The 57,671-nt window shown below is 75.9% G+C and carries 4 protein-coding genes (1 of these 4 running past the window's edge); all 4 read left to right on the top strand.

Features of this window, described 5'->3' with window-relative positions; genetic code table 11:
- On the top strand, positions 1–23,106 hold the 3' portion of the coding sequence (locus KV557_RS23785; protein WP_218203521.1) for a type I polyketide synthase. The gene continues 5,019 nt to the left of window position 1, outside the view; the window shows 23,106 of its 28,125 coding nt (coding positions 5,020–28,125); the start codon falls outside the window, past its left edge; it ends in the stop codon at positions 23,104–23,106.
- Positions 23,107–23,116: 10 nt separating this feature from the next.
- Positions 23,117–33,370 carry a type I polyketide synthase gene (locus tag KV557_RS23780; protein ID WP_218203488.1) on the top strand — a complete coding sequence of 3,418 codons (10,254 nt, stop codon included), beginning with the start codon at positions 23,117–23,119 and terminating at the stop codon, positions 33,368–33,370.
- A 36-nt stretch (positions 33,371–33,406) separates the two neighbouring features.
- On the top strand, positions 33,407–49,714 hold the full coding sequence (locus tag KV557_RS23775) for a type I polyketide synthase (RefSeq protein WP_218203487.1): 16,308 nt from the start codon (positions 33,407–33,409) through the stop codon (positions 49,712–49,714).
- A gap of 236 nt (positions 49,715–49,950) precedes the next feature.
- Positions 49,951–57,671 (top strand): type I polyketide synthase (locus KV557_RS23770; protein WP_218203486.1); only part of this gene is annotated, 7,721 nt, incomplete at its 3' end.

Raw genomic sequence — 57,671 nt, 5'->3', positions numbered from 1 at the left:
GACCCGTACCGCCCGTTCCAGGACCTCGGCTTCGACTCGCTCACCGCGGTCGAGCTGCGCAACCGGCTGAGCGCCGCCACCGGCCTGCGCACCTCGGCCACCGTCGTCTTCGACTACCCGACCGTGACGGCCCTGGCCGGGCACGTCCTGGACGGCCTGACGGGTGCCCAGGCGCCCGCCGCCGCGGCCCCCGCGCGTGCCGCGAGCGGCGACGACCCGATCGTCATTGTCGGCATGAGCTGCCGCTACCCCGGTGGGGTCGCCTCGCCCGAGGACCTGTGGCAGCTGCTGCGCGAGGGCACCGACGCCATCTCCGGCCTGCCCACCGACCGCGGCTGGGACGTCGACGCGCTCTACCACCCGGACCCGGACCACCTCGGCACCAGCTACACCCGCTTCGGCGGCTTCCTGCACGAGGCCGCCGCGTTCGACCCGGCGTTCTTCGGCATGAGCCCGCGCGAGGCGCTGGCCACCGACGCCCAGCAGCGCCTGCTCCTGGAGGCGTGCTGGGAGGCGGTCGAGCGGGCCGGGATCGACCCGGTGTCGCTGCGCGGCAGCCGGACTGGTGTGTTCGCCGGCGTGATGTACAACGACTACTCCGCGCTGCTCGCGGGCGGCCGCTTCGAGGGCCACCAGGGCAGCGGCACCTCGCCGAGCATCGCCTCCGGCCGGGTCTCCTACACCCTGGGACTGGAGGGCCCCGCGGTCACCGTCGACACCGCCTGCTCCTCCTCGCTGGTGGCCATGCACTGGGCGATGCAGGCCCTGCGGGCGGGCGAGTGCACGCTGGCGCTGGCCGGCGGTGTCACGGTGATGTCCACCCCGACCTCGCTGATCGAGTTCGCCCGGCAGCGCGGCCTCGCCCCGGACGGGCGCTGCAAGGCGTTCTCCGACCGGGCCGACGGTGTCGGCTGGTCCGAGGGCGTCGGCGTGCTCGTGCTGGAGCGGCTCTCCGACGCGCGGCGCCACGGGCACCAGGTGCTGGCCGTCGTGCGCGGTTCCGCCGTCAACCAGGACGGCGCCTCCAACGGACTGACGGCGCCCAACGGCCCGTCCCAGCAGCGGGTGATCCGCCAGGCGCTGGCGAGTGCCGGGCTCTCGACCACCGATGTCGACGTGGTCGAGGCGCACGGCACCGGCACCGCCCTCGGCGACCCGATCGAGGCCCAGGCGCTCCTCGCCACGTACGGGCAGGAGCGCGAACTCCCGCTGCTGCTCGGCTCGGTGAAGTCGAACATCGGCCACACTCAGGCCGCCGCCGGCGTGGCCGGTGTGATCAAGGCGGTGCTCGCCATGCGGCACGGCATCGTGCCCCGCACCCTGCACGCCGCCGAGCCGTCCTCCCACGTCGACTGGGAGGAGGGCGCGGTGGAGCTGCTCACCGAGGAGACGGCCTGGCCGCGGACCGGCCGGCCGCGCCGGGCCGGTGTGTCCTCGTTCGGCTTCAGCGGCACCAACGCCCACGTCATCCTCGAACAGGCCCCCGGGACCGCGGCCGAGGCGCCCGCCCCGACCGTCCCGGCGCCCGTCCTGCTCTGGCCGCTGTCCGGCCGCAGCCCGGCGGCACTGCGCGACCAGGCCGCCCGGCTGGGCGCCTTCGTGGCGGCCCGCCCGGAGCTGGACCCGGCCGACGTCGGCCTCTCGCTCGCCACCACCCGCTCCGGCTTCGACCACCGCGCGGTGGCCGTCGGCGGCGACCGCACGGCCCTGCTGGCCGCCCTGACGGCGCTGGCCGCGGGCGAGCCGGCCGCCGGGCTGGCCGAGGGCGAGACCGGCGGCGCCGGGAAGCTGGCCGTGCTGTTCGCCGGGCAGGGTGCCCAGCGCCTCGGCATGGGCCGTGAACTCGCCGACCGCTTCCCGGTGTTCGCCGAGGCCCTGGACGAGGTGCTGCGGGAGTTCGGCCCCCGGCTCGACCGTCCGCTGCGCGAGGTGCTGCACGGCGACGACGAGGAGCTGCTGAACCGGACCGGCTGGGCCCAGCCCGCGATCTTCGCGGTCGAGGTCGCGCTGTTCCGGCTGGTCACCTCGCTCGGGGTGCGCGCCGAGCTGCTGCTCGGCCACTCGGTCGGCGAGATCGCCGCCGCGCACTGCGCCGGGGTGCTCTCGCTCGCGGACGCGTGCACGCTGGTCGCCGCGAGGGCCCGGCTGATGGAGGCCCTGCCGGCCGGCGGCGCCATGGTGTCCGTCCAGGCCGCCGAGGAGGAGGTGCTGCCCCGCCTGGTGCCCGGCGTCTCCGTCGCGGCCGTCAACGGCCCCCGGGCCGTGGTGATCTCCGGCCTGGAGGACGAAGTCCTGCGGATCGCCGGGGAGTTCGCGGCCGAGGGGCGCAAGACCCGGCGGCTGCGGGTGAGCCATGCCTTCCACTCGCCGCTGATGGACCCGATGCTGGACGAGTTCCGGCGGACCGTCGCCGGCCTGGAGTTCCGGGCCCCGGCCGTCCCGCTCGTCTCCGACACCACCGGTGAGCTCGCCACCGAGGCCGAGCTGTGCTCCCCGGAGTACTGGGTCGAGCACGTCCGCCGCGCCGTCCGCTTCGCCGACGGCGTCCGCGCAGCCCGCGCCGCGGGCGCCGCCACCTTCCTCGAACTCGGCCCCGACGGCGTGCTGTCCGCGCTCACCGAGGACGTCCTCGCCGACGACACCGCCGTGCAGGTCGTCCCGCTGCTGCGCGCCGGACGGCCGGAGGAGCAGGCCGCCGCCGCGGCGCTCGCCGCGCTGCACGTGCGCGGCTTCGCCCTGGACTGGGCCGCGCTCCACGCCGGCACCGGCGCCCGCCGCACCGACCTGCCCACCTACGCCTTCCAGCACGAGCGGTACTGGCCCGTGGCCGAGACCGCCGCCGCCCCCGCCGCCGACCCGGCCGACGCCGCCCTGTGGGGCGCCGTCGAGCGCGGCAACGCGGCCGAACTCGCCGGGCTGCTCGGCCTGCGCGACGAACAGCACGCCGGCCTCTACGCCCTGCTGCCCGCCCTCGCCGACTGGCGCCGCACCCGGCACGAGAAGGCCCTCCTGGACGCGGCCCGCTACCGCGTCCAGTGGCGGCCCGTCCGTCCCGGCGCCGCACCCGTGCTCGACGGCACCTGGCTGGTCGCCACCACGGAAGGCGTCGACGACGCCGACCTCCTCGCCGCCCTGCGCGGCCACGGCGCCCGCTTCGAACGGCTGGTGCTCGACGAGGCCTGCCGGGACCGCGCCGAACTCGCCCGCAGGATCACCGAGTCCGGCGAACCGGCCGGCATTCTGTCGCTGCTCCCGCTGGGCGACCGGCCCACCCCCGGGCCCGGGCTGCCGGCCGGGCTCGCGCTGGGCGTCGCGCTCGCCCAGGCCCTGACCGATCTCGAACTGCCCGTCCCGCTCTGGACGGTGACCCGGGGCGCGGTCTCCACCGGTCCTGCCGACCCGCTCACCAACCCCGTCCAGGCCGCCGCCTGGGGCCTCGGCCGGGTGGCCGCACTGGAACGCCCGCAGGCCCGGGGCGGGCTGGTCGACCTGCCGTCGGTGCTGGACGCGCCGACCGTGCAGGGCCTGGTCGGCGCCCTCGCGGGCGGCGGCCGGGGCAGCGAGGACCAGATCGCGCTGCGCGGCACCACCGCCCTCGGCCGCCGCCTGGTCCGGTACGCCGTCGACGAGCTGCCCGGGGCCGAGGAGTTCACCCCCGCCGGCACCGTGCTGGTCACCGGCGGCACCGGCGCGCTCGGCGCCGAGGTGGCCCGCTGGCTGGCCCGCAGCGGCGCTCGGCACCTGGTGCTCACCGGCCGGCGCGGCCCGGACGCGCCCGGCGCCGCCGAACTCGTCGCCGAGCTGGCCGAGTCCGGCGCCACCGCCACCGTCGTCGCCTGCGACGTCGCCGACCGCGACGCGCTCGCCGCGGTGCTCGCCGCCGTCCCGGCCGAGCACCCGCTGACCGGTGTGGTGCACGCCGCCGGGGTCGGCCAGGCCGCCCCGCTGGCCGGGACCTCGGTGGACGAGGTGGCCGCCCTGGCCGCCGCCAAGCTGCACGGGGCCGCCCACCTGGACGCCCTGCTCGCCGACCGCGACCTGGACTTCTTCGTCCTGTTCTCCTCGGTCGCCGGGGTCTGGGGCAGCGCGGGCCAGAGCGCCTACGGCGCCGCCAACGCCTACCTGGACGCCCTCGCCGAGAACCGCCGCGCCCGCGGCCTGACCGCCACCTCGATCGCCTGGGGCCCATGGGCCGGCGCCGGGATGGCCGCCCACGAGGCCGTCGCCGACGGCCTGCGCCGCCAGGGCCTGCGCTTCCTCGCCCCGGAGACCGCGCTCACCGAACTGCGCCGCGCGATCGTCCACGAGGACGTCACCGTTACCGTCGCGGACGTCGACTGGGCGCAGTACGCCCCCGTCTTCACCGCCGCCCGGCCCAGCGTGCTCTTCGACGAGCTGCCCGAGGTCCGCGCCCTCGCCCGGACCGCCGCGGCCGACGCCGGCGCCGCCTCCGGCCTCGTCCGCCGGCTGCGCGGACTCGCCGAGGCCGAGCAGGACCGGCTGCTGGTCGACCTGGTGCGCCGCGAGGCCGCCGTCGTCCTCGGCCACGGCTCCGCCGACGGCGTGCCCGAGAAGCGCGCCTTCCGCGACGCCGGCTTCGACTCGCTCACCGCCGTCGAACTGCGAAAGCGGCTGGCCGCCCTGACCGGCCTGCCGCTGCCCAGCACCATGGCCTTCGACTACCCGACGCCGCTGGCCCTGGCCGCCTTCCTGCGTGGTGAACTCCTTGGTGGCGCTGACGAAGTGACGATCCAGCATGTAGCGGTCGACCAGGACGAGCCGATCGCGATCGTCGGCATGGGCTGCCGCTTCCCCGGCGGCGCGGCCACGCCCGAGCAGCTCTGGCAGCTGGTCGCGCAGGGCGCCGACGCCGTCTCCGACTTCCCGGACAACCGCGGCTGGGACACCGGCCTCTACGACCCGGACCCCGACACGCCCGGCCGCACCTACTCCACCCAGGGCGGCTTCCTGCACGAGGCCGGCGAGTTCGACGCCGCGTTCTTCGGCATCTCCCCGCGCGAGGCCCTGGCCATGGACCCGCAGCAGCGGCTGCTGCTGGAGACCACCTGGGAGGCCTTCGAGAACGCGGGCATCGACCCGGCCTCCGTGCACGGCAGCGCCACCGGCACCTTCATCGGGTCCACCTACCAGGAGTACGGGCTCGGCATGGACGACGGCTCGGCCGGACACGCCGTCACCGGCACCAGCCCGAGCGTGCTCTCCGGTCGCCTCGCCTACCTACTCGGCCTGGAGGGCCCGGCCGTCACCGTCGACACCGCCTGCTCCTCCTCGCTGGTCGCCCTGCACCTGGCCTGCCAGTCGCTGCGCGGCGGCGAGAGCACCCTCGCGCTGGCCGGCGGCGCCACCGTGATGACCAACCCGAACGCCTTCATCGCCTTCAGCCGCCAGCGCGCCCTGGCCGCCGACGGCCGCTGCAAGGCCTTCTCCGAGGCCGCCGACGGCATGACCCTCGCCGAGGGCGTCGGCGTCCTGGTGCTGGAGCGGCTCTCCGACGCCGAGCGCCACGGCCACCCGGTGCTCGCCGTGATCCGCGGCTCCGCGATCAACCAGGACGGCGCCTCCAACGGCCTCACCGCGCCCAACGGCCCCTCCCAGCAGCGGGTCATCCGCCAGGCCCTCGGCAACGCCGGCCTCGCCGCCGACGACGTCGACGCGGTCGAGGCCCACGGCACCGGCACCGCCCTCGGCGACCCGATCGAGGCCCAGGCCCTCCAGGCCGCCTACGGCCGCGGCCGCGACCCGCAGCGCCCGCTGCTGCTCGGCTCGGTCAAGTCCAACATCGGCCACACCCAGTCGGCGGCCGGCGTCGCCGGGGTGATCAAGATGGTCCAGGCGCTGCGCCACGGCATGCTGCCGCGCACCCTGTACGCCGACCTGCCGTCCTCGCACATCGACTGGACCCCGGGCACCGTCACGCTGCTCCAGGAACCCGTCCCGTGGCCGGCCGGCGAGCGGACCCGCCGCTGCGCGGTGTCCTCGTTCGGCATCAGCGGCACCAACGCCCACGTCGTCCTGGAGGAGGCGCCCGCTTTGGCGAGCACCCCGGCCGCGGACGAGCCGGACGGCGCCGTCCCCTGGGTGCTGTCCGCCCGCACCCCCGCGGCCCTGCAGGCCCAGGCCGCCCGACTCGCCGACCATCTGGACGCCGACCCGGACCTGCGCCCGCGCGACGTCGGGCACGCGCTCGTGACCAGCCGCACCCTGTTCGAGCACCGCGCCGTCGTACTCGGCGCCGACCCCGCCGAACTGCGCGAGGGGCTGGCGGCGCTCGCGGTCGGCACCTCCGCGCCGAACGCCGTGCACGGCCTCGCCGAGAGCGGCGGCCGGACGGTCTTCGTGTTCCCCGGCCAGGGCTCGCAGTGGGCCGGCATGGGCGCCCGCCTGCTCGACGAGTCACCGGTGTTCGCCGAGCGGCTGGCCGAGTGCGCGGCCGCGCTGTCGGCGCACGTCGACTGGTCGCTGCTCGACGTGCTGCGGCAGGCCGACGGCGCGCCCCCGCTGGAACGCGTCGACGTCGTACAGCCCGCCACCTTCGCCGTGATGGTGGCCCTGGCCGAGCTGTGGCGCGCCCACGGGGTCCGTCCGGACGCCGTGGTGGGCCACTCCCAGGGCGAGATCGCCGCGGCCGTGGTCGCCGGCGCGCTCTCCCTGGAGGACGGCGCCCGCGTGGTCGCGCTGCGCAGCCGGCTGATCGGCCGGGTCCTGGCCGGCTCCGGCGGGATGCTCTCCGTGCCGCTGCCGGCCGCCGAGGCCGAGGAACGGCTGCGGGCGCGCGGCGGGGACCTGGGCATCGCCGCCGTGAACGGGCCGCGGACCGTCGTGGTCGCCGGACCGGCCTCGCAACTCGACTCCCTGATGGCCGAGTTCGAGGCCGATGACCTGCGCGCCCGGCGGATCAGCGTCGACTACGCCTCGCACTCGGCCCAGGTCGAGCTGCTGAAGGACGACCTGCTGACGGCCCTCGCCCCCATCCGCCCGCGCGCCGCCGACGTGCCGTTCTTCTCCACCGTCACCGGCGACTGGCTGGACACCACCGCCATGGACGCCGGCTACTGGTACCGCAACCTGCGGCAGCCGGTGCGCTTCGACCCGGCGGTCCGGGAGCTGATCGCCCAGGGCCACGGCCTGTTCGTCGAGGTCAGCCCGCACACCGTGCTGACCATGGCGATCGAGGCCACCGCCGAGGACTGCGGCGGCCCGGCCGGTGCCGTCGGCACGCTGCGCCGCGACAAGGGCGGCACCGACCGCTTCCTCACGTCGCTCGCCGAGGCCTTCGTCCGGGGCGGGCAGGCCGACTGGTCCGCCCTGGTGGCCGGCGCCCGCCGGGTCCCGCTGCCCACCTACGCCTTCCAGCACGAACACCTGTGGGCCGTCGCGCCGCGCCCCGGCGGAGAGCCGGAGGACGGCGAGTTCTGGAGCGCCGTCGAGGAGGCCGACGTCGACGCGCTGGCCGCCCGGCTGCGCATCGACAGCGGCACGCTCGCCCCGGTGCTGCCCGCCCTGTCCGACTGGCACCGCCGCCGCCGGGACCGCTCCACCGTCGACTCCTGGCGCTACCGGGCGACCTGGAAGCCGCTCGGCGCCCTGGCCGCCGCCCGGCTGGACGGCACCTGGCTGCTCGTCACCGCCGAAGCGGCTGAGGGCGAGGACGTCGCCGAGGCGCTGGCCGCCCACGGTGCCCGGGTCGAGCGCCTCGTCCTGGACGACACCTGCGCCGACCGGCAGCGGCTCGCCGACCGGCTCACCGCTCTCGACGGTGTCGAGCTCGCCGGGATCGTCTCCCTGCTGGCCACCGCCGAGCAGCCCGGCGAGCGCCACCCGGCGCTGCCCGTGGGCCTCGCCCTCACTCTCGCGCTGATCCAGGCCCTCGGCGACACCGGGACCGACGCCCCGCTGTGGTGCCTCACCCGCGGCGCGGTGGCCGCCGGGCGCAGCGACCGCCTGGCCAACCCGGTGCAGGCGCAGGTCCACGGCCTCGGCTGGACCGCCGCCCTGGAGCACCCGCAGCGCTGGGGCGGTGTGGTCGACCTGCCCGAACGGCTCGACCGGCGCGGCGGCGAGCGGCTGGCCGCCGTCCTGGCCGGCTGCGGCGAGGACCAGGTGGCGATCCGCCCCTCCGGCGGGTACGCCCGGCGCATCGTCCGCGCCGAGGCCGCCACCGCCCGCTCCGGCGGCCGCCGGCCTCTGCGCGGCACCGTCCTGATCACCGGCGGCACCGGCACCCTGGCCCCGCACCTGGCCCGCCGGCTCGCCGCCGAGGGCGCCGAGCGGATCGTGCTCACCAGCCGCCGCGGCCCGGTCGCCCCGGGCGCCGACGGGCTGCTCGCCGAGCTCGCCGGACTCGGCTGCGAGGCCGCCATGGTGGCCTGCGACCTCACCGACCGGGAAGCCGTCGCCCGGATGCTCGACGGGCTGGCCGCCGACGGCCACACCGTGCGCACCGTGGTGCACACCGCCGCCGTCATCGAGCTGCTGTCCATCGAGGAGACCACCCCCGAGGCCTTCGCCAAGGTCGTGCACGCCAAGGCCGCCGGCGCCCGGCACCTCGACGAACTCCTCCCCGACGACCAGCTCGACGCCTTCGTGCTCTACTCCTCCACGGCCGGTATGTGGGGCAGCGGCCGCCACGCCGCGTACGTCGCCGCCAACGCCTACCTCAACGCGCTCGCCGAGCACCGCCGCGCCCGCGGCGGCCGGGCGACCGCGATCTCCTGGGGCATCTGGGCCGACGACCTGAAGCTCGGCCGGGTCGACCCCGGCCAGATCCGCCGCAGCGGCCTGGTGTTCATGGACCCGGCGCTCGCCCTGGACGGGCTGCGCCAGGCCCTCGACGCCGACGAGCAGGTGCTCTCGATCGCCGACGTCGACTGGGAGCGCTACCACCCGGTCTTCACCTCCGGCCGCCCCACCGCGCTGTTCGAGGACGTCCCGGAGGTGCGACGGCTCGCCGAGGCTGCCGAACGCCCCTCGGGCGACGGCGAGTTCGCCGCCCGGCTGCGCGCCCTGCCGGCCGCCGAGCAGGAGCGCCGGCTGCTGGACCTGGTCCGCGGCGAGGCGGCCACCACGCTCGGCCACGCCTCGCCCGAGGTGCTGTCCGAGCAGCGGGCGTTCCGCGACGTCGGCTTCGACTCGCTGACCGCCGTCGACCTGCGCAACCGGCTGGCCGCCGCCACCGGGCTGACCCTGCCCAGCACCCTCGTCTTCGACCACCCCAACCCGCGGGCCCTGGTCCGCTTCCTGCGCGAGCGGATCGCCGGCGCGGGCGCCGACGCGTCCGTGGCCGAGGCCGCGCCCGTGGCGCTCGACGAGCCGATCGCGATCATCGCCATGAGCTGCCGCTACCCCGGCGGGATCGCCTCGCCCGAGGACCTGTGGCGGCTGGTCACCGGCGGCGGCGACGCCATCACCGAGTTCCCGCCGGACCGCGGCTGGGACACCGAGGGCCTGTACGACCCGGACCCGGACGCGCCCGGCCGCACCTACTCGGTGCGCGGCGGATTCCTGCGGGACGTCGCCGACTTCGACGCGGCCTTCTTCGGCATCTCCCCGCGTGAGGCCCTCGCGATGGACCCGCAGCAGCGCTTGCTGCTGGAGACCGCCTGGGAGGCCATGGAGCGGGCCGGCCTCGACCCGGCCGTGCTGCGGGGCAGCCGGACCGGCACCTTCATCGGCGCCAGCTACCAGGACTACACCCCCGGCTCGTCCGCCCAGGACGGTGCCGAGGGGCACCTGGTCACCGGCACCATCCCCAGCGTGCTGTCCGGACGCCTCTCCTACACCTTCGGCTTCGAGGGCCCGGCCGTCACCCTGGACACCGCCTGCTCCTCCTCGCTGGTCGCCCTGCACCTGGCCTGCCAGTCGCTGCGCAACGGGGAGAGCACCCTCGCCCTGGCCGGCGGCGTCAGCGTGATGGCCACCCCCAACGCCTTCGTCGGCTTCAGCCGCCAGCGCGCCATGGCCGCCGACGGCCGCTGCAAGGCCTACGCCGAGGCCGCCGACGGCATGAGCCTCGCCGAGGGCGTCGGCCTCGTCCTGGTCGAGCGGCTCTCCGACGCCGAGCGCCTCGGCCACCCGGTGCTCGCCGTGCTGCGCGGCTCCGCCGTCAACCAGGACGGCGCCTCCAACGGCCTGACCGCCCCCAACGGACCCGCCCAGCAGCGCGTCATCCGCGCCGCGCTCGCCACCGCGCGGCTGACCCCGGCCGAGGTCGACGCCGTGGAGGGCCACGGCACCGGCACCGCCCTCGGCGACCCGATCGAGGCCCAGGCCCTGCTCGCCACCTACGGGCAGGAGCGCGAACTCCCGCTGCTGCTCGGCTCGGTGAAGTCCAACCTCGGCCACACCCAGATGGCCTCCGGCGTCGCCGGGGTGATCAAGACGGTGCTCGCGCTGCGGCACGGCGTGCTGCCGGCCAGCCTGCACATCGACCGGCCGTCCAGCCACGTCGACTGGACCGAGGGCGCCATCGAGCTGCTCACCGAGGCCCGCGACTGGCCCGCGACCGGACGGCCCCGCCGGGCCGGCGTGTCCTCGTTCGGGCTCAGCGGCACCAATGCCCACGTGATCCTCGAACAGGCCCCGGACGTGGTGGCGGCCCCCGTGCCGCAGGACGAGCCGTCGGTCGTGCCCGTCGTGCCCGTCGTGCCCGTCGTCCTGTCGGCCCGGACCGAGGACGCGCTGCGCGCCCAGGCCGGCCGGCTGCTCACCGCCCTCGACGAGCACCCCGAACTGCCGCTCACCGACCTGGCGTTCTCCCTCGCCACCACCCGCGCCGCGCTCGACCGTCGCGCCGCCGTGACCACCGGCGACCGCGACGGGCTGCGCCGCGCCCTCACCGCCCTGCGCGATGGGCTGCCCGACGCCGCCCTGGTCACCGGCCGCCCCGCCCGCGGCGGCCTGGCCTTCCTGTTCACCGGCCAGGGCAGCCAGCATCCGGCGATGGGCCGCGAGCTGTACGACCGGTACCCGGTCTACGCCGAGGCGCTGGACGCGGTGCTCGCCCGCTTCGACCTCGGCTACGAACGCCCCGTCCGGGACGTGCTGTTCGCGGAGGCGGGTTCGGCGGAGGCCGAGCTGCTGGACGACACGGGGTACGCGCAGCCGGCGTTGTTCGCGTTGGAGGTGGCGCTGTTCCGGCTGGTGGAGTCGTGGGGTCTGCGGCCGGACTACGTGGTGGGGCATTCGATCGGGGAGATCGCCGCCGCGCACGTGGCCGGGGTGTTCTCACTGGAGGACGCCTGCACGCTGGTGGCGGCGCGGGCCCGGCTGATGGCCGAGCTGCCGGGCGGGGGAGCGATGATCTCCGTCCAGGCCGCCGAGGACGAGGTGCTGCCGCTGCTGACGTCCGGCGTGTCGATCGCCGCCGTCAACGGGCCCGCCGCGCTGGTCCTCGCGGGCGACGAGGACGCCGTCCTCGAACTCGCCGCCCGCTTCGAGGCCGAGGGGCGGCGAGCCAAGCTGCTGCGCGTCTCGCACGCCTTCCACTCGCCGCTCATGGAGCCGATGCTCGACGCCTATGCCCGGGTCGCGGCCACGCTCACCTACGACGCCCCGCAGGTTCCGCTGATCTCGACCGTGACCGGCGAGTCCGCCGGCGCCGAGGAACTCGGCACGCCCGAGTACTGGGTCCGGCAGGTGCGCGGCACCGTCCGGTTCGCCGACGCCGTCCGCGCCCTCGCCGGCCACGGCGCCGCCGCCTTCCTCGAACTCGGACCGGACGGCGTCCTGACCGCCGCCGCCCGCGAGACCCTCGGGGACGACACCGGCCTCACCGGCGTCCCCGCGCTGCGCCGCGGCCGGGCGGACGTCCCGGCGCTCACCGCTGCGCTCGCCGGGCTGTTCGTCCACGGCGCGCGCCCGGACTGGGCGGCGGTGTTCGCCGGCACCGGCGCCCGCCGCACCGACCTGCCCACCTACCCGTTCCAACGGCAGCGCTACTGGCCGCAGGCCGGGCCCGCCGCGCTGTCCGGCACCGACCCGGTGGACGCCGAGTTCTGGGCGGCCGTCGACCGCGGTGACCTCACCGCGCTCGGCACCGGCCTGGATCTCGACCGGGACACCGTGGCCGCGCTGTCCACCTGGCGCCGCGGCCGTCGCGAGCGCTCCACCGTCGACGCCTGGCGCTACCGGGCCGCCTGGACCCCGCTCGACGGGACCGCCGCCGCCCGGCCGTCCGGTACCTGGCTGCTGCTCGCGCCGGACGGCACGGCGTGGGCCGACGGGCTGGTCGACGGGCTGGTCGACGGACTCGTCGACGGCGAGACCGTCCGGATCGCGCCCGACGGCGCCGAGCGGGCCGCACTCGCCGCAACGCTGCGTGAACTCGCGACGGAGGGCAAGGAGTTCACCGGCGTCCTGTCCCTGCTCGCCCTCGGCCCGGACCCGCTCGCGGCCACCGCCGCCGCCGTCCAGGCCCTCGGCGACGCGGGCATCGCGGCACCGCTGTGGTGCCTCACCCGCGGCGCCGTCTCCACCGGCCGCTCGGACCGGCTCGCCGACCCGTGGCAGGCCGCCGTCTGGGGCCTCGGCCGCTCCGCCGCCCTCGAACAGCCCACCCGCTGGGGCGGGTTGATCGACCTGCCCGCGAACCTGGACGACCCGGCGCACCTGGCCGGCCCGGAGCGCCTGGACGACACCACGCTGCGCCGCCTGGCCGCCGCGCTCGCCCGCACCGACGGCGAGGACCAGCTCGCCGTCCGCGCCACCGGCACGTTCGCCCGCCGCCTGGTCCACCATCCGCTCGGCGACCGCCCGGCCGCGCGGCCGTACACGCCCACCGGCACCGTCCTGGTCACCGGCGGCACCGGCGGCCTCGGCGGTCAGCTCGCCCGCCGCCTCGCCGAACAGGGCGCCGACCACCTGCTGCTGCTGAGCCGGCGCGGCGCCGACGCTCCCGGCGCCGAGCAGCTGCGCGCGGACCTCGCCGCCCTCGGGGCCGATGTCACGCTGGCCGCCTGCGACGCCGCCGACCGGGACGCCCTCGCCGCCGTCCTCGCCGCGATACCGGCCGACCGGCCGCTGACCGCCGTGTTCCACACCGCCGGCGTGGTCGCCGACGGCACCCTCGACACCCTGACCGCCGACCGGTTCACCGAGGTGATCCGCCCGAAGATCGACGCCACGCTCCACCTCGACGAGCTCACCCGCGACGCCGACCTCGCCGCCTTCGTCCTCTTCACCTCCACCGCCGGCACCATCGGCGCCGCCGGACAGGCCAACTACGCCGCCGCCAACGCCTTCCTCGACGCCCTCGCCGAGCACCGGCGCACCGAGGGCCGCCCGGCCACCGCGATCGCCTGGGGCCCCTGGGCGGGCAGCGGCATGGCCGGTGACGGCACGGGCGTGGAACAGCGGGTCCGCCGTGGCGGCTACACGCCGATGGCGCCGCAGCGCGCCCTGGCCGCCCTCGGGCACGCCCTCGACCACGACGACACCGCGCTCACCGTCGCGGACGTGGACTGGGCACGGTTCGCCGCAGTGTTCACCGCGCTGCGCCCGACCCCGCTGATCGCGGGTCTGGCCGGACCGGCCGGCCGCCGCACCGCCCCCGCCCCGGAATCCGGCCTGCGGCAGCGCCTCGCCGAACTGTCCGAGCAGGCCCGGGCACGGTTCCTGCTCGACTTCGTGCGCACCCGCGTCGCGGCCGTCCTCGGCCACGCCGGCAGCGACGGCATCGGCGCCGACCAGGCCTTCACCGACCTCGGCCTGGACTCCCTCACCACCGTCGAACTGCGCAACACCCTCACCGCCGCCACCGGCCTCACCCTGCCTGCCACCCTGGTCTACGACCACCCGACCCCCGCCGACCTCGCCGGCCACCTGCTCGCCGAACTGCTCGGCACCCTGCCCGAGCCCGGCCGGCCGGCCCCGGCCGGCCGCGCCTCGGACACCGGGGACGACCCGGTCGTGATCGTCGGCATGGCCTGCCGCTTCCCGGGCGGCGTCGAGACCCCCGAGGACCTGTGGCGGCTGCTGAGCGACGGCGAGGACGCCGTCCGCCCGTTCCCCACCGACCGCGGCTGGGACCTCGACGCCCTCGGGCAGGGCGGCTCCGCCACCCTGCACGGCGGCTTCCTCGACGACGTCGGCCGCTTCGATGCCCGCTTCTTCGGCATCTCGCCGCGCGAGGCCCTCGCCATGGACCCGCAGCAGCGCCTGCTGCTGGAGACCTCCTGGGAGGCCCTGGAGCGGTCCGGCATCGCGCCCGACCGGCTGCGCGGCAGCGACACCGGCGTCTTCGTCGGCACCAACGGCCAGGACTACCTGACCGTCCTGCGCCGCGGGACCGCCGACGTGCGGGGCCACGCCGCCACCGGCAACACCGCGAGCGTGCTGTCCGGCCGCCTCTCCTACACCCTCGGGCTGGAGGGGCCCGCCGTCACCGTCGACACCGCCTGCTCCTCCGCGCTGGTGGCGCTCCACCTGGCCGCCCGTGCGCTGCGCGCCGGGGAGTGCACGCTGGCCCTGGCCGGCGGCGCCTCGGTGATGTCGAGCCCGGACGCCTTCGTCGAGTTCACCGCCCAGGGCGGGCTGGCCGCCGACGGCCGGTGCAAGGCCTTCGCCGACGCCGCCGACGGCACCGCCTGGTCCGAGGGCGCCGGGGTCCTCGTCCTGGAGCGCCTGTCCGACGCCCGCCGCCACGGGCACCCGGTGCTGGCCGTGCTGCGCGGCAGCGCCGTCAACCAGGACGGCGCCAGCAACGGGCTCACCGCCCCAAACGGGCGCGCCCAGCAGCGGGTGATCCGTGCCGCCCTCGCCGACGCGGGCGTGACGGCAGGTGAGGTCGACGCCGTCGAGGCGCACGGCACCGGTACCGCGCTCGGCGACCCGATCGAGGCGCACGCCCTGATGGCCGCGTACGGGCAGGACCGGGAACTCCCACTGCTGCTCGGCTCGGTGAAGTCCAACCTCGGCCACACCCAGGCGGCCGCCGGCGCGGCCGGGGTGATCAAGACGGTGCTGGCGCTGCGGCACGGCACCCTGCCCAGGACCCTGCACGTGGACGCGCCCTCCGGGCACGTCGACTGGACGGCCGGCGCCGTCGAGCTGCTCACCGAGGCTCGGGACTGGCCCGCGACCGGCCGCCCCCGTCGGGCGGGCGTCTCCGCCTTCGGCGTCAGCGGCACCAACGCGCACATCCTGCTGGAGCAGGCCCCGGCCCCCGAACCGGCGGCCCGGCCCGAGCTGACCGCCGGTGCCACCCCGTGGGTGGTCTCCGCCAAGTCCGGGGCCGCGCTGGACGCCTCGCTCGCCCGCCTGGCCGCCCTCGACGGGCTGCCCGCGCTCGACGTCGCCCACTCGCTGGCCGCCGGGCGGGCCGGCCTCGCGCACCGGGCGGTGCTGCTGGCCGGCGCCGAGATCGCCCGGGGCGTCGCCGCCGAGCGCTCCACGGCCGTCCTGTTCTCCGGGCAGGGCTCGCAACGGCTCGGCATGGGACGGGAGTTGTACGACCGATTCCCGGTGTTCGCCGAGGCCTTCGACGCCGTCTGCGCCCGGCTGGACCAGCTGCTGGACCGGCCACTGCAGTCCGTGGTCTGGGGTGAGGACGAGGAGGCGCTGAACCGGACGGAGTACGCCCAGGCGGGCCTGTTCGCCGTCGAGGTCGCGCTGTTCCGCCTGGTCGAAGCGCTGGGCGTACGGCCGGAGTTCGTGGCCGGGCACTCGATAGGTGAGGTGGCCGCCGCGCACGTCGCGGGCGTGTTCTCGCTGGAGGACGCCTGCACGCTGGTCGCGGCTCGCGGGCGGCTCATGCAGGCCCTCCCGGCGGGCGGTGCGATGCTCGCCGTGCAGGCGACGGAGGACGAAGTCCGGCTGCTGCTGGGCGAGTTCGTCTCGATCGCGGCCGTGAACGGGCCCTCGTCCGTGGTCGTCTCAGGCACCGGGGAGGCCATCGCGGCGATCGAGGCCCGCTTCGCGGACCGGCGGACGACCCGGCTGCGCGTCTCGCACGCCTTCCACTCGCCGCTGATGGACCCGATGCTGGAGGAGTTCCGGGCCGTCCTCAACGGCCTGTCGTTCCAGGCGCCTTCGATTCCCCTGGTCTCCAATCTCACCGGCGGCCTCACCGGCGGCCTCGCGGACGCCGAGGCGCTGGGCACCCCCGACTACTGGGTGCGGCACGTGCGCGAGACCGTCCGCTTCGCCGACGGCGTGCGCACCCTGGCCGACGCGGGCGCCACCGCCTTCCTGGAACTGGGCCCGGACGGCGTGCTCGCCGCGCTCGCCCAGCAGTCCACCGGCGAGCGGGACTGCGTGAGCGAGCCCGCCTGCCGCCGCGACCGGCCGGAGGAGCAAACCCTGGTCACCGCCCTGGCCCGGCTGCACGTCGCGGGCGTGCCGGTCGACTGGACGGCGCTGTTCCACGGCACCGGCGCCACCCGGGTGGACCTGCCGACCTACCCGTTCCAGCGGGAGCTCTACTGGCCCGAGCGCGCGCCCGAGCCGGCCGCCGCCACCGACCCGGCGGATGCCGCGTTCTGGTCCGCCGTCGAGCGGGCCGACACCGCCGCGCTCGGCTCGGCGCTCGGTCTGGACGACGACACCTCGCTGTCCGCCCTGCTCCCGGCCCTGTCCGCCTGGCGCCGCCGGCAGACCGAGCGGACCGACGCCGACCGGCTGCGCTACCGGGCCGCCTGGAGGCCGTACCCCGTCACCGCCGGGCCGGACGCCCTGCCGGGCACCTGGCTGGCCGTCGTCCCGGCCGGCCGCGAGGGCGACGCGTGGACGGCCGCCGTGCTCGCCGCTCTCGGCATCGGCGCCCTCCGCGTCGAGGCCGGCCGGGACGGCCACGCGGAGCTGGTCGAGCGGCTCGCCCCGCTCGCCGGCACGGTCTCCGGCGTGCTGTCCCTGCTCGCGGCCGGCCCCGAGGGCGAGGACACGCTGCCGACCGGGCTCGCCCGGCCGGACTGCCTGATCGCTGCGCTCACCGAGGCCGGGGTCGAGGCGCCGCTGTGGTGCCTCACCCGCGGCGCGGTCGCCGTCGGCGACACCGAGGCCCCGCTCGACGCCGCGCAGGCGGCCGTCTGGGGCATCGGCCGGGTCGCCGCGCTGGAACACCCGGACCGCTGGGGCGGCCTGATCGACCTCCCCGAGACCCCGGACGAGCGCACCGCGGCCCGTCTGCGTGCCCTGCTGACGGGCCGCGACGGCGAGGACCAGATCGCCCTGCGGCCCACCGGAGCCCTCGTCCGCCGCCTCGTCCGCGCCACCGCGGACCCGGCGCAGGGCTGGACCCCGCGCGGCACGGTCCTGCTGGTCGGCGACCCGGCCGGCCACGCCGGGCCGACCGCCCGCTGGCTGGCGCGGGCAGGCGCCGACCACCTCGTCCTGCTCACCGCCACCGACCCGGAGCCCGCCACCGCCGACCGGCTGCGCGCCGAACTCGCCGAACACGGAACCGAGTTCACGGTCGTCGCCGCTACCCCGGCCGCCCTGGCCGCCGCCGTCGCGCACCCCGACCTCACCGCCGTCCTGTACACCGGACGCACCGGGGAACCCGGCGGCCCCGAGGAACACTTGGCCGGCCTGTACGCCGACCTCGCCGCCCTCGACACCGCGCTCGGCGACCGGCCGCTCGACGCCTACGTGCTGTTCGGCTCGATCAGCGGCACCTGGGGCGTCAAGGGCCGGGCCGCCGAGGCCGCGGCGAGCGCGTACCTCGACGCCGTCGCCCAACGCCGCCGCGCCGCAGGCCGCACCGCCCTCGCGGTCTCCTGGGGCGCCTGGACCGACACCACGCCCGACTCCCTGGCCGCCCACCTGCGTGCCAACGGCCTGCCCCCGACGGCCCCCGGCCGCGCCCTGGCCGCCCTGCGGTCCGCCGCCGACGGCCCGGCGGCCGTCACCGTCGCCGACGTGGCCTGGGAGCGCTTCGCCCCCGCCTTCGCCGCGACCCGGCCCACCCGGCTCTTCGCCGACCTGCCCGAGGCCCGCGCCGCCGCGGACCCGGACGCACCGGCCGGAGCCCCGGGCCGCCCGGGCCGCGCCGAGGAACTGCGCACCGACCTGCGCGCCCGCTCCGCGGCGGAGCGCACCGAGGCCCTGCTGGCGATCGTCCGGGCCGAGGCGGCGACCGTGCTCGGCCACGCCGACGCCGACGACGTCCCGTCCGGGCACCCGTTCAAGGACCTCGGCCTCGACTCGCTCACCGCCGTCGACCTGCGCAACCGGCTGGCCGCCGCCACCGGCCTGCGCCTGCCCGCCACGCTGGTCTTCGACTACCCGACCCCGGCGGCACTCGCCGCCCACCTGCGGGCCGAACTCCTCGACGAGCAGGGGGAGATCGCGCTCCCGGCGGCCGCCGCCGGCACCGACGACCCGATCGTGATCGTCGGCATGGGCTGCCGCTACCCCGGCGGCGTCCGCTCGCCCGAGGACCTCTGGCGGCTCCTGCGGGACGGCACCGACGCGATCGGCGCGTTCCCGACCGACCGCGGCTGGGACCTCGACCGGCTCGCCCGCGGCGACCGCGAGGGCCGCGGCCGCAGCGTCACCCAGCAGGGCGGATTCCTGTACGACGCCGCCGACTTCGACGCCGCCTTCTTCGGCGTCTCCCCGCGCGAGGCGATGGTCGTCGACCCGCAGCAGCGCCTCGTGCTGGAGACCGCCTGGGAGGCCCTGGAACGCGCCGGGATCGACCCGGCCGGCCTGCGCGGCGGCGACACCGGTGTCTTCGTCGGCGGCGGCAGCGGCGACTACCGGCCCGCCATCGGCCAGCTCGGCCACGTGGAGACCGCCCAGTCCGCGAGCCTGCTCTCCGGCCGCCTCTCCTACACCCTCGGGCTGGAAGGCCCCTCCGTCAGCGTGGACACCGCGTGCTCGTCCTCGCTGGTCGCCCTGCACCTGGCCGCCCAGGCGCTGCGCGCCGGCGAGTGCTCGCTCGCCCTGGCCGGCGGGGTCACCGTGATGTCCAGCCCGGTCGGATTCGTCGAGTTCGGCGAGATGGGCGCGCTGTCCCCGGACGGCCGCTGCCGCACCTTCTCCGACGACGCCGACGGCACCGCCTGGTCCGAGGGCGTCGGTGTCCTGGTGGTCGAACGGCTCTCCGACGCGGAGCGCCACGGCCACCCGGTGCTCGCCGTCCTGCGCGGCTCCGCGATCAACCAGGACGGCGCGTCCAACGGCATCACCGCACCCAACGGCCCGTCGCAGCAGCGCGTCATCCGGCGCGCCCTGGCCAACGCCGGCCTGACGGCCGGTGAGGTCGACGCCGTCGAGGCGCACGGCACCGGCACCCGGCTCGGCGACCCGATCGAGGCCCAGGCCCTGCTCGCCACCTACGGCCAGGACCGCGAACGCCCGCTGCTGCTCGGCGCCCTCAAGTCCAACCTCGGCCACACCCAGGCCGCCTCCGGCGTGGCCGGCGTCATCAAGATGATCCTGGCCCTGCGCCACGGCCTGCTGCCGCGCACCCTCCACCTCGACACGCCGTCCACGCACGTCGACTGGACCGCCGGCGCCGTCGAACTCCTCACCGAGGAGACCGGCTGGCCGCAGACCGGCCGCCCCCGCCGGGCGGGAGTCTCGGCCTTCGGTGCCAGCGGCACCAACGCGCACGTGATCGTCGAACAGTCGCCCGCGGCCGACCCCGCCGACGGGCGGCCGGACGACCGCCCGCTGCCCGTCCCGGTCTCCGCCGCCACCCCGGACGCCCTGCGCGACCAGGCGGCCCGCCTGCTCGGCCACCTCGCCGAGCACCCCGGCCTGACGGTCCGCGACCTCGGCCACTCGCTGGCCACCACCCGCACGGTCCTCGACCACCGGGCCACCGTGCTCGCCGCCGACCACGCGGAGCTGGTGCAGGGCCTGCGCGCCCTCGCCGACGGGCACGCCGCGCCCAACCTCGTCCAGGGGACGGCCCGCGGCGGGAAGACCGCCTTCCTGTTCCCCGGCCAGGGCTCGCAGCGCCCCGGCGCGGGCCGGGAGCTGTACGCCGCCCACCCGGTGTTCGCCGACGCGCTCGACGCCGTCCTGGCCGGGTTCGAGGGACGGCTGGTGGGCCCGCTGCGCCCCGTGCTGTTCGCGGAGGCGGGTTCGGCGGAGGCCGGTCTGCTGGACGACACGGGGTATGCGCAGCCGGCGTTGTTCGCGTTGGAGGTGGCGCTGTTCCGGCTGGTGGAGTCGTGGGGTCTGCGGCCGGACTACGTGGTGGGGCATTCGATCGGTGAGATCGCCGCCGCGCATGTGGCCGGGGTGTTCTCGTTGGAGGACGCCTGCGCGCTGGTCGCGGCGCGGGCCCGGCTGATGGCCGAGCTGCCGGCGGGGGGAGCGATGGTCTCCGTCCAGGCCGGCGAGGACGAGGTGCTGCCGCTGCTGACGTCCGGCGTGTCGATCGCCGCCGTCAACGGCCCGCGCGCCGTCGTGCTCTCCGGAGACGCGGACGCTGTCCTCGAACTCGCCGCCCGCTTCGCCGCCCAGGGACGAAGGACTAGGCGTTTGCGGGTGAGCCATGCGTTTCACTCCGTGCACATGGACGCCATGCTCGACGACTTCGAGCGGACCGCCCGGGGCATCGGCTACACCGCCCCGCGCATCCCGCTCGTCTCCAACCTGACCGGCGACCTGGCGGACGCCGAGTCGGTCTGCACTCCCACGTACTGGGTGCGGCACGTCCGCGGGACCGTCCGGTTCGCCGACGGCCTCGCCGCCCTCGCCGCCCGCGGTGTCCGCCGCCACCTCGAACTCGGGCCGGACGGCGTGCTCTCCGCACTCGTCCAGGACAACCTCGGCGAGCAGCCCGACCCCGCCCGGCCGGTGGTCACCGCCACCGCGCTGCGCCACGGCCGCGACGAGCGGACGGCCCTGCTGACCGCCCTGGCCCGGCTGCACACCGACGGGCTCGCCCCGCGTTGGCCCGCCGTGTTCGAGGGCACCGGCGCCCGCCGGGTCGACCTGCCCACCTACCCGTTCCAGCGGCAGCGCTACTGGCCGGAGCAGTCGGCCGCCGCCCCGGCCCCGGCCGCGGACGGCGAGTTCTGGACGGCGCTGCGCACCGAGTCGTTCGACGCGCTCGCCGGCACCCTCGACGTCGACACCGACGCCCTCGCCCAGGTCCTCCCGGCGCTGCGCGACTGGCACGACCGGCGCGAGGAGCAGGCGACCGTGGACAGCCGCCGCCGGCGGATCGTCTGGAAGCCGCTCGACTGGAAGCCGCTCGACCATGCGCGGTCCGGCGCCCCGACCGGCACCTGGCTCGCCGTCGTGCCGTCCGGCCAGGGCGACCAGGACTGGACGGAGGCCGTCCTCGCCCCGCTCGGCCCCGACGCCGTCCGGCTCACGCTCGACGCCGACACCGACCGCGCCGGACTCGCCAAGCAGCTGTCCGGACTCCCGTGCGACGCCGAGCAGATCACCGGGGTGGTGTCCCTCCTCGCCCTCGACGAGACGACGGACGGCAGCGCCCCCGCCGGACTCCACCGCACCGCCACCCTGCTGCAGGCCCTCGGCGACGCCCGGATCGGCGCACCCCTGTGGTGCCTGACCCGCGACGCCGTCGCGGCCGCCCCCGGCGACCGCGTCACCGGGCTGCCGCAGGCGGCCGTCTGGGGCCTCGGCCGGGTCGCCGCGCTCGAACACCCGCAGCGCTGGGGCGGCCTGATCGACCTGCCCGGGACCGTCGACGCCCGCACCGGCAGCCTGCTGGCGGCCGTCCTCGCCGACCCGGACGGGGAGGACCAGCTCGCCGTCCGGCCCACCGGGGTCCTCGGCCGCCGCCTGGCCGCCACCTCGGGCGGCGACGCGGCCTCCGGGGACTCGGCCGGCTGGGAACCGACCGGCACCGTGCTGATCACCGGCGGCACCGGCGCACTCGGCGCCGAGGTCGCGCGAGGCCTCGCCGCCGCCGGAGCCCGGCACCTCGTCCTGCTCAGCCGCCGCGGCCCCGACGCCCCCGGCGCGACCGAACTCCGCGAGGAGCTCGCCCGCACCGGCACGACCGTCACCGTCACCGCCGGCGACGCCGCCGACCGCGACACCCTCGCCGCCGTCCTGGCCGCCGTGCCCGCCGACGCGCCGCTCACCGCCGTCGTCCACGCGGCCGGCGTGCTCGACGACGGCGTCATCGACGGCCTCGCCCCCGAGCGCTACGAGGCGGTGTACCGCGCCAAGGCCGCCTCGGCGCTGCTGCTCGACGAACTGACCAGGGACCAGAACCTCGCCGTCTTCGCCCTGTTCTCGTCCGCCTCGGCGGCCGTCGGCAACCCCGGCCAGGGCAACTACGCGGCGGCCAACGCCGTCCTGGACGCCCTCGCCGAGCGCCGCCGCGCCGCCGGCCTCGCCGCGACCTCGATCTCCTGGGGCGCCTGGGGCGGCGCGGGCATGGCCGCCGACGCCCGGGCCGGCGAGGCCGCCCGGCGCACCGGCATCCGGCCGCTGGACCCGGCCCTCGCGGTCGCGGCCCTGCGCCGGACCGTCCTGGACACCGCCCCGACCACCCTCGTCGCCGACGTCGAACCGGAGCGGTTCGTCCGCGCCTTCACGGCCGTCCGGCCCAGCCGGCTGCTCGCCGAACTCCCCGGCTACGCCGACCCGCAGGGCCCCGGCGGTGACAGCGCCAACGGCCGCGAGCTGCGCGCCGAACTGGCCGGGCTCGCCCCGGCGCGCCGGTCCGCAGCCGTCCTCGGACTCGTCCGCAGCCGGGCGGCCGAGGTGCTCGGGCACCCCGGCATCGAATCGGTGGGCCCGGACAAGGCCTTCCGCGACCTCGGGTTCGACTCGCTCGGCGCGGTCGAGCTGCGCAACCGGATCGGCGCCGCCACCGGCCTCGACCTGTCCCCGACCCTGGTCTTCGACCACCCGAGCCCGCGCGAGCTAGCCGAGCACCTCCTCGGCCTGCTCCTCCCGTCCGACGGTCTGGCCGCAGGGGCGGGGGAGGAGCCCGAGCGGGCCCGCCTCCGGGCGCTCCTGGAGTCCGTCCCGCTCGACCGGCTGCGGCGGATCGGGGTGCTGGAGCCCCTCCTGCGGCTCGCCGACGGCACCGAGGACGGGCGGGCAGCGACCGCGGACACCGCCGACGCCATCGACGCGATGGACCTGGACGACCTGGTGCAGGCCGCCCTGCAGAACGACCCCGACCACGCCCAGGACTGACGGAGCCCCCATGACCACGCCCCACGACAAGGTTGTCGCCGCTCTCCGGTCCTCGATGAAGGAGACCGAACGGCTGCGGCGGCAGAACCGCCAACTCCTGGCCGCCGCCACCGAACCCGTCGCCATCATTGGCATGGGCTGCCGGTACCCGGGCGGAGTCGGCTCGCCCGAGGACCTGTGGGACCTCGTGGCCTCCGGCACCGACGCCACCGGCGACTACCCGGCCGACCGCGGCTGGGACCTCACCGCCCTGCACGACGCCGGCACCGACGAGCGCGGCACCCGCGTCTCCCGGCGCGGCGGCTTCCTCGACTCGGTGTCCGGCTTCGACGCGGACTTCTTCGGGATCTCGCCCCGCGAGGCCGTCTCGACGGACCCGCAGCAGCGGCTGCTGCTGGAGACCTCCTGGGAGGCGTTCGAGCGGGCGGGCATCGACCCGACGACGCTGCGCGGCAGCCGCACCGGCGTCTTCCTCGGGACCAACGGCCAGGACTACGCCTACCTGCTGGTGCGCTCCCTGGCGGACGCCACCGGCGACATCGGCACCGGCATTGCCGCCGCCGCGCTCTCCGGCCGCCTCTCCTACACCCTCGGCCTGGAGGGCCCGGCGGTGACGGTCGACACCGCCTGTTCGTCCTCCCTGGTCGCCCTGCACTGGGCCGCCCAGGCGCTGCGGGCGGGCGAGTGCACGCTGGCGGTCGCGGGCGGCGTCAACGTGATGGCGACGCCGGGCTCGCTGCTGGAGTTCAGCCGGCAGGGCGGGCTGGCGTCCGACGGCCGGTGCAAGGCGTTCGCGGACGCGGCCGACGGGACGGGCTGGGCCGAGGGCGTCGGCGTGCTGGTGCTGGAGCGGCTGTCGGACGCCCGCCGCAACGGGCACCGGGTGCTCGCGGTGGTGCGCGGGTCGGCGGTGAACCAGGACGGTGCGTCCAACGGGTTCACCGCGCCGAACGGGCCGTCGCAGCAGCGGGTGATCCGTGCCGCGCTGGCCGCTGCCGGGCTGTCGGCGGGGGAGGTGGACGTCGTCGAGGGTCACGGGACGGGGACGCCGCTCGGCGACCCGATCGAGGCCCAGGCGCTGCTGGCAACGTACGGGCAGGGGCGGCCGGCCGGTCGGCCGCTGTGGCTGGGGTCGATCAAGTCGAACCTCGGGCACGCCCAGGCGGCCGCCGGTGTCGCGGGCGTGATCAAGATGGTGCAGGCGATACGTGCGGGTGTGCTGCCGAAGACCCTGTACGCGGACGCGCCGTCCTCGCGGGTGGACTGGTCGGCGGGCGAGGTGCGGCTGCTGACCGAGGCGCGGGAGTGGCCGGGGGACGAGCGTCCCCGGCGGGCGGGGGTGTCGTCGTTCGGGATCAGTGGGACGAACGCGCACGTGATCGTCGAGCAGGCGCCGGTCGAGCAGGCCGTCGCGGGTGAGGCGGCTGTTGCGCCGGGTGTGGTGCCGTGGGTCGTGTCGGCGAAGTCGGAGGCGGCGCTGGACGCGCAGCTGGCCCGGCTCGACGGGTTCGGCGGATCGCCGGCGGACGTCGGGCTGTCGCTGGCGGGGCGGTCGTGCTTCGGGCACCGGGTGGTGCTGGTGGACGGCGCGGAGATCGCTCGCGGGGTTGCGGTGGAGCGGTCGACGGCGTTCCTGTTCTCTGGGCAGGGGTCGCAACGACTGGGCATGGGACGGGAGTTGTATGCCCGTTTCCCGGTGTTCGCGGAGGCGTTCGACGCGGTGTGTGCGGAGTTGGACACGCACTTGGACCGGTCGCTGCGCGGCGTTGTGTGGGGCTCGGATGACGAGCTGCTGAGCCAAACCGCCTATGCCCAGGCGGGGTTGTTCGCGGTCGAGGTGGCGTTGTTCCGCCTGGCCGAATCGCTGGGTGTGCGGCCGGAGTTCGTGGCCGGGCACTCGATCGGCGAGGTTGCGGCGGCGCACGTGGCCGGGGTGTTCTCGCTGGCGGATGCCTGCGTGCTGGTGGCGGCCCGTGGGCGACTGATGCAGGCGTTGCCGGTCGGTGGCGCGATGCTCGCCGTGCAGGCGGCCGAGGGCGAAGTCCTGCCGCTGCTGGGTGAGTTCGTCTCGATCGCGGCCGTGAACGGGCCGTCGTCGGTCGTCGTCTCCGGCACCGAGGAGGCCGTCGCGGCGATCGAGGCGCACTTCGCGGACCGCAAGACCACCCGGCTGCGCGTCTCGCACGCGTTCCACTCGCCGCTGATGGACCCGATGCTCGACGACTTCAGGGACGTCCTCAACGGGCTTGCGTACCACGCGCCTTCGATCCCAGTGGTCTCCAACGTGACCGGCGAACTCGCGGCCCCGGAGCTGCTCCGCACTCCGGAGTACTGGGTGCGCCACGTCCGGGAGACCGTCCGCTTCGCCGACGGCGTCCGCGCCCTGCGCGCGGCCGGAGCCTCGGCCTTCGTGGAGCTGGGACCGGACGGCTTGCTGGCGGCCCTGGTCAACCAGGACACCGACGACCCGGTGGTCCCGCTGCTGCGCCGCGACCGGCCGGAGGAGCACGCCCTGGTCGCCGGCCTGGCCCGGCTGTACGCGGCCGGCGGCGCGGTCGACTGGGCGCGGCTCTTCGACGGCACCGGTGCCCGGCCCGTCGACCTGCCCACCTACCCCTTCCAGCACGAGCACTACTGGCCGACCCGGGCCGGCGGCGCCGGCGACGTCGCCTCCGCCGGGCTGCTGGCGGCGGACCACCCTCTGCTCGGGGCGGCGGTCCCGCTCGCCGGGTCGGACAGCATCGTGTTCACCGGCCGGCTGTCGCGCGAAGCGGCGAAATGGGAGGCCGACGGCGAAGGCGTCTTCCCGGCGACCGGATTCCTGGAGCTGGCGATCCGGGTCGGCGACCACGTCGGACGCGACCGGGTCGAGCGGCTCGCCCTCACGCAGCCGCTCGCCCTGGGCGCGGGCAGCGGCACGATGGTGCAGGTCCGGGCCGGTGCGCCGGACGAGGCGGGCGCGCGGACGGTGACGTTCTTCTCGCGCCCGGACGGACCGCTCGACGAACCCTGGACCGAGCACGCCTCCGGGGTGCTGACCACGGGAGCGCGGGTCGCCGACTTCGACGCGGCGGTCTGGCCGCCGAAGGGTGCGGTGGCGGACGGCGCAGGGCTCTGGCGGCGTGGTGACGAGACGTTCGTCGAGGCGGTGCTGCCGGGTGAACTGGTGGGTGAGGCTTCGGGGTTCGGTGTGCATCCGGCGTTGTTGGCGGCGGTGGTGCGGGCGGAGGGTCGTGGGCTGGTGCCGGTGGCGTGGTCGGGGGTGTCGTTGCATGCCTCGGGTGCGTCGGTGGTGCGGGCTCGGTTGGTGCGGACGGGTGCGGACACGGTGTCGCTGGCCGTGGTGGATGCGGCGGGCGCGCCGGTGCTGTCGGCGGAGGCGGTCGTGCTGGGCGAGCCGGCCGCCGCGACGGCGGGCGCCGGTGCCGTCGGGTCGCTGTTGCGGCTGGAGTGGGTGCCCACGCCGTCGCGTGTGCTTGAGCCTGTGCGGGCGGTGACGCTGGGTGTGGAGGTGGCGTCGCTGGCCGAGGTGGCCGATGCGGTGCCGGATGTTGTGGTGGTGCCCGTGTCGGGCGGTGAGACGCCGGAGGCCGTGCACGAGGCGACGGCGTGGGCGCTGGGTCTGGTGCAGGAGTGGTTGGCGGACGGGCGGTTCGCGGGTTCGCGGCTGGTGTTCGTGACGCGGGGCGCGGTTTCGGCCGGGGACGAGGTGACCGACCTTGTCGGCGGTGCGGTGTGGGGTCTGGTGCGGGCTGCGGAGTCGGAGAACCCGGGCCGGTTCGTGCTGGTGGACACGGACGGTGAGTTGCCGCTGGATGCGGTGCTGGCTGTGGGTGAGTCGCAGCTGGTGGTTCGGGACGGGGTCGTGCGGGTGGGTCGGTTGGCCCGCGCCTCGGGTGGCGAGCCTGCCTCGGGCTGGGGTTCGGGGACGGTGGTGGTCACCGGCGGCACCGGCGGTCTTGGCCGTCTGGTCGCCCGTCATCTGGTGGTCGTGCACGGTGTTCGGGATCTGCTGCTGTTGAGCCGCCGTGGTGGTGCGGGCGCGTTGGTGGCGGAGCTGGAGGAACTGGGCGCGTCGGTCGAGGTCGTGGCGTGTGATGTCGCGGATCGGGAGGCGCTGGCGGAGGCGCTGTCGGGTCGCACCGTCACGGGTGTGGTGCACGCGGCGGGCGTTCTGGACGACGGTGTGGTGACCTCGTTGACGCCGGAGCGGGTGTCGGCCGTATTGCGGCCGAAGGTGGATGCCGCTTGGAATCTGCATGAGTTGACGAAGAGTCAGGATCTCCGGGCGTTCGTGCTGTTCTCGTCGATCTCGGGTGTGATGGGTAGCGCCGGTCAGGGCAACTATGCGGCGGCGAACGTGTTCCTGGACACGCTGGCGCAGTGGCGTCGCCAACAGGGCTTGCCCGCCCAGTCGTTGGGCTGGGGCGCGTGGGTGCCCACCGCCGGTATGACGGGGACGCTGTCGGAGGCGGACCTGCACCGCATCCGCTCGTCCGGCGTCCCCCCGCTGACCGAGGAGAACGGCCTGGCCCTGCTCGACGCGGCGATGGCTGTGGACGAGCCCTACCTCGTGCCGATGGGCCGCCTGGCGGGTGGGGCACGTCCGCGCGGTGAGGTGCCGACGATGTTCCGCGCCCTGATGCCCGGCGGCCGTCGCACGGCTTCCGCCGTCGGCTCGGGGACCGTGACCGCGCTCGCCACCCGCCTGTTCGAGCTGCGCGAGACCGACCGGCTGCGGCATGTCGTCGACCTCGTCCGCACCGAGGCCGCGGCCGTCCTCGGCCACGCCTCCGCCCAAGCGGTAGCTCCTGGGCGGGAGTTTCGTGACCTCGGGGTCGACTCCCTGACCGCGATCGAGCTCCGCAACCGGCTCACCACGGTGACCGGCCTCCGCCTCCCGGCCACTCTGGTCTTCGACTACCCGACCCCGGACGCCCTGGCCGCGCACCTCCTCGGGGAACTCCTCGACGAGAGCGCCGACGCAAGCACCCCGGCCGCCGCGCTCGGCGCGGATGCCGGCGAACCCATCGCGATCGTCGGCATGGCCTGCCGGATGCCCGGCGGGGTGCGAACCCCCGAGGAGCTGTGGCAGCTCCTGGTCGACGGGCGTGACGGCATCTCCGACTTCCCGACCGACCGCGGCTGGGACCTGGACGCGCTCTTCGGCGCCGGCCACGGCGTCAGCGCCACCCGTCAGGGTGGCTTCCTCTCCGGCCTGGGCGACTTCGACGCCGCCTTCTTCGGGATCTCGCCGCGCGAAGCACTGGCCATGGACCCGCAGCAGCGGCTGCTGCTGGAGACCTCGTGGGAGGCGATCGAGCGGGCGGGCATCGACCCGACGACGCTGCGCGGCAGCCGGACCGGCGTCTTCGTCGGCACGACCGGGCAGGACTACGCCTCGCTGGTGATGAACTCGCGGGACGAGGTGGAGGGCCACGCGAGTACCGGACTGGCCAACAGCGTGATCTCGGGCCGTGTCTCGTACTGCTTCGGTCTGGAGGGCCCCGCGCTCACCATCGACACCGCGTGCTCCTCCTCGCTCGTGGCCATGCACCTCGCCTCGCAGTCCCTGCGCAGCGGTGAGTGCTCGCTCGCCCTGGCCGGAGGCGTGACCGTGCTGTCCACACCGATGAGTTTCCTCGGCTTCACCCGGCAGGGCGGGCTGGCGTCCGACGGCCGGTGCAAGGCGTTCGCCGACGCCGCCGACGGGACCGGCTGGTCGGAGGGCGCCGGCGTGCTGGTGCTCGAACGGCTCTCGGAGGCCCGCCGCAACGGGCACCGAGTGCTCGCGGTGGTGCGCGGCTCAGCGGTGAACCAGGACGGCGCCTCCAACGGTCTGACCGCGCCGAACGGTCCGTCCCAGCAACGCGTGATCCGCCAGGCCCTGGCGAACGCCGGGCTGTCGCCCGCCGAGGTGGACGCGGTCGAGGCGCACGGCACCGGTACCACCCTGGGCGACCCCATCGAGGCGCAGGCGCTGCTGGCGACGTACGGGCAGGAGCGGTCGGCGAATCGTCCGCTCCGGCTGGGGTCCGTGAAGTCGAACCTCGGCCACACCCAGGCGGCGGCCGGTGTCGCGGGCGTCATCAAGATGGTGCAGGCGATGCGCGCGGGCGTGCTGCCGAAGACCCTGTACGTGGACGCGCCGTCCTCGCACGTCGACTGGTCGGCGGGCGCGGCCGAACTGCTGACGGAGGCGCGGGAGTGGCCGGAGGCCGGACACCCTCGGCGCGCGGGGGTGTCCTCGTTCGGGATCAGCGGGACGAACGCGCACGTGATCCTTGAGCAGGCGACGTCGGCGGAGGATCCCGTCACGGAGGTTGCCCTCGCGTCGGGCGTGGTGCCGTGGGTGGTGTCGGGCGCGTCGGAGGCGGCGCTGGACGCCCAGCTGGCCCGGCTCGCCGGATCGGTCGGGTCGCCGCTGGACGTCGGCTTCTCGCTGACGGGGCGGTCGCGGTTCGGGCACCGCGCGGTGCTGCTGGACGGCGTCGAGGTGGCCCGGGGGGTGGCCGGCGAGCGGAGGCCCGCCGTGCTCTTCTCCGGTCAGGGCTCGCAACGGCTCGGGATGGGACGGGAGTTGTACGCCCGCTTCCCGGTCTTCGCGGAGGCGTTCGACGCGCTGTGCGCGGGGCTGGACGAGCACCTGGAGCAGCCGCTGCGCAGCGTCGTGTGGGGTGAGGACGAGGACCTGCTGAACCAGACGGCGCACGCCCAGGCCGGGCTGTTCGCGGTCGAGGTGGCGCTCTACCGGCTGGTCGAATCCCTCGGCGCACAACCGGAGTTCGTCGCCGGCCACTCGATCGGCGAGATCGCCGCAGCTCACGTCGCGGGAGTGTTCTCGCTCGCCGACGCCTGCGCGCTGGTCGCGGCCCGTGGACGCCTGATGCAGGCCCTTCCGTCCGGCGGTGCGATGCTCGGGGTGGAGGCCACAGAGGACGAAGTCCTGCCGCTGCTGGGCGAGTTCGTCTCGATCGCCGCCGTCAACAGCCCCTCCTCGGTCGTCGTCTCCGGCACCGAACAGTCCGTCGCCGCGATCGAGGCCCACTTCGGCGACCGCAGGAGGACCCGGCTGCGCGTCTCGCACGCCTTCCACTCGCCGCTCATGGACCCGATCCTGGACGACTTCCGCACGCTCCTCGACGGCCTCACCTTCTCCGAACCGACCCTCCCGATCGTCTCCAACCTCACCGGCGACCTCGCCGGCCCCGACCAGCTCCGCACCCCCGACTACTGGGTGCGCCACGTCCGCGAGGCCGTCCGCTTCGCCGACGGTATCCGCACCCTCAGCGCGGCCGGAGCCACGGACTTCCTGGAGCTCGGCCCCGGCGGGGTGTTGGCCGCGCTCGCCGAGCAGAGCCTCGCCGAGGAGGCGGGCTGCGTCGTGGCCCCGACGCTGCGCGCGGACCGGCCGGAGGAAAACAGCCTGCTCGCGGCGCTCGCCCGCCTGCACGTCGTCGGCGTGCCCGTCGACTGGGCCCGGCTGTTCGACGGCACCGGCGCCCGCCGGATCGACCTGCCCACCTACGCCTTCCAGCACGAGCGCTACTGGCCCGCCCAGGCCGCCCGCACGGGCGACGTGACCGGCGCGGGCCTCAGGCCGGCCGGGCACCCGTTGCTGGGGGCGGTCGTCGCGCCGGCCGACTCCGCGAGCGTGCTGCTCACCGGCCGGCTGTCGCTGAAGGCGCAGCCGTGGCTGGGCGACCACCGGGCGGGCGGCGTCGCCGTCTTCCCTGCCACCGGGTTCCTGGAGCTGGCTGTCCGGGCGGCGGACCAGGTGGGCTGCGACCGGGTCGAGCGGCTCACGCTCGCCGAGCCGCTGGTGCTGCCCGAGGACGGCGCGGTCGTCGTCCAGCTCGTGGTCGGGGCTCCGGACGACGCCGGGACACGCCCGGTGAGCTGCTACGCCCGGCCGGAGGACACGTCGGAGAGCGCGTCGGAGGACGCGCCGGACGGACCGTGGACCTGCCACGCCACCGGAACGCTGGCGACCGGCGAGCGCACGGCCGACTTCGACGCCTCCGTCTGGCCGCCGAAGGACGCGGTGGCCGTGGACCCGGAGAGCTGCCACGACCCGCTGGACCACGGCCCGGCGTTCCGCACGCTCCACGCGGTGTGGCAGCGGGGCGGCGAGGTGTTCGCCGAGGCCGTCCTCCCGGGCCGGGTCGAGGACGCGGCGCCGTTCGGGCTGCATCCGGCGCTGCTGGAGGCCGCCGTCCAGGTGGCGGGCCTGACCGGACCGGACGACGGCGAGCGGCTGGTGCCCACGGACTGGCGCGAGGTGGCACTCCACGCGACGGGCGCGGCCGTGGTGCGCCTGCGCGTGGCCCGGGTCGGTGAGCGCGCGGTGTCGGTCGAGGTCGTGGACGCGGCGGGCGGGCCGGTGCTGTCGGCGGAGTCGCTGACCTTGGGCGAGCCGTCCGCCGTCTCCCAGGCCACCGGTGTGGCGGGCTCGCTGCTGCGTCTGGACTGGGTGCCCACGCCGTCGCGTGCGCTTGAGCCTGTGCGGGCGGTGACGCTGGGTGTGGACCTGGCGTCGCTGGACGAGGCAGAGGATCTCGTGCTCGTCCCGGTGCCGAAGGGAGAAACGCCGGAGGCTGTGCACGAGGCGACGGCGTGGGCGTTGGGCCTGGTGCAGGAGTGGTTGGCGGACGGGCGGTTCGCGGATTCCCGGCTGGTGTTCGTGACCCGGGGCGCCGTGAAGGCCGACGCCGAGGACGAGGTGTCGGATCTCGTCGGCGGTGCGGTGTGGGGTCTGGTGCGGGCGGCCGAGGCGGAGAACCCGGGCCGGTTCGCCCTGCTCGATGTCGAGCACGACCCGGACGCCATGGCCGCACTCCCCGTTCTCTCCGCTCAACTGGGCGGTGGTGATTTCCAGTTCGTGGTCCGGGGTGATTCCGTCCGGGTGGGCCGGCTGGCCCGGGTGCCCGGCGGTGAGTCGTCCTCGGGCTGGGGCTCGGGGACGGTGGTGGTCACTGGCGGCACGGGTGGTCTTGGCCGCCTGGTGGCCCGGCATCTGGTGGTCGTGCACGGTGTACGGGATCTGCTGCTGTTGAGCCGGCGTGGTGGCGCCGGCGCGTTGGTGGCCGAGTTGGAGGAGCTGGGCGCGTCGGTCGAGGTCGTGGCGTGTGATGTCGCGGACCGGGACGCTCTGGCGGAGGCCTTGTCGGGCCGGACTGTCACGGGCGTGGTCCATACGGCGGGCGTTCTGGATGACGGTGTGGTCACGTCGCTGACCCCGGAGCGGTTGTCGGCGGTCCTGCGGCCGAAGGTGGATGCTGCGTGGAATCTGCACGAGTTGACGAAGGGTCAGGACCTCCGGGCGTTCGTGCTGTTCTCGTCGATCTCGGGTGTGATGGGTAGCGCCGGCCAGGGCAACTACGCGGCGGCGAACGTGTTCCTGGACACGCTGGCGCAGTGGCGCCGCCAACAGGGCCTGCCCGCCCAGTCGTTGGGCTGGGGCGCGTGGGTGCCCACCGCCGGTATGACGGGGGCGCTTTCGGAGGCGGACCTGCACCGCATCCGCTCCTCCGGCGTTCCGCCGCTGACGGAAGAGAACGGGCTGGCCCTGCTCGATGCCGCCATGGGCATCGACGAGCCCTACCTCGTGCCGATCGGCCGCGCCGCCGGCCCGGCCAGGATGCCGGGCACGGTGCCCGCGCTGCTGCGCGGACTGGTCCGAGGCGCCCGCCGGGCGGCGGAGTCCACCGGCGGCAGGACCGGGACGGTCGCGGCCCTCGCCGCCCGCCTGCGCGAGCTGCGCGCGACCGACCGGGCGCGGCACGTCGTCGACCTCGTCCGTACCGAGGCCGCCGCCGTCCTCGGCCACGCCTCGCCGCGGGCCGTCGCCGCCGACCGAGACTTCCACGACCTCGGCATCGACTCCCTCACGGCCCTGGAGCTGCGCAACCGCCTCACCGCCGTCACGGGCCTGCGCCTCCCGGCCACCCTCGTCTTCGACTACCCCAGCGCCGCCGTCCTCGGCGCGCACCTCCTCGGGGAACTCCTCGACGAGCAGGAGGCCGCGGACGGCGCCGCGCTGCTCGCCCAACTCGACCGCCTCGACGCGGCCCTGGCGGACGGGGACACCGACGGGGCGACCCGGAACGCGGTGGCGCTCCGACTGCGCCGAATGCTGGAGAAATTGCGAAACTCCGACGCGGAGAATGCCGAGGACGCCATTGCGGAGCGACTCGAAGCAGCGAGCGCGGACGAGGTCTTCGCCTTCATCGACCACGAGCTCGGCCGTCTGACCGACCGCTGACCAGACTCGCCTCATCACAGGAAGGCACCACCCCCCATGTCGAACGACAGCAAGCTCGTTGACTACCTCAAGTGGGTCACCGCCGACCTGCACCAGACACGCCAACGACTGCTGGAGGCCGAGTCCGGCCGGCACGAGCCGATCGCCATCGTCGGGATGGCCTGCCGCCTGCCGGGCGGGGTCGCCAGCCCGGAGGAGCTCTGGCAGCTGGTCGAGGACGGCGGGGACGGCATCACCGGGTTCCCCGCCGACCGCGGCTGGGACATGGCGGCCCTGCTCGGCGAGGGCAGCGGCAGCAGCGCCGCGATCGAGGGCGGGTTCGTCGCGGCCGGCGAGTTCGACGCCGCCTTCTTCGGGATCTCGCCGCGCGAGGCCCTCGCCATGGACCCGCAGCAGCGCCTGCTGCTGGAGACCTCGTGGGAGGCGTTCGAGCGGGCGGGCATCGACCCGACGACGCTGCGTGGCAGCCGGACCGGCGTCTTCGTGGGCACGGCCGGGGTCGACTACGTCGGCGTGGTCATGAACGCGCAGGAGGACATGGAGGGCCACGCGACCACCGGCCTGACGGCGAGCGTGCTGTCCGGCCGCGTGTCGTACACCTTCGGCCTGGAGGGGCCGGCGGTCACCGTCGACACGGCCTGCTCGTCGTCCCTGGTGGCCATGCACCTCGCCTCGCAGGCGCTGCGCGGCGGCGAGTGCACCCTCGCGCTGGCGGGCGGTGTCACCGTGCTGTCCACGCCGATGAGCTTCGCGGGCTTCAGCCGGCAGGGCGGGCTGGCCCCGGACGGGCGGTGCAAGGCGTTCGCGGACGCGGCCGACGGGACGGGCTGGGCCGAGGGCGCGGGCGTCCTGGTGCTGGAGCGGCTGTCCGACGCCCGCCGCAACGGGCACCGGGTCCTCGCCGTCCTGCGCGGCAGCGCCGTCAACCAGGACGGCGCCTCCAACGGCCTGACCGCGCCCAACGGCCCGTCCCAGCAGCGGGTGATCCGCCAGGCCCTCGCCGCCGCCGGGCTGTCGGCCGCCGAGGTGGACGCCGTCGAGGGCCACGGCACCGGGACCCCGCTCGGCGACCCGATCGAGGCCCAGGCGCTGCTGGCGACGTACGGGCAGGAGCGCGAACGGCCGCTGCTGCTCGGCTCGTTGAAGTCCAACATCGGGCACACCCAGGCGGCCGCCGGTGCGGCCGGCGTGATCAAGACGGTGATGGCGCTGCGGCACGGCGTGCTCCCGAAGACGCTGCACGTCGACGCGCCGTCCGGCGAGGTGGACTGGTCGGCGGGGTCGGTCGAGCTGCTGACCGAGGCCCGGCCCTGGCCCGAGTCGGGCCGGCCGCACCGGGCGGGGATCTCGGCGTTCGGGATCAGCGGGACGAACGCGCACGTGATCGTCGAGCAGGCGCCGGGCGAGGAGGCCGTCCCGGACGAAGTGGTCCTTGCGCCGGGCGTGGTGCCGTGGGTGGTGTCGGGCAAGTCGGAAGCCGCGCTGGACGCTCAGCTGGCCCGGCTCGCCGGGCTGGGCGGATCGCCGCTCGACATCGGCGCCACGCTGGCGGGACGGTCGCGACTCGGGCACCGGGCGGTGCTGGTGGACGGCGCGGAGGTCGCGCGCGGGGTGGCGGTTGAGCGGTCGGCGGCCTTTGTGTTCTCCGGGCAGGGATCGCAACGGCTCGGGATGGGAAGGGAGTTGCACGCCCGCTTCCCGGTGTTCGCGGAGGCGTTCGACGCGGTGTGTGCGGAGTTGGACGTGCACCTGGACCGTCCGCTGCGCGAGGTGGTGTGGGGCGAGGACGAGGAGCTGCTGAACCAAACCGCCTATGCCCAGGCGGGGTTGTTCGCGGTCGAGGTGGCGCTGTTCCGGCTGGTCGAATCGCTGGGTGTGCGGCCGGAGTTCGTGGCCGGGCACTCGATCGGTGAGGTTGCTGCGGCGCATGTGGCCGGGGTGTTCTCCCTCGCCGACGCCTGCGCGCTGGTCGCCGCTCGGGGGCGCCTGATGCAGGCCCTCCCGGCCGGCGGCGCGATGCTCGCCGTCCGGGCGACGGAGGACGAAGTCCTGCCGCTGCTGGGGGAGCTCGTGTCGATCGCGGCTGTGAACGGCCCGTCCTCGGTCGTCGTCTCCGGCACCGAGAAGGCCGTCGCGGCGATCGAGGCGCACTTCGCCGACCGCAGGACGACCCGCCTGCGGGTCTCGCACGCCTTCCACTCCCCGCTCATGGACCCGATGCTGGAGGACTTCCGCACGGTCCTCGACGGCCTCACCTTCGCCGAACCGGCGATCCCGATCGTCTCCAACCTGACCGGCAAGCTCGCGACCGCCGAGCAACTGTGCACCCCCGACTACTGGGTGCGCCACGTCCGGGAGACCGTCCGCTTCGCCGACGGCATCCGCGCGCTGCGCGAGGCCGGTGCGTCCGCCCTCCTGGAGGTCGGTCCGGACGGCGGGCTCGTCGCTCTCGCCGAGCAGACCCTCGGCGAGGAGAGCGTGACGGCCGCCGCCCTCCGCCGGGACCGGCCGGAGGAGAGCGCGCTGGTCACCGGCCTGGCCCGGCTGCACGTGGCGGGCGTTCCGGTGGACTGGGCGGAGCTCTTCGACGGCACCGGCGCCCGCCGGGTCGAGCTGCCCACGTATCCCTTCCAGCACGAACGCTACTGGCCCCGTCCGGCCCGGCGGATCGGGGACGTGACCGGCGCCGGCCTGGCGCCGGCCGAGCACCCGCTGCTGGGGGCGACCGTCACGCTGGCGAACGCCGAAGGCACGCTGCTGACCGGCCGGCTGTCGCTGAAGGCACAGCCGTGGCTGGGCGACCACCGGGTGGGCGGCGTCGTGGTCTTCCCGGCTACCGGTTGGCTGGAGCTGGCCGTGCGGGCCGGGGACCAGGTGGGCTGCGACCGGGTCGAGCGGCTCACGCTCGCCGAGCCGCTGGTGCTGCCCGAGGAGGGCGCGGTCGTCGTCCAGATCCAGGTCGGTGCGCCGGCGGCCTCCGGAGTCCGCCCGGTGCGGCTCTTCTCCCGTACGGATGCCGACGCCGACGGTCCGTGGACCGAGCACGCCTCGGGTGAGCTCGTCCGCGGCGAGCGCACGGCCGACTTCGACACCTCCGTGTGGCCGCCGAAGGGCGCGGTCGTCGCGGATCTGGCCGAGCTTCGGGAGGACGCCGACCTCGGTCCGGCCTTCGACGGGCTGCGGTCGGTCTGGCGGCGCGGCGACGAGACGTTCGTCGAGGCGGTGCTGCCGGGTGAACTGGTGGGTGAGGCCTTGGGGTTCGGTGTGCATCCGGCGTTGCTGGCGGCGGTGGTGCGGGCGGAGGGTCGTGGGCTGGTGCCGGTGGCGTGGTCGGGGGTGTCGTTGCATGCCTCGGGTGCGTCGGTGGTGCGGGCTCGGTTGGTGCGGACGGGTGCGGACACGGTGTCGCTCGCGGTGGTCGACGCTGCGGGGGATCCGGTGCTGTCGGTGGACGCCCTGGCGCTGGACGAGCCGTCCGCTGTCTCCCAGGGCGCGGGTGCGGCGGGCTCGTTGCTGCGGCTGGAGTGGGTGCCCGTGCCGTCGCGTGTGCTTGAGCCGGTGCGGGCGGTGACGCTGGAGGTGGCGTCGCTGGCCGAGATGGCCGATGCGGTGCCGGATGTTGTGGTGGTGCCGGTGCCGAAGGGAGACACGCCGGACGCCGTGCACGAGGCGGCGGCGTGGGCGTTGGGTCTGGTGCAGGAGTGGCTGGCGGACGGGCGGTTCGAGGGTTCGCGGCTGGTGTTCGTGACGCGGGGTGCGGTGTCGGCCGGGGGCGAGGTGTCGGATCTCGCTGGCGGTGCGGTGTGGGGTCTGGTGCGGGCTGCGGAGTCGGAGAATCCGGGCCGGTTCGTGCTGGTGGACACGGATGGTGAGTTGCCGCTGGAGGCGGTGCTGGCTGCGGGTGAGTCGCAGCTGGTGGTGCGGGACGGGGTCGTGCGGGTGGGCCGGTTGGCCCGCGCCTCGGGTGGCGAGCCTTCCTCGGGCTGGGGTTCGGGCACGGTGGTGGTCACCGGCGGCACGGGTGGCTTGGGCCGCCTGGTGGCCCGGCATCTGGTGGTCGTGCACGGTGTGCGGGATCTGCTGCTGCTGAGCCGCCGTGGTGGCGCCGGCGCGTTGGTGGCGGAGCTGGAGGAGTTGGGCGCGTCGGTCGAGGTCGTGGCGTGTGATGTCGCGGATCAGGAGGCGCTGGCGGAGGCGCTGGCGGGTCGGACCGTCACGGGTGTGGTGCACGCGGCGGGTGTCCTGGACGACGGTGTGGTGACCTCGTTGACGCCGGAGCGGGTGTCGGCGGTGCTGCGGCCGAAGGTGGATGCTGCCTGGAATCTGCATGAGCTGACGAAGGGTCAGGATCTCAAGGCGTTCGTGCTGTTCTCGTCGATCTCGGGTGTGATGGGCAGCGCGGGCCAGGGCAACTATGCGGCGGCGAACGTGTTCCTGGACGCGCTGGCGCAGTGGCGTCGCCAACAGGGCTTGCCCGCCCAGTCGTTGGGCTGGGGCGCGTGGGTGCCCACCGCCGGTATGACGGGGACGCTGTCTGAGGCGGATCTGCATCGCATCCGTTCCTCCGGCGTCCCGCCGCTGACCGAGGAGGACGGTCTGGCGCTGCTCGATGCCGCGATGGGCATCGACGAGCCCTACCTCGTGCCGATCGGCCGCCTGGCGGGTGGGGAACGTCCGCGCGGTGAGGTGCCGACGATGTTCCGCGCCCTGATGCCCGGCGGACGCCGTGCGGCCGCCTCCGTCGGCTCGGGGACCGTGACCGCCCTCGCCAGCCGCCTGTACGAGCTGCGCGAGAGCGACCGGCTGCGGCATGTCGTCGACCTCGTTCGCACCGAGGCCGCCGCCGTCCTCGGCCACGCCTCGCCGCAGGCCGTCGCCGCCGACCGCGACTTCCACGACCTCGGCATTGACTCCCTCACCGCCCTGGAGCTGCGCAACCGCCTCACCGCCGTCATTGGCCTGCGCCTCCCGGCCACCCTCGTCTTCGACTACCCGACCCCCACCGCGATCGCCGAGCACGTCCTCGCGGAGGTGCTCGGCCAACAGGACGAGACCCAGGTCCTGGCCCTCTCCGCCTCCTCCGTCGCGGACGACCCGATCGCCATCGTCGGCATGGCCTGCCGGCTGCCCGGCGGGATCGGCTCGCCCGAGGAGCTGTGGGAACTGCTCTCCGAAGGACGCGAGGGCATCTCCGACTTCCCGACCGACCGCGGCTGGGACCTCGACACCCTGCTCGGCGGCGGACCCGGCGACCGGGGGCGCAGCGCCACCGCGAAGGGTGGCTTCCTGCACGGCGTGGCCGACTTCGACGCCGCCTTCTTCGGGATCTCGCCGCGCGAGGCACTGGCCATGGACCCGCAGCAGCGGCTGCTGCTGGAGACCTCCTGGGAGGCCGTCGAGCGCGCCGGCATCGACCCGGTGTCCCTGCGCGGCAGCCGGACCGGCGTCTTCGTCGGCACCGGCGGCCAGGACTACCTGACGCTCGTCATGAACGCGCAGGAGGACATCGAGGGCCACGCGAGCACGGGGCTCGCCGCGAGCGTGGTCTCCGGCCGGATCTCCTACACCTTCGGCCTGGAAGGGCCGGCGGTCACCGTCGACACCGCATGCTCCTCCTCGCTCGTGGCAATGCACCTCGCCTCACAGTCACTCCGCAGCGGTGAGTGCTCGCTCGCCCTGGCCGGTGGCGTCACCGTGATGTCCTCGTCGCTCGGCTTCCCTGGCTTCACCCGGCAGGGCGGACTGGCCCCCGACGGCCGGTGCAAGGCGTTCGCCGACGCCGCCGACGGGACCGGCTGGTCGGAGGGCGCCGGCGTGCTGGTGCTCGAACGGCTCTCCGACGCGCAGCGCAACGGGCACCCGGTGCTGGCCGTCGTACGCGGCTCCGCCGTCAACCAGGACGGCGCCTCCAACGGCCTGACCGCCCCCAACGGCCCGTCGCAGCAGCGGGTGATCCGCCAGGCCCTGGCCAACGCCGGTCTGTCGGCCGCCGACGTGGACACGGTCGAGGCGCACGGCACCGGCACCACCCTGGGCGACCCCATCGAGGCGCAGGCGCTGCTCGCCACGTACGGACAGGAGCGCGAACACCCCCTGCTGCTCGGCTCGTTGAAGTCGAACCTCGGCCACACCCAGGCCGCCGCCGGTGCGGCCGGCGTGATCAAGGCCGTTCTCGCCATGCAGCACGGTGTACTGCCGAGGACGCTGCACGTGGACGCGCCGTCCTCGCACGTGGACTGGACGGCCGGGGACGTCCGGCTGCTCACGGAGGCGGTCGGGTGGCCGGACACGGGCAGGCCGCGTCGGGCCGGCGTGTCGGCCTTCGGGATCAGCGGGACGAACGCGCACGTGATCGTCGAGCAGGCGCCGCCGACCGATGCTCCCGTGGTGAACCCGTCGGTCGTGCCCGGTGTGGTGCCGTGGGTGCTGTCGGGCAAGTCCGAGGCCGCGCTGGACGCGCAGGTCGCGCGGCTCGCAGAGCCAGTCGGGTCGCCGCTGGACGTCGGTCTGTCCCTGGCCGCCGGGCGGCCGCGGTTCACGCACCGTGCGGTGCTGCTGGACGGCGTCGAGGCGGCCCGCGGAGTCGCCGACGGCGAGCGCAGGCCGGCCCTGCTGTTCTCCGGGCAGGGCGCTCAACACCTCGGCATGGGACGGGAGTTGTACCACCGCTTCCCTGCCTTCGCGGAGGCCTTCGACGCGGTGTGCGCGGGGCTGGACGAGCACCTGGAGCAGCCTCTCCGCAGTGTCGTGTGGGGCGAGGACGAAGACCTGCTCAACCAGACGGCGCATGCCCAGGCCGGGCTGTTCGCCGTCGAGGTCGCGCTCTACCGCCTGGTCGAATCCCTCGGCGTACGCCCGGAGTTCGTCGCCGGACACTCGATCGGCGAGATCGTCGCAGCTCACGTCGCCGGAGTCTTCTCGCTCGCCGACGCCTGCGCGTTGGTCGCGGCCCGTGGACGCCTGATGCAGGCGCTTCCGTCCGGCGGCGCGATGCTCGCCGTCCGGGCCACCGAGGACGAAGTCCTGCCCCTCCTCACCGACTTCGTCTCGATCGCGGCCGTCAACGGCCCGTCCTCGGTCGTCGTCTCCGGCACCGAACAGGCCGTCGCCGCGATCGAGGCCCACTTCGCCGACCGCAGGACGACCCGGCTGCGCGTCTCCCACGCCTTCCACTCGCCGCTCATGGACCCGATGCTGGACGACTTCCGCACGGTCCTCGACGGCCTCACCTTCGCCGAGCCGACCCTCCCGATCGTCTCCAACCTCACCGGCGACCTCGCCGGCCCCGACCAGCTCCGCACCTCCGGCTACTGGGTGCGCCACGTCCGCGAGGCCGTCCGCTTCGCCGACGGCATCCGCACCCTCCACGCCCACGGCGCCACCGACTTCCTGGAGCTCGGTCCGGACGCCGCCCTGTCCCCGGCCGTGCGCGAGACGCTCGCCGACACGTCGGACGCCGTCGTGCTGCCGGCCTGCCGCAGGGATCGTCCCGAGGAGGGCACCCTGCTCACCGCACTCGCCGGCCTGCACGTCGTCGGCGTGCCCGTCGACTGGGCCCGGCTGTTCGACGGCACCGGCGCCCGGCGCGTCGACCTGCCCACCTACGCCTTCCAGCGCGAGCGCTACTGGCCCCAGACGCAGCCCCACGCCTTGACGGGCCGGGCGACTGCGCCGGACGACCCGCTGGACGCCCGCTTCTGGGCCGCAGTCGAGGGCGAGGACCTGGACGCGCTGGCGGCCGACCTCGCCGTGGACGGCGACGCGCTCGGCGCGGTGCTGCCCGCCCTGTCGGCCTGGCGGCGCCACCACCGCGACCAGTCCCTGCTGGACGCGCTCCGCTTCCACGAGTCCTGGCGCGCGCTGCCGGGTGTGTCGTCGGCCCGGCCGAGCGGCCCGTGGCTGGTCGTGGCACCGGCCGAGGGCGGTGACGAGGCGTGGGCGGCGGCGGCCGTCGAGGCCGTCGGCCCGGACGCGCTGAGCCTGACCGTGCGGGCGCCGGAGCGGACCGAACTGGCGGCTCTCCTGCGCGAACTGCCGTCGACCGGACGCCCGTTCGCCGGCGTGCTGTCCCTCCTGGCCCTGTCCCCGGGCGAGCCGCCGGCCGCCGCCACGGCCACCCTGATGCAGGCGCTGCGCGACGCCGAGATGACCGCCCCGCTGTGGTGCCTGACGCGCGGCGCGGTCGCGGTCGCCCGCACCGAGGCGCCGAGCGCGCCGGAGCAGGCCGCCGTGTGGGGTCTCGGCCGGGTCGCGGCGCTGGAGCACCCCGAGCAGTGGGGCGGGCTGATCGACCTGCCCGAGGCACCGGACCAGGGCGCGGTGCGCCGGCTCGCCGCCGTCCTCGCCGGGACGGACGGCGAGGACCAGCTCGCGATCCGCTCCACCGCCGTGTACGGGCGCCGCCTGACCCCGGCCCCGGCGGGCTCGCCGGACGCGGGCTGGATGCCGGGGGAGACCCGGGGCACGGTGCTGGTCACCGGCGGCACCGGCGGTCGGGGCGCCCACCTGGCCCGCTGGCTCGCCGGAGCGGGCGCGAGCCACCTGCTGCTGGCGAGCCGCCGGGGGCCGGACGCCCCGGGCGCCGCAGAACTCGCGGAGGAGCTGCGGGCGCTGGGCGCCGAGGTGACCCTCGCGGCCTGCGACGTCGCCGACCGGGGGGCGCTGACCGCCCTGCTGGCCGTGCTGCCCGAGGACGCACCACTCACCGCCGTCGTCCACGCGGCGGGTGCCGTGGACGACGGGGTCCTGGACGACCTGACGCCGGAGCGCTTCGCCGCCGTCCACCGGGCCAGGGCGCAGGCCGCCCTCCACCTGGACGAGCTGACCCGCGGCCACGACCTGACGGCCTTCGTGCTCTGCTCGTCCGTGGCGGGCGCAGTCGGCACCCCGGGCCGGGCCGCCCTCGCGGCCCCGGTCGCCGTACTGGACGCGCTCGCCCAGCGGCGCCGGGCCGAGGGCCTGCCCGCCACGTCGATCGCGTGGGGCGCCTGGGTCGGCGCGGAGTACTCCGGCCCGGCGGACGCCGACGGCCGGCCGCAGCGCTCGGCCGTCCCCGCCCTGCACCCCGAACTCGCCCTGGCCGCCCTGCGGCAGGCCGTCACCCGCCCGGCCCCGGCGCTGGTGCTGCTGGACCTGACGCAGCCGCAGATCCTGGACGGCCTGGTCGGGCTGCGCGGGAACCCGCTGCTGCGGGAGCTCCCGGCCGCCCGGCCGGCCCTGGCGGCCGCGGACGCGGCGCGCAGGGAGTACGTCGCGGGCGCCTCCGAACTCACCGGGCGGCTCCGCGCGCTCTCGGCGGGCGAGCGGGTCACCGTCCTCACCGACCTCGTCCGCACACACGTCGCGGCGGTGCTCGGCTACGCCGACCGGTCGGCGGTCGCACCGGACCGCAAGTTCCGCGACCTGGGCTTCGACTCGCTGACGGCCGTCGAACTTCCGGCCCGGCTGGGCCTGGCGACCGGCCTCAAGCTGCCCGCCACCTCGGTGTACGACTATCCGACCGCCCATGCGCTGGCCGAGTACCTGCTGTCCGAGCTCCTGGACACGCCCGCGGCCGCTCCGCAGTTCCCCGCCGCCGGCACCGCCGCCGTCGACGGCGACCCGATCGCCATCGTCGGCATGGCCTGCCGCCTGCCCGGCGGGGTGAGCACGCCGGACGAGCTGTGGCGCCTGGTCGCCGAGGGCGGCGACGGCATCGCCGGCTTCCCCGAGGACCGCGGCTGGGACCTGCGCACCCTCCTGGTCGGCGACCGGGACGGGCGCGGCCGCAGCGCCACCCTGGAAGGCGGGTTCATCGAGGGCGTGGCCGACTTCGACGCCGCGTTCTTCGGGATCTCGCCGCGCGAGGCGCTGGCGATGGACCCGCAGCAGCGCCTGCTGCTGGAGACCGCCTGGGAGGCGCTGGAACGCGCCGGCGTCGACCCCCAGCAGCTCCAGGGCAGCCGGACCGGCGTCTTCGTCGGCACCAACGGCCTGGACTACGCGACCCTCATGATGAACTCGCGCGAGGACATCGGCGGCCACGCCGGCACCGGCCTGGCGTCGAGCGTGCTGTCCGGCCGGATCTCCTACACCCTCGGCCTGGAGGGGCCCGCCGTCACCGTCGACACCGCCTGCTCCTCCTCCCTGGTCGCCCTCCACTGGGCCACCCAGGCGCTCCGCAACGGCGAGTGCGCTCTCGCGCTGGCCGGCGGGGTGACCGTGATGACGACGCCGGTGAGCTTCGCGGGCTTCACCGTCCAGAACGGGCTCGCCGCGGACGGCCGCTGCAAGGCCTACTCGGACGCCGCCGACGGCACCAACTGGTCCGAGGGCGTGGGCATGCTGGCGCTGGAACGGCTCTCCGACGCCCGCCGCAACGGGCACCCGGTGCTCGCCGTGGTCCGCGGCTCCGCGGTCAACCAGGACGGCGCCTCCAACGGTCTGACCGCCCCCAACGGCCCGTCCCAGCAGCGGGTGATCCGCCAGGCCCTGGCGAGCGCCGGACTGTCGGCCGCCGACGTGGACGCGGTCGAGGGCCACGGCACCGGCACCGCCCTGGGCGACCCGATCGAGGCCCAGGCGCTGCTCGCCACCTACGGGCGCGGGCGCGACCCCGAGCGGCCGCTGCTGCTGGGCTCGCTCAAGTCGAACATCGGCCACACCCAGGCCGCCGCCGGCGTCGCGGGCGTGATCAAGACGGTGCTCGCCATGAAGCACGGCGTGCTGCCGAAGTCCCTGCACCTCGACCGGCCGTCCTCGCAGGTGGACTGGTCGGCGGGCGCGGTCGAACTGCTGGCGGAGCCGCGGGACTGGCCGGAGGTCGGCCGTCCCTGGCGGGCCGGGGTGTCCTCGTTCGGGATCAGCGGCACCAACGCGCACGTGATCCTCGAACAGGCGCCGGCCGCCGCGGAGAGCACCGAGGAGCAGCGGGTGCTGCCCGCCGTCGTCCCGTGGGTGCTGACGGGCCGCTCCGACGCGGCGCTGGAGACCCACCTCGGCCGCGCCTCCGCGCTCGAACTGTCCCCGCTGGACATCGGGTACTCCCTCGCCTCGGGGCGCTCCGGCTTCGAGCACCGCGCCGTGCTGCTCGCCTGCGCCGAGGGCCTGACCGAGGTCGCCCGCGCCGTCGCGGCGGACCGCTCGACGGCGTTCCTGTTCTCCGGGCAGGGCTCGCAACGGCTCGGCATGGGACGGGAGTTGTACCATCGGTTCGCGGTGTTCGCCGACGCCTTCGACGCGGTGTGTGCGGGACTGGACGAGCACCTGGAGCAGCCGCTGCGCAGTGTCGTGTGGGGCGAGGACGAGGAGCTGCTGAATCAGACGGTGTACGCCCAGGCCGGGCTGTTCGCGGTCGAGGTGGCGCTCTACCGCCTGGTCGAATCCCTGGGCGTGCGGCCGGAGTTCGTCGCCGGCCACTCGATCGGCGAGGTCGCGGCCGCGCACGTGGCAGGGGTGTTCTCCCTGGCCGATGCGTGTGCCCTGGTGGCGGCCCGCGGACGCCTGATGCAGGCGCTCCCGGCGGGTGGTGCGATGCTCGCCGTGCAGGCGAGGGAGGACGAAGTCCTGCCGCTGCTGGGTGACTTCGTTTCGATCGCCGCCGTGAACGGCCCGTCCTCGGTCGTCGTCTCCGGCACCGAGGAGGCCGTCGCCGCGATCGAGGCCCACTTCGCCGACCGGAAGACAACTCGCCTGCGCGTCTCCCACGCCTTCCACTCCCCGCTCATGGACCCGATGCTGGAGGACTTCCGAGCCGTCCTCAACGGCCTGTCGTTCCAGGCACCTTCCGTCCCCGTCGTCTCCAACCTCACCGGCGCCCTGGCCGAGACCGACCAGCTCCGCACCCCCGACTACTGGGTGCGCCACGTCCGCGAGGCCGTCCGCTTCGCCGACGGCATCCGCACCCTCCGCGCGGCCGGCGTGTCAGCCTTCCTCGAACTCGGCCCCGACGGCGTGCTCACGGCCCTTGCCGAGCAGGCCCTCGCCGAGCAGAGCCTCGGCGACGACGGGACGGACCGCGTGACGGCCACCACGCTGCGAAGGGACCGCGCCGACGAGCGCGCGCTGCTGACCGGCCTGGCCCGGCTGTACGCGGCCGGCGTCCCGGTCGACTGGGCCCGGCTGTTCGACGGCACCGGCGCCCGCCGGGTCGAGCTGCCCACCTACGCCTTCCAGCACCGCCGCTACTGGCCGCGCCCGGCCGCGCTCTCCGGCGACGTCACCTCCGTCGGGCTGGTCCCGGCCGAGCACCCGCTGCTCGGCGCCGCCGTCCCGCTCGCCGACGCGGACGGGGTGCTGTTCACCAGCCGCCTGGCGCTGCGCGTCCACCCGTGGCTGCTGGACCACCGGATCGCCGGCCGCCCGGCCTTCCCCGCCGCCGGGTTCGTCGAACTGGCCGTCCGGGCCGGCGACCAGGTCGGCTGCGGCCGGATCGCGGAGCTGACGCTCGGTGAGCCGCTGCCGCTGTCCGAGGACGACGAGCCCGTGGTGCAGGTGCGGGTCGGCGCGCCGGACGACACCGGCGCGCGCCCGGTGGCCTGCTACGCCCGCCCCGGCGACGCCGCCCCCGACGAACCGTGGACGCGCTGTGCCACCGGCACCCTCGTCCCGCAGGAGGCGGAGCTGCCGGAGCTCGGCCAGGCCGCCTGGCCCCCGGCCGGCGCGCTCGCCGTCGACCTCGACGGCTTCTACCGCGAGCCCGGGCGCGGCCCGGCGTTCCGGGGGCTGCGCGCGGCCTGGCTGCGTGGCGAGGAGGTGTTCGCCGAGGTCGCGCTGCCCGCCGAACCGGCCGAGGACGCGCGCTACTTCGGCCTTCACCCCGCCCTTCTCGATGCCGCGCTGCACGCGGCCGTCCTGCTCGGCGTCGGCACCGAGGAGCAGCTCCCGCAGCCGCACGCCTGGCAGGGCGTCGCGCTGCACGCCGGGGGCGCCGCCACCCTGCGGGTGCGCATCCTCCGCCTCGGCGAGGACACGGTGTCCGTCACCGCCACCGACCCGGCCGGCGGGGCCGTGCTGACGGTGGCCTCGGTTGCCCTGCGCACCCCGCAGGCCACCGCTGCCGCCGCCCGGACCGGCCGCGACCCGCTGTTCCGGATCGAGTGGGTCCCCGCCCCCGTCGCACCGGCCGCCGCCAACCCGCCGCGGTGCACGGCGCTCGGCCCGGACGACTGCGGCACCGGCTCCTCGGCCGCGACCCTCGCGGACCTCGCGGACCTCGCGGACCTCGGGCGGCCGGTTCCGGACCTGGTCCTGGTCTCCCTCCCGGCCCCGGACGGCGACGTGCCCGACGCCGTCCACGCGCACACCGCCCGCGTCCTGGCCCTCGTCCAGGAGTGGCTGGCCGAGGAGCGGGCGGCCGCTTCGTACCTGGTGTTCGTGACCCGCCACGCGATCCGCGCCGCGGACCGCGAGACCGTCCGGGACCTGCCCGGCGGCGCCGTGTGGGGCCTGGTCCGCTCGGCGAACTCCGAGCACCCCGGCCGGTTCGCCCTGCTCGACGTCGAACGCACCGAGGACGTGGCCGCCGTCCTGCCGCTGCTGCCCGGCCTACTGGCCGACGGCGAGGCCCAGTTCGCCGTCCGGGGCGGCACGCTGCGGGTCGGCCGGCTGGCCCGGCTGGCGGACGCGCCCGGACTGCTGCCCCCGGCGGGCACCCTCTGGCGGCTGGCGGCCGCCGACGGCGGGAACGTCGAGGACGCGGCGCTGGTGCCCTGGCCGGAGGCGGCCGAGCCGCCCGCGGCCGGGCAGGTCGCCCTCGCCGTGCGGGCCGCGGTGCAGGGACTCACCACCGGGGTGGCCGGCCTGGTCACCGCGGTCGGTGACGGCGTGTCCGGCCTGCGCCCGGGCGACCGGGTCCTCGGCGTGCTGCCGGCCGGACCGGTGGCGGTCGCCGACCGGCGACTGCTGGCCCGGGTGCCGGACGGCTGGTCCTTCGAGCAGGCCGCCGCCCTGGCCGCCGACTTCGTCCCCGCCCGTCAGGCCCTCGGCCGCGAACCCGCCGGCCGGACCGTCCACGTGCACGCCGTCGCCACCGGACCGGCCACCGCCGCCGTCCAGCTCGTGCTGCGGCTCGGCGCCGAGGTGTCCGCGACGGCACCCGCCGAACTGCGCGACGCCCTGCTCGGCTACGGCCTGCCGTCCGAGCGGCTCGTCGAGCACGGCGCAGCGGGCACGGATCTCGTCCTGGACGCGGACGCTCTCGCACAGCTGCCCGCACCGGACCCCGAGCAGGTCGGCACGCTCCTGGCGGAGCTGGTCGCCCTGGCCGACCGGGGCGAGGTCACCCCGCCGCCGCTCGCCCGGTATGACATCCGGGACGCGCGCACCGCCCTCGCCGCCGAGCGGCCCGCCACCCGGACCGTGCTGACCATGCCGCCGGTCTGGAACCCGGACGGCACCGTGCTGATCACCGGTGGCACCGGCGCCCTCGGCCGCCACCTGGCCCGCCGACTGGCCGTCAACGGCACCCGCCACCTGCTCCTGACCAGCCGGCGCGGGCCCGACGCGCCCGGCGCCGCCGACCTGCTCGCCGAGCTGGCCGCGCTCGGGGCCGAGGCCCGGGTGGCCGCGTGCGACACCGCCGACCGGGCCGCCACGGAGGCGCTGCTCGCCGGGATCGCGGCCGAGCACCCGCTCACCGCCGTGATCCACACCGCCGGTGTGCTGGACGACGGCATCATCACCTCGCTCACCCCCGAGCGGCTGTCCGCCGTGCTCCGGCCCAAGGTCGACGCGGTCTGGCAGCTGCACGACCTCACCCGGCACCTCGACCTGGCCGCCTTCGTCACCTTCTCGTCCATCGCGGGCGTGATGGGCAGCCCCGGCCAGGGCAACTACGCCGCCGCCAACGCCTTCCTGGACACCCTGGTCGACCACCGCAGGTCGCTCGGCCTGGCCGGCACCTCGCTCGCCTGGGGCCCCTGGGTGCAGGACGCCGGCATGACCAGCGAGCTCAGCGAGACGGACATGCGGCGCATGCAGTCGGGCGGCATCCCGCCGCTCTCCGTCGAGCAGGGCCTGGCCCTGTTCGAGGCCGCCCTCGGCTCCGCCGAACCGCTGGTCATCCCGATCGGGCTGGCCGCCGGGGCGATGCGCCCCCAGGGCGAGGTGCCGCCGCTGTTCCGCGGACTGGTCCGCACCGCCCGGCGCACCGCCGCAGCCGCCGCGGGCGGCACCGACGCGGCGGCCGGCTTCGTCCAGCAGCTCCTGGACCTCACCGAGCGCGACCGGATGCGGTACCTGGTCGACACCGTCCGGGCCGAGGCCGCCACCGTCCTCGGACACCCCTCGCCGGAGGCCGTCGCGGCCGAACGCGACTTCTACGAGCTCGGGTTCGACTCGCTGACCGCCGTCGAGCTGCGCAACCGGCTCGCCGCCGTCACCGGCCTGCGGCTGCCAGCGACCGTGGTCTTCGACAGCCGGTCGCCCGTCGAGCTGGCCTCCTGGATCCGCAGCGAGCTGTCCAACCGGCCCAGCGAGGACACCGAGGGCGAAGGCGTGGTCCTCATGCCCGGCGGAGAACCCGAACTCGACTCCCTGGAACGGCTGTTCATGGACGCCCTGGGTAACGGGAAGATCCCCGAGGCCCAGCGGATGCTGGCGACGGTCGCGGCGCTGCGCCCCAGCTTCGAGGCGACCGCCGAACTGGAGGACCTGCCGTGGGCGACCAGGCTCGCCGAGGGGCCGCGCCCCACCCGGCTGATCTGCGTCAGCGCGCCCACCGCCAACGCCGGCATCCACCAGTACTCCCGGCTCGCCGCCCACTTCCGGGGCGAGCGCGAGGTGTCGGCCCTGCCGTTGGTCGGCTTCGCCACCGGCGAGCGGCTTCCGGCCACGCCCGAGGTCGCCACCCGGGTGATCGCCGAGAGCGCTCTGCGCGCCAGTGACGGTCACCCCTTCGTCCTCGCCGGCCATTCCTCCGGCGGCTCCTTCGCCTACGCGGCGGCCGGCCTGCTGGAACACACCTGGGGTATCCGCCCGGCGGGCGTGGTGCTGTTCGACACGCTGAGCTTCCAGCACAACGCGGACGAGGGCACCGACTACACCGGCATGATGCGGCTCAACTTCACCGGCGCGGACACCTCGCCGGTGCGGCTGACCAACTCCCGGCTGTCCGCGATGGGCCGCTGGATGGTGCTGCTCAACCGCCTGGAGGTCCAGCACACCTCGGCCCCCGTCCTGCTGGTCACCTGCGACCGGGCCATGGTCGGCGCCGACGCGGCCCCCATCGAGCAGCGCCCGCAGGCCGAGCCGCTGGTGCCCGGCGCGCAGGTGCGGGCCGTGGACGCCGACCACCTCTCGATGATCCGGGAGGACTCGGCCCTGACCGCGCAGATCGTGGAGGAGTGGCTGCGCGGGCAGGAGTAACCGTCGCAAAGGGGCGTGCCGGGCACCTGGGGGTGCCCGGCACGCCCCTTTGCTGTTGCCGGGGTAGCGCACGCGGGAGGACGGGCTCTAGGGAAAACCGGGGCCGTCCGTGGCGAGACTGGGCGGGCGACGGGTCGGACCTGACGTCAGGAGTCTGCGGTCGGCGCCGGAACAGGCGTACGGCAGGGCCCTCCCGAGCGGCGTTCCTGGCGACCCCCCGAGAGGTTGACGTCCCGATGTCGAACGAAGACAGGCTCCGCGACTATCTGAAGCGGGCGATCGCGGACCTTCACGAGACCCGCGAGCAGCTCCGCGAGGCGAACGAGCTGCACCGGGAGCCGGTCGCCATCGTCGGCATGGCCTGCCGGCTGCCGGGCGGGGTCTCGTCCCCCGAGGAGCTGTGGGAGCTGGTGCGGGACGGCGTCGATGCGGTCTCCGGCTTTCCCGCCGACCGCGGCTGGGACCTGCCCGAGGGTGCCGTCACCGCCCGCGTGAGCGGATTCCTGCACGACGCGGGGGAGTTCGACGCGGAGTTCTTCGGGATCTCGCCGCGCGAGGCGCTGGCGATGGACCCGCAGCAGCGCCTGCTGCTGGAGACCGCCTGGGAGGCCGTCGAGCGGGCCGGCCTCGACCCCGGGACGCTGCACGGCACACAGACCGGCGTGTTCGTCGGCGCCGGACACGGCGGCTACGACAGCGCGTCCGCCGACCGGGGACAGGCCGCCGAGACGGCCGCCGGACACCTGCTGACCGGCAACACCGTGAGCGTCGCCTCGGGCCGGATCTCCTACGTCCTCGGCCTGGAGGGTCCGGCCGTCACGGTGGACACCGCCTGCTCGTCCTCGCTGGTCGCCCTGCACCTCGCGGTGCAGTCGCTCCGGCGTGGCGAGTGCTCGCTCGCCCTGGCAGGCGGCGTCACCGTGATGTCCACCCCGCAGATGTTCACCGAGTTCTCCCGGCAGGGCGGCCTGGCCGCCGACGGCCGGTGCAAGCCGTTCGCGGCGGCGGCCGACGGCACGGCGTGGAGCGAGGGCGCGGCCGTCCTCCTGGTCGAGCGGCTGTCGGACGCGCTGCGGCACGGGCACCCGGTGCTCGCGGTGGTGCGCGGCAGCGCCGTCAACCAGGACGGGGCCTCCAACGGCCTGACCGCGCCCAACGGGCCGTCGCAGCAGCGCGTGATCCGGCGGGCCTTGGCCGACGCCGGGGTGCCCGCGGCCGAGGTCGACGTGGTCGAGGCGCACGGCACCGGCACCCGGCTCGGCGACCCGATCGAGGCCCAGGCGCTCCTCGCCACCTACGGCCAGGACCGCGAACGGCCGGTGCTGATCGGCGCGTTGAAGTCCAACACCGGCCACACCCAGGCCGCGTCCGGCGTGGCCGGCGTAATGAAGGCGGTGCTGGCGATGCACCACGGCCTGCTGCCGCGCACGCTGCACGTCGACGCGCCGACCCCGCACGTCGACTGGTCCGCCGGCGCCGCCGAACTGCTCACCGAGCCGACCCCGTGGCCCGCCAATGCGTGGCCCCGGCGCGCGGCCGTGTCCTCGTTCGGCGTCAGCGGCACCAACGCGCACGTCGTCCTGGAGGCGGCGCCGGCAGCGGAGCCGCAGGCGGATGCCGGGGTGCCCGCCGCCGAGGAGGCGCCCGCGTCGGTGCTTCCCTGGGTGCTGTCGGCGCGCAGCGCGACAGCCCTCCGCGCCCAGGCCGGGCGGCTGGCCACCCACCTCAGGACCCACGGGCCGCTCGCCCCGGCGGACGTCGCGTTCTCGCTGGCGACCACCCGGACGCCCATGGCGCACCGGGCGGTCGTCGTCTCCGCGGACCCGGCGGAGCGGCTGCGCGCGCTGGACGCCCTGGCGGACGGTGGCACGGCTGCTGCACTGGTCGCGGGTGTGGTGGACAAAGCGGCGACGGCGTTCCTGTTCTCGGGGCAGGGGACGCAACGGCTGGGGATGGGGCGGGAGTTGTACGGGCGGTTCTCCGTGTTCGCGGAGGCGTTCGATGCGGTGTGTGCGGGTCTGGATGCGCACCTGGAGCGGCCTCTCCGTACCGTCGTGTGGGGCGAGGGCGAGGACCTGCTGAACCGGACCGCGTACGCCCAGGCCGGGCTGTTCGCCGTCGAGGTGGCGCTCTACCGCTTGGTCGAATCCCTGGGTGTGCGCCCGGAGTTCGTGGCCGGCCACTCGATCGGTGAGGTCGCGGCCGCGCACGTGGCAGGGGTGTTCTCCCTGGCTGATGCGTGTGCCCTGGTGGCGGCCCGCGGACGCCTGATGCAGGCGCTCCCGGCGGGCGGTGCGATGCTCGCCGTGCAGGCGACGGAGGGCGAAGTCCTGCCGCTGCTGGGCGAGTTCGTCTCGATCGCGGCGGTGAACGGTCCGTCGTCGGTCGTCGTCTCCGGCACCGAGGAGGCGGTCGCCGCCATCGAGATGCACTTCGCCGACCGCAAGACGACTCGCCTGCGCGTCTCCCACGCGTTCCACTCCCCGCTGATGGACCCGATGCTGGAGGACTTCCGGACGGTCCTGAACGGCCTGTCGTTCCAGGCGCCTTCGATCCCGTTGGTCTCGAACCTGACCGGCGAACTCGCTGACCCCGACCACCTGTTGACCCCCGACTACTGGGTGCGCCACGTCCGCGAGGCCGTCCGATTCGCCGACGGCGTGCGCACGCTCCACGCGCAGGGCGTGACCCGCTACCTCGAACTCGGCCCCGACGGTGTCCTCACCGCGATGGCGGCCGAAGCGCTGCCCGGCGATGCGGCCCTGGCTGCGGCCCTCCGCAAGGGCCGCCCCGAGGAGGCCGCCGTCCTGGAGGCCCTCGCCCGCCTGCACGTGCGCGGCGCGGATCCGGACTGGGCGGCCGTGGTCACCGGTGGCCGGCGCATCGACCTGCCCACGTACGCCTTCCAGCGGCAGCGCTACTGGCTGCCCGAGCTGCGACGGCAGGGCGCGGGCGGTCCCACGGCCTCCGACCCGGTGGAGGACGCCTTCTGGGCGGCGGTCGAGGCCGGGGACCTGCGGGCAGCCTCCGCCGCCCTGGGGATCGCGGAGGAGACCACCGAGGCCTCGCTCGACCGCCTGCTGCCGGTCCTGGCCGCCTGGCGCGAGCAGCGGCGGCTGCTGACCACGGTGGACGGCTGGACCTACCGGACCGCCTGGGTGCCCGTACGGGGCCTCACCGACGCCGTCCCGTCCGGCCGCTGGCTCGCCGTCCTGCCAGCGGCGATCACCGCCGCCGACTGGACCTCCGCCGTGCTCGACGCCCTGGCCGACCAGGGCCTGCGGATCGAGCGCGTGCCGGCCGCCGATCGGGAGGCCCTGGACCGCGCGCTCACCGACGGCACCGGCGCGCCGGTCGCGGGCGTCCTCTCGTTCCTCGCCGCCGAGGACCGCCCGCACCCGGAGTTCGCGGCGGTTCCGCAGTACCTGCCCGCCACCGTCGACCTGCTGCACGCACTGGAGGCCACGGGCGGCCCGGCAAGGCTCTGGTGCCTGACCCGGGGAGCCGTCGCGGTCGACCGGCCGGACCGGGTGACCGCGCCGGAGCACGCACAGCTGTGGGGCCTCGGCCGGGTGGCCGCGCTGGAGTACCCGCAGCGCTGGGGCGGCCTGATCGACCTGCCGACGGCACCCGACGGCCGCACGGCGGCCCGCCTGGCCGGCATCCTCGCGCAGTCCGCCGAGGACCAGGTCGCCCTGCGCGGCTCCGGCGCCTACGCCCGCCGGCTGACCCGCTCGACCGCGCTGTCGGAGCCCGCTGCGGCGGACGGCTGGACCGCCCCCGAGGGCACGATCCTGATCACCGGGGGGACGGGCGCGCTCGGTGCCCATGTCGCCCGGTGGCTGGCGGCCGCCGGTGCCCGGCACCTGGTGCTGGCCGGGCGTCGTGGCCCCGAGGCCGAGGGCACCGCCGCCCTCGCCGAGGAGCTGGCGGCCCTGGGCGCCCGCGTCACCGTCGCCGCCTGTGACGCCGCCGACCGCGATGCGTTGGCCGCCCTGCTGGCCGCCGTCCCGGCCGAGCTGCCGCTGGCCGGTGTGGTGCACGCGGCGGGCGTCCTCGATGATGGCGTGCTGGAGGGCCTGACCGCCGACCGGTTCGACGCCGTGCTGCGCGCCAAGGCCGTCGGTGCGCGCAATCTCCACGACCTGACGGCGCGGAACGAGCTCTCCCTGTTCGTCCTGTTCTCCTCGATCACCGGCGTGCTGGGCAACCCCGGCCAGGCCAACTACGCCGCCGCCAACGCCTACCTCGACGCGCTCGCCGAACACCGCCGCGCGAACGGCCTGCCGGCCACCTCGGTGGCCTGGGGTCCGTGGGCCGGCTCCGGCATGGCGGGCGACCACCCAGGGCTCACCGGCCGGATGCGGCGCAGCGGCCTCACGCCGATGGTCCCGGACCTGGCGATCGCCGTGCTGCGCCGGGCCCTCGTCGCGGACGCGTCCGGCCTGGCCGTGGCCGACGTCGACTGGAGCGCGCTCGTCCCCGCGCTCACCGCCGCCCGCCCGAGCCCGCTGATCGGCGACCTGCCCGAGGTCCGCCGCGCCGCGCCCGACCCCGCCGCGACGGCGCCCGGCGGCCCGGCCTCCCCGCTGGGCGAGCGGCTGGCCGGCCGCACTGCCGCCGAGCAGGAGCGCCTGCTGCTGGAGCTGGTCCGCACCGAGGCCGCCGCCGTCCTGGGGCACGCCACCGCGACCGTCGAGGCCACCCGCGCGTTCCGGGACCTGGGCTTCGACTCGCTGACCGCCGTCGAGCTGCGCAACCGCCTCACCGCCGCCACCGGGCTGAGCCTGCCCGCCACCCTGCTGTTCGACCACCCGACGCCGGCGTCCGTCGCCGCGCACCTGAGGGTGGAGCTGGCCGGCACCGGCACGGATGCGGGAACGCCGTCGACCGCGGCACCCGCCGCCGACGAGCCGATCGCGATCGTCGCGATGGCCTGCCGGTTCCCCGGCGGGGTGGACTCGCCGGAGGCCTTCTGGCGGCTGCTCGCCGAGGGCCGGGACGCGGTGACCGGTTTCCCGGCCGACCGTGGCTGGGACACCGACCGGCTCCACCACCCGGACCCGGACCACGAGGGCACCAGCTACGTCGCCGAGGGCGCCTTCGTCTCCGGCGTGGCCGACTTCGACGCCGGATTCTTCGGGATCTCGCCGCGCGAGGCGCTGGCGATGGACCCGCAGCAGCGCCTGCTGCTGGAGACCGCTTGGGAGGCCGTCGAGCGGGCCGGCCTCGACCCCGGGACGCTGCACGGCACGCGGACCGGCGTGTTCGTCGGCTCCAACTTCCAGGACTACCAGGTGCTGCTCGACGCCGCCCGGGAGGGCGTCGCCGGCCACGTGATGACCGGGAACGCCGCCAGCGTGATCTCCGGCCGGATCGCCTACTCCCTCGGCCTGGAGGGCCCGGCGGTCACCGTCGACACCGCCTGCTCGTCGTCCCTGGTCGCCCTCCACCTGGCCGCCCAGGCGCTGCGGCGCGGCGAGTGCGCGCTGGCCCTGGCCGGCGGGGTCACCGTGATGTCCACGCCGCAGGTGTTCGTGGAGTTCTCCCGCCAGCGCGGCCTGGCCGCGGACGGCCGCTGCAAGCCCTTCGCCGCCGCCGCGGACGGCACCGGCTGGGCCGAGGGCGCGGGCGTGCTGCTGGTCGAGCGGCTCTCGGACGCGCTGCGCCACGGGCACCCGGTGCTGGCCGTCGTGCGCGGCTCCGCCGTCAACCAGGACGGGGCCTCCAACGGCCTGACGGCGCCCAACGGTCCGTCCCAGCAGCGCGTCATCCGGGCCGCGCTCGCCGACGCGGGTCTGACGGCCGGTGAGGTGGACGCCGTCGAGGCGCACGGCACCGGCACCCGGCTCGGCGACCCGATCGAGGCCCAGGCGCTGCTCGCGACGTACGGCCGGGACCGCGAAGTCCCCTTGCTGCTCGGCTCGGTGAAGTCGAACATCGGCCACACCCAGGCCGCCGCGGGCGTGGCGGGGGTGATGAGGACGGTGCTCGCGATGCAGCACGGCGAACTGCCGAAGAGCCTGCACATCGACGCGCCGACCCCGCAGGTGGATTGGTCCGCCGGCGCGGTCGAGCTGCTGACCGAGGCCCGGGAGTGGCCGGAGACCGGGCGCCCGCCGCGCGCCGGCGTGTCCTCGTTCGGTGTCAGCGGCACCAACGCCCACGTGATCCTGGAAGCCGCCCCCGCCCCCGCCTCCACACCCGTCCGTCCGGCGCCCGCCCGTCCGCTGCCCTGGCTGCTGTCCGCGCAGACCCCCGAGGCCGTGCGCGACCAGGCCCGCCGCCTGGCCGCCCACGTCCGCTCCGCCGAGCCCGCCCTGGACGACGTCGCGTACTCCCTCGCCACCACCCGCGCCGCGCTGGAGCACCGGGCGGCCGTCGTCGCGGCCGACCGGGACGAACTTCTCGCCGGCCTGGACGCGCTGGCGGCGGGCCAGGCCACCCCCGCCGTCCTGGAGGGCCAGGGCGCGGGGGAGGGCGATCCGGTCTTCGTCTTCCCCGGCCAGGGCTCCCAGTGGGCCGGTATGGCGCTCGAACTCCTCGACACCGCACCGGTGTTCGCCCAGCGCATGGCCGAGTGCGCGGCGGCGCTGGCACCGTTCACCGACTGGTCGGCGACGGACGTGCTGCGCGGCGAACCCGGTGCGCCCGGGCTCGACCGGGTCGAGGTCGTGCAGCCGGTGCTGTTCGCCGTGATGGTGTCGCTGGCCGAGCTGTGGCGCTCGCGCGGCGTCGAACCGGCGGCGGTGCTCGGCCACTCGCAGGGCGAGATCGCTGCGGCCTGCGTTGCGGGAGCGCTCTCGTTGGACGACGCCGCCCGGGTGGTCGCCCTGCGCAGCCGGGCGCTGCGGCAGCTGGCGGGCCTCGGCGGCATGGTGTCGGTGGCCGAGCCGGTCGCCGCCGTCCGGGGACGCCTCGCCCGCTGGGGCGAGCGGATCTCCGTCGCCGCGGTCAACGGCCCGGGCTCCGTGGTGGTGTCCGGTGAGCCCGACGCCCTGGACGCCCTGATCGCCGACTGCGAGCGGGCCGGTGTCCGGGCCCGCCGCATCCCCGTCGACTACGCCTCGCACTCCGCCCAGGTCGAGCGGATCGAACAGGAACTGCTGGACCTCCTGGCGCCGATCAGCCCGCGCAGCGCGGACATCCCGTTCTGCTCCACCGTCACCGGCACCCTTGTCGACACCGCCACGCTCGACGCCGGCTACTGGTACCGCAACCTGCGCGGGACCGTGGAGTTCGAGCAGGCCACGCGCGCGCTGCTGGCGGCCGGCCACCGGGTGTTCATCGAGGTCAGCCCGCACCCCGTGGTGACCACCGGCCTCCAGGAGACCATCGAGGACAGCGGCCTGCCCGGCGCCGCCCTCGGCACGCTGCGCCGCGACGACGGCGGCCCCGGCCGCTTCCTCCTCGCCCTGGCCGACGCCCGCACCCACGGCGCCCGGGTCGACTGGGAGCTGTGCTTCGCGGGCACCGGCGCCCGGCGCGTCGAACTGCCGACCTACCCGTTCCAGCGGCAGCGCTACTGGCCGCGCCCGGGCGCGGCGGGCGGCGACGTCACGACGGCCGGCCTGGCCGCGCCGGAGCACCCGCTGCTCGGCGCCGCGGTCGAACTCGCCCAGGGCGGCGGGCTGGTGGCCACCGCCCGCTGGTCGCTGCACACCCACCCGTGGCTGGCCGACCACGCCGTCGGCGGCACCGTCGTCGTCCCCGGCGCGGCCCTGGTCGAGGCGGTCGTGCGGGCCGGCGACGAGCTCGGCTGCGGGCGCATCGAGGAACTCACCCTGCACGCACCCGTCCTGCTGCCCGACCGCGGCGCCCTCCAGGTGCAGATCGAGGTCGGCGCCCCGGACGGCACGGCCCTGCGCCCGGTCGCCGTGCACACCCGCCCGGCGGGCGCGGCCGGCCCGGAGGGCTGGACCCGCCACGCCGACGGCCGGGCCGACCCGGCCGTCGG

The sequence above is a fragment of the Kitasatospora aureofaciens genome (genome assembly GCF_019192735.1).
Classification (GTDB): domain Bacteria; phylum Actinomycetota; class Actinomycetes; order Streptomycetales; family Streptomycetaceae; genus Kitasatospora; species Kitasatospora aureofaciens_A.
Note: the sequence above shows the minus strand (reverse complement) of the source record. Positions and strands in the feature narration are given on the sequence as shown.

Bases quoted from the DNA above. Each gene is read 5' to 3' on its own strand.
- KV557_RS23780 (WP_218203488.1), top strand. From the start codon at position 23,117: ATGACCACGCCCCACGACAAGGTTGTCGCCGCTCTCCGGTCCTCGATG.
- KV557_RS23775 (WP_218203487.1), top strand. From the start codon at position 33,407: ATGTCGAACGACAGCAAGCTCGTTGACTACCTCAAGTGGGTCACCGCC.